This window comes from Streptomyces sp. NPDC038135 (assembly GCF_055601245.1).
Map to the genome: position 1 here is coordinate 465806 of NZ_JBVJXS010000007.1, position 45416 is coordinate 511221.

A 45416-nucleotide genomic window follows, 5' to 3' on the forward strand; every position below is an offset into this window, starting at 1 on the left:
TTGCGGGTGGTCCGGGGCAGGCCGCTCACCGACCGCTTGCGCAGGGCCGTGGCCTGGGCGCCGGTCAGCTCGGCGTCGGCGCCGAACTCCCCGATGTCGGGACCGGGGACCCAGGTGCCGGTCCCGTACGGCACGAGCATGCCCGCGAGCCCGTGCCGCGGCTCCGCCTTCTTCTCGTCGGCCGCGGTCCTGGGAAACCGCCAGAGCGGCGGGCCGGCGTCCCGATCGGCCGCCCGCACGGTGACGACGGTGTGCCCCACCCCCGCGACGAGGGCTCCGGCCAGCAGCACGCACCCGGCGACGACGGAAACACGGATCCGCCGCCGGCCCGTACGCCCACCACCGCCCTGAACGGGCTCGGGGAGGGGGTGCGCGGCCGGCTCGGCGGGCGCGGCCGGCTCGGCGGGCGCGGCCGGCTCGGCAGGCACGGCCGACTCGGCAGGCACAGCGGGGGCAGTCGACTCGACGGCCACATCCGGCTCGGCAGGCACGGCTGGGGCGGCCGACTCGACGGGAGCGGCCGGCTCGGCAGGCACGGCCGGCTCGGCGGGCGCGGCCGACTCGGCAGGGGCAGGCGGGGCCGTGGCCGTAGCGGACTCTGGCGGTCTGTTCGGGTTCTCGGTCACAGCCGCTCCATCTGCCGTCGGGCCAGGTCCCTGATCTCCTTCTCGGCGATCGGGCCGTTGCTGAACAGCCAGATCTCCATCACCACGTCACCGCGCCATGCGTACGCCTCGGCCGAGTACAGCGTCCGTCCCGACCCGTAGTCGACGACCGGCCGCGGGTGGACGTACGCCATCCCGTCCCCGGTCCTCTGAATGCTCCAGCTCCTGGTCCCCGGGGCCGATTCCACGTCGTCCTCCATGGTGTGGGTGGCGTCGGCCGCCGCCATGGAGTCCTCCTGCCGGTACTGGACCAGCCGGATGTCGACGACGGACGAGGTGCCGACCCTCCAGCCGGTGACGGCCGCCCGGCGGAACTGGTCCGTCGCGAGCGAGTTGAACTTCTCGCCGGGGCGGCTGAAGTGGTCGGCGTACTCCGCCAGTTCCATCCAGCCGTCCTGCGGCACCCAGGACGCCGTGCGCGCGCCGCGCGGCTTGTCCAGCAGCAGCTTGCGCAGGTCGCCGTCCGTCCTGACCTTGCGGTCCTCGGCGGCGGAGAGCGGCTCGACGTCGCCCTCGGCCTGGCCGATCACCGGCTGCGAGAGCGACGGCAGCCTCGTGGGCTCGCGCTCGGCCTGGACGAGGTAGCCGGCGCAGACACCGGCCACCAGGCCGAGCAGCGCGCCGGCGCCGGCCAGCCGGGCCGTACGGCCGCGCCGGCGGGACCGGGCCGGGGCGGGTGCGCCGGAGGGGTCCGCCGCGCCGGTTCCGGTCCGCTCGACCGGATCATTCGCCACACCCGGAACATCCGGCCCGCCGGGTCTGTCTTCCGGCACTTCTGGTTCTTCCAAGACTTCCCCCCACAGAACGGGAAGCGTGAATTCCGAATCCACGCTGCACAGCAGACTCACGGTCAAGTCCGGGAGTTGCGGCGGCGTTGATTACGATTCGGCCATGGCGAAGAAGCTCGTGATCAAGGTGACTGCCGGGGCCGACGCCCCCGAGCGCTGCTCGCAGGCGTTCACGGTGGCGGCGGTCGCCGTCGCCAGCGGGGTCGAGGTCTCCCTGTGGCTGACCGGGGAGTCGTCCTGGTTCGCGCTGCCGGGCCGGGCCGCCGAGTTCGAACTGCCGCACGCGGCCCCGCTGCCCGACCTGATCGACTCGATCCTCGCGGCCGGCCGCATCACCCTGTGCACCCAGTGCGCGGCCCGGCGCGAGATCACCGAGAAGGACGTCCTGGAGGGCGTACGGATCGCGGGCGCCCAGGTCTTCGTGCAGGAGGCGCTGGCCGACGGGACCCAGGCGCTCGTCTACTGAGACCGCGCGGGACCGCGCTCCGGACGGTTCACTCCCCCTGCCGGCTCCACAGGCAGAAGGGGTGCCCGGCGGGATCCAGCAGCACCCGGACGTCGGACTGCGGCTGGTGCGCGGCGAGCGTCGCGCCCTCGGCGAGCGCCCGTGCGGTCTCGCCCTCCAGGTCGTCGACCTCGATGTCGAGGTGCAGCATCATCTGCTGGCCGCCCGGTTCACGGCCGGGCCAGACCGGCGGGACGTATCCGGGTTCCGTCTGGAACGACAGCGCCGTGCCGCCGCCCGGCGGGCCGATGAGCACCCAGTCGGGCTCCTCGGCGCACACGGCGTAGCCGAGCAGGCGCCGGTAGAAGCCGGCCAGCGCGTGCGCGTCGGGCGCGTCGAGCACCACCGTGGACAGCCGTGCCGATGCCATGTGTTGCCCCCTCCTGCCGGCGGCGCCTACGGGCGGCGCTTCTTGCCGTCCAGCTCGTCCCACCACTCGTCGGACTTCGGGTCGCCGGACGGGTCGTCCCACCAGCGGTCGTCGGGTCCCCTCCGGTTCGCGACCATCGCGGCGACCGGCGGAATGACCATGGCCGCCACGCACATGCCCACGGCCGCCGGGATCGACCACAGGCGCACCACGCCCCACGCCAGGACGAAGAGACCGATACAGGTCGCCATCATGGCGAAGTAGATGTGCCGTCGACGGGCCAGCATGCTTCAAGCCTAGGTCGCGGCGCCCGGTCCCGCCGCTGTCACAACCGATCGACAATCCTCCGCCTGCCGCTCCCCGCCCGGTTACCGTGGCGTACCCAGACCACTGCCGACCCCGGGGGTACTCACCACATGCGCGCCTTGCGAATACTGCTGGTCCTCCTCGTGGTCGTCGGCCTGCTGTTCGTCGTCGTGGACCGGGTCGCGGTGCACTTCGCGGAGGGCGAGGTGGCCGACCGGTTGAAGACCAGCGAGAACCTGTCGAGCACGCCCGACGTGTCCATCAAGGGTTTCCCGTTCCTGACCCAGATGGCGAGCGGCGAGCTGGACGACGTCGAGGTCGGCGTCAAGGACTACGAGGCGGCCACCGGCAAGGGCTCGCAGACGATCCGCATCGACGACCTCAGGGCCGACATGCGGGACGTGACCTTCTCCGGCGACTACAGCTCGGCCACCGCCGCCGACGCCACGGGTACGGCGACCATCGCCTATGACGAGCTGCTGAAGGCCGCGAAGTCCGAGCCCACCCCGCTCGGCCTGGGGCTCACGGCCCAGGTGGTCGGACTGTCGGACGGGGGGAACGGCAAGATCAAGCTGGCCGTGAAGGTCTCCGGGCTGGCCACGATCCACCTGCTGAGCTCGGTCGCCGTCAAGGACGACAAGGTGCAGGTGAAGGCCGACGGCGTGCCCAGGTTCGGCGGCCTCGACCTCGCGGAGGGCCTGATCCGCTCGGTCACCGACTTCCAGCAGGTCATCGACCGGCTGCCCGGCGGCATCGAGCTGGCCAGGGTGCAGGCCACGAAGGACGGCGTGGAGATCGGCGTGAACGGTTCGGACGTCAGGCTGGCGGGGTAGTACGAAAGCCGGCGGAGAACGGCGGTTGTCCGGCAGTCGAGACACCCGCGTCCGTACCGCAGATGCGACAGCGCACCCGAGCGCCCGGGGACCGTGCGAGGACGGTCCGGGCGCTCTTCTGTTCCCACCATTCGGACGATCGCGTCTCAGAATGCGACACGCCGGTGACACGTCCGCCCAGACATCCCTACGATCGAACCCATGAGGCGACAGGCGGATCTCACGAAGCGGCGGGCAGTGGACCTGTGCCGCGTTGCCGCCATGCTCTGTCGCCCTTTCTGAAGCGGTAGCGGCCGCCCCGGCCCCCGCGTTCCCCACCGCCCTGTCTCGAAGGGCACCCGTGCGCCGCTCGCGTCCGAGCGCCCGCACCCACGCACTTGCACGCCCCGCCGTAACTGCCCCGGAGGAGAAAGAGCATGAGCCGCAGCGACGTCCTCGTAGACGCGGACTGGGTCCAGGAGCACCTGGACGACCCGAACGTCGCCATCGTCGAGGTGGACGAGGACACGTCCGCCTACGAGAAGAACCACATCAAGAACGCGATCCGCATCGACTGGACCAAGGACCTGCAGGACCCGGTCCGTCGCGACTTCATCGACCAGGAGGGCTTCGAGAAGCTCCTGTCGAAGAAGGGCATCGCCAACGACACGCTGGTGATCCTCTACGGCGGCAACAACAACTGGTTCGCGTCCTACGCCTACTGGTACTTCAAGCTGTACGGCCACGAGAACGTCAAGCTCCTCGACGGCGGCCGCAAGAAGTGGGAGCTGGACGCCCGCGAGCTGGTCGCCGGCGACGAGGTGCCCGAGCGCGCCGGCACCGAGTACAAGGCCAAGCCGCAGGACGCCTCGATCCGCGCCTTCCGCGACGACGTCGTGGCCGCGATCGGCTCCCAGAACCTGGTCGACGTGCGCTCCCCCGACGAGTTCTCCGGCAAGCTGCTCGCCCCGGCCCACCTGCCGCAGGAGCAGTCGCAGCGCCCGGGCCACGTCCCGACCGCCGCGAACATCCCGTGGTCCAAGAACGCCAACGACGACGGCACCTTCAAGTCGGACGACGAGCTGCGCGAGCTCTACGCCCAGGAGGACGTGGACCTCGCCAAGGACACCATCGCCTACTGCCGCATCGGTGAGCGCTCGGCCCTGACCTGGTTCGTGCTGCACGAGCTCCTCGGTGTGCAGAACGTCAAGAACTACGACGGCTCCTGGACCGAGTACGGCTCCCTGGTCGGCGTGCCGATCGAGCTCGGCTCCGGCAAGTAACACCAACCCTTCCCGACCGACCTTCTGGTCAGACCCCTTACGGAGAGACGCATGTGTGGAGCGAAGGCCGGCGGCCCGGACGCCTCGACGATCAAGCCCGGTGAGACCACGATCCAGGGCCAGGTGACCCGGGACGGCGAGCCGGTGACGGGCTACGTCCGGCTGCTGGACTCGACCGGCGAGTTCACCGCGGAGGTGCCCACCTCCGCCACGGGCCAGTTCCGCTTCTACGCGGCGGAGGGCACCTGGACCCTCCGGGCGCTGGTGCCCGGCGGCACGGCGGACCGCACGGTCGTCGCTCAGCAGGGCGGGCTGGCCGAGGTCGCCATCGCCGTCTGAGCGGACTGAGCGGGCCGAACGGGCTCGGTGACGGCGAAGGGCCGCATCCCTGGGTTGGACGCCAGGGGGATGCGGCCCTTCGGCATGTCCGCGCCCGGGGCGCGGCGGGTCCGGCCGGCTAGCCGAGCACCCGCCCCAGCGCCCACACCACCGGGGCCGCCGCCGACAGGGGCAGGGCCACACCCGCGGTGAAGTGCACGAAGCGGGAGGGGTAGTCGTAACTGGCGACACGGTGGCCGATCAGCGCGCAGACGCCGGCCGCCGCGCCCAGGGCGGAACCGCTGGCGCCGAATCCGGTCACGCCGCCCACCGCGATGCCCGCGCCGGCCGCCGCCAGCACGGCGACCACGACCGAGGCCGGGGTGGGCAGCGGCAGCGCACGGGCCACCACGGCCACGGCGACCGCGGCCGCGCCCACCGACACCGCGTGCGGGTCGGCGCCCAGGTAGCCGGTGGCCAGCACCGACAGGGCCGTCGAGGCGACCGTCGCCATCAGGCCGTACATCCGCTCGTCGGGCGAGGCGTGCGAGCGGAGCTGGAGGACGAGGGACAGCAGGACCCACGCGCCGAGCGGACCGAGGATCGCGGCGGGCGCGTGGTCGCGGCCCGCGGCCAGCACCGCGACGTCCGCGGTGAGCGCTCCCGCGAAGGCCAGCGCGATGCCCTGCCGGGCGGGCCACATGCCGTTCAGCCGGAACCAGCCCGCGGCCGTCACAGCCTGGAGCAGCACCAGCGGCACGACGAGGGCGTACGAGCCGACGGGCGCCGTCACGGCCAGCAGCAGGCCCAGCAGTGCGGTGAGCAGCGCCGGCTGCATACCGGGCTCGATGACCGGGGAGCGGCCCTCCAGGCGGGCCCGCTGGGCGTCGGTGACACGGCTGTTGCCGGCGAGGGTGGCGGGACCGTAACCGGGCTCGCCCCCGTCACCGGCCGGGGCCTCCGCCGCGGGCGCCCCCGCGTGCGCCCCCGCGTGCGTCCCGGGCTGCGGCTGCGCGTGCGGTGTCCCGTGCTGCGGCTGGGCGTGCGGTGCCCCGTGCTGCGGCGCGTACGGGTCGCCGGTCTGCGGCGCGTACGGCTCGGCGAACTGCGGCGCGTACGGCTCGGCGACCTGCGGCCGGTGCTGGGCCGCCTGGTGCGGCTGCTGGTACCCCTGCTGCTCGGGGGGCAGCGGGTACGCCCCGCCGGCCGGCTGGACCGGCGCGTGGGTCTGCGTCTCCCACGTCTGCCCCTGCCACTGCTGGGTGTGCTGCGGGTCGTGGCCGGGCTGCGCGTACGCGTCGTGGCCGGCCCACCCCTGCTGCCCCTGGTGCTGCTCCGGCGACTGCTGGGGCTGCTGGTGCCGGGGTTGCTGATAGGGCTGCTGCCCGTACGGGTCGTAGCCCTCGTACGGCCCGCCCTGGTACGGCTGGTCGCTCATCGCCTCATCCTCCTGCGAACGGCGGGAGCACCTCGACCGTGCCGCCCTCGGCCAGCCGTACCGTCTCATGCGCGCGGGTCCCGACGGGGTCGCCGTCGACGAGGAAGGAGCAGCGCCGCAGGACGCGCGTGAGTTCACCGGGGTGCCGCTCACGCACCGTGGCGAGCGCCTCGGCGAGCGTGGCCGCGTCGTACGGCTCCTCCGCTACCCCGGCAGCGGCCTTGGCGGCGGCCCAGTAGCGGACCGTGACCTTGGGCATCTGGTTCCTCTATCGACGGCGGACAGAACAAAGACGGATGGTGTCAGGCTAGCCCGCCCGCGCGGCCGCCCAGTCCCCCACGCGGGCCAGCAGGGCGTCGTCCGCCGCGTTCTCCGCGTGGCCCATGCCCGGCTCCACCCACAGCTCGCCGTGGTCGCCGGCCGCCTCGGCCAGCATCCGGGGATGGTCGAGGGGGAAGTAGCCGTCGCGGTCGCCGTGCACGATCAGCAGCGGGGTCGGCGCGATCCGGGGCACCGCCTGCACCGGGGAGAGCGGCACCGGGTCCCACTGCCGGTGGTGGATGCGGGTGCGCAGGCCGTAGCGGCCGACCAGCCGACCCGCCGGACGGGTGACCAGCCAGTGCAGACGGCGCATGGGGGCGGTGCCCCGGTAGTACCAGCGGGCGGGCGCGCTGACCGCGACCACCGCGTCGACCGTGCCGGGCCGCAGGGCCGCGTGCCGCAGGACCACCGAGCCGCCCATGGAGAAGCCGACGGTCACCACGCGCCGGTGCCCGAGGCCGCGCGCCCACTCCACCGCCGCGGCCAGGTCAAGCACCTCCTTGTCGCCGACCGTGGACCGGCCGCCCGAGGCGCCGTGGCCGCGGAAGGAGAAGGCGACGACGGCGCCGTAGCGGGCGAACACGGCCGCCGCACGGCGCACGTGCGGGCGGTCCACGTCCCCGGTGAAGCCGTGGGCGATCACGAACACCGGGTAGCCGGAGGGTGGCGAGGAGGCCGACGGGGACGCTTCGTATACGACCGGGCCCGGATCGTATACGGCCTCGACCGCGATCCCGTCCGATGTGCGGAGGAACGTCCGGATAGGGGACCGTCCGGCCGTCTCGCGATTCGGACGAACGGTGGAACGCGCCACATGACCCGACGAACGGTTGCTCATGTGGGCTATTCTGCTTGGCAGAGGACTCGGGCAGCGCAGCCCCCGGGTCCTTTTGTGCTTTCGGAAGCGTTGTATACGAAGCGGGAGACCGCGGACGTACGGGGCCTTCGGGATCGCAGAGCAGTTCCGTACCGCACATGTCCTCGCAGGGACCGAGGAGGAACCAGACGTATGAGTTCTCTGCTGCTCCTGACCAACGCCCTCCAGCCGTCGACGGAGGTGCTTCCCGCGCTGGGCCTGCTGCTGCACAACGTGCGGGTGGCGCCGGCCGAGGGTCCCGCCCTCGTCGACACCCCCGGCGCCGACGTGATCCTCATCGACGGTCGCCGCGACCTGCCGCAGGTGCGCAGCCTGTGCCAGCTCCTGCGTTCCACCGGACCGGGCTGTCCCCTCCTCCTCGTCGTCACCGAGGGCGGCCTCGCGGCCGTCACCGCCGACTGGGGCATCGACGACGTGCTGCTCGACACGGCCGGTCCGGCCGAGGTCGAGGCCCGGCTGCGGCTCGCCATGGGCCGGCAGCAGATCGTCAACGACGACTCCCCCATGGAGATCCGCAACGGCGACCTCTCCGTGGACGAGGCGACCTACTCCGCCAAGCTCAAGGGCCGGGTCCTGGACCTGACCTTCAAGGAGTTCGAGCTGCTCAAGTACCTCGCGCAGCACCCCGGCCGGGTCTTCACCCGCGCCCAGCTGCTGCAGGAGGTCTGGGGCTACGACTACTTCGGCGGCACCCGCACGGTCGACGTGCACGTACGGCGGCTGCGCGCCAAGCTCGGCCCGGAGCACGAGTCGCTGATCGGGACCGTCCGCAACGTCGGCTACCGCTTCGTCACCCCTGAGAAGGGCGACCGCGGCGCCGACGAGAACAAGGCCAAGGCGGACCGGGCGAAGGCGGACGAAGCGGACGCTTCGGCCGCACTCGACGCCGCCGAGATCCACGCGGACGCGTAGGCCGGGGACGGCCGGGCCCGGCGGTGCGCCGCCGGCGCATGGCCGGGATGTGATACGCCCTGCCCGGAGCGGGTCAATCCGCGTAGACTCCGCGCGTGGCGAAGGTGACTCGTGATGACGTGGCACGGCTGGCTGGGACCTCCACCGCCGTCGTCAGTTATGTCATCAACAACGGACCCCGGCCGGTCGCCCCGGCCACGCGCGAGCGTGTCCTCGCGGCGATCAAGGAGCTGGGGTACCGGCCCGACCGGGTCGCCCAGGCCATGGCCTCGCGCCGGACGGACCTGATAGGCCTCATCATCCCGGACGCCCGCCAGCCCTTCTTCGGGGAGATGGCGCACGCGGTCGAGCAGGCCGCATCCGAGCGCGGGAAGATGGTCCTGGTCGGCAACACCGACTACATCGCCGAACGCGAGGTCCACTATCTGCGGGCGTTCCTCGGCATGCGGGTCTCCGGCCTCATCCTCGTCTCGCACGCCCTGAACGACCAGGCCGCCGCCGAGATCGACGCGTGGGACGCCCGGGTGGTGCTGCTGCACGAGCGCCCGGAGGCGATCGACGACGTCGCCGTCGTCACCGACGACCTGGGCGGCGCCCAGCTCGCCGTGCGGCACCTGCTGGAGCACGGCTACGAGTACGTGGCCTGCATGGGCGGCACGGCGCAGACGCCGGCCGTCGGCGACCCGGTCTCCGACCACGTCGAGGGCTGGAAGCGGGCGATGGACGAGGCGGGCATCCCCACCGAGGGCCGGCTCTACGAGGCTCCGTACAACCGCTACGACGCCTACCGGGTGGCCCTCAAGGTGCTCGCGGGGCCGGACCGCCCGCCCGCCTTCTTCTGCTCCACCGACGACCAGGCGATCGGCCTGCTGCGGGCCGCCCGCGAGCTGCGCATCGACGTGCCCGGCGAGCTGGCGGTGGCCGGGTTCGACGACATCAAGGAGGCGGCGCTCGCCGACCCGCCGCTGACCACGGTCGCCTCGGACCGCTCGGCGATGGCCCGGGCCGCGGTGGACCTGGTCCTGGACGACGGACTGCGGGTGGCCGGATCCCGGCGCGAGCGACTGAAGACGTTCCCGTCGCGGCTGGTGGTGCGCACGTCCTGCGGCTGCTCGGAGTGAGGGCCCCGGCGCATATCTGAGGAGCGGGTGAGAGCCCGCTCCGAGCGGGCGGAAGCGTCTTTACATCGGGCAAACGAGGTTCTGCCGGGCTTCTCAGGGAGCACTCAGGCGGCTCTCATGGTCGCGGGACATCCTCATTGTCATGACCGAGAGCCTCCGCCGCAGCGGCGAGTACGAGTACGAGGGCCCCCAGGGCGCCCACGCCCGGCAGCACGTCTACTCCGCTCCCGTGAACCCCGAGTGGCCGCCCCCGCCGGCGTACGAGCCCGCGGCGGCCACGGTCCCGGCGCCGGGCGCCGAGCCGGTCACCGCACCGGCCGCCGTACCCGCCGGGAAGCGGCCCCGGGGACCGATAGCGCTGCTCGCCGCCGTGGCGATCGTCGCGGCCGCGGTCGGTGGCGGCACCGCCTACGCCTTCCAGGAGCTGACCGGCAAGGACACCGTCGCCTCGGCCGGCGCCACGACCGCCGTGGTCCCCGCCGGCAAGAGGGGCGACGTCGCCGCCATCGCCTCGGCCGTGAGCCCCAGCGTCGTCGAGATCCGGGCGACCCTCGGCAACGGCTCGTCCACCGGCTCCGGTGTGATCATCACCTCCGGCGGCGAGATCGTCACCAACAACCACGTCGTCTCCGGCGCCTCCACGATCAAGGTGCGCACCAGCGACGGCAAGAGCTACACCGCCGACGTCGTCGGCACCGACAGCTCCAAGGACCTCGCGCTGATCAAGCTGCGGGGGGCCTCCGGGCTGACGGCCGCCGCGCTGGGCGACTCCTCCGGCGTCCAGGTCGGCGACTCGGTCGTCGCGATCGGCTCCCCAGAGGGCCTCACCGGCACCGTCACCAGCGGCATCGTCTCCGCGCTCGACCGGGACGTGACCGTCTCCACCGACGAGAGCCAGGGCCAGAACCAGGGCCAGGACGACGGCGGCCAGTGGCCGTTCCAGTTCGGCGGCCGCCAGTTCAACGGCGACACCGGCTCCTCCACGACGACCTACAAGGCGATCCAGACCGACGCCTCGCTGAACCCCGGCAACTCCGGCGGCGCGCTGATCGACTCGAACGGCCGCGTCATCGGCATCAACTCCGCGATGTACTCGTCGAGTTCGCAGGCCTCCTCGTCCTCGGACGCGGGCAGCGTCGGGCTCGGCTTCGCGATCCCCGTCAACACCGTCAAGTCCGACCTCGCCAAGCTGCGGGCCGGCTCGACCAGCTGACCGACCCACCCGGCACAGTAGGGAGCACGTCATGATCACTCAGGTCTCGCACAGTGACGTCACCGGCACCGGCCCGGCCGCCCTCGACCTCCCGCTCGCGGTGGCGCACGAGCTGCACGCCCCCGCCGCCGGCCCCCGCGTCCCGGAGGTGGCCGTACCGGCCCCCGAGCTGATGGGCCTGCGCACCTCCGCCGACCGTCCGCACCGCCGCAAGGTGCCGCTGCGCCGGCTGAGCGCGGTGCACCAGCTCGGCGCGGCACGCGGCCTGAGCATGCTGGGCTCCTGAGCCCGGCGTGCGTGCCCCGCGCCACCCGGGCGTGCGAGGCTGAGAGCCAGTCCGTCCACCCGACCCACCGCACCCCGAGGAACCGCGAGCGATGAGCCCCGCCGAAGGCGACCGTGACCCCCAGCGCATCCTGATCGTCGACGACGAGCCCGCCGTGCGCGAGGCACTGCAGCGCAGCCTCGCCTTCGAGGGGTACGGCACCGAGGTCGCGGTCGACGGCGCGGACGCCCTGGAGAAGGCGGCCGCGTACCGGCCGGACCTGGTGGTGCTGGACATCCAGATGCCCCGCATGGACGGCCTGACCGCGGCCCGCCGGATCCGGGGCGCCGGGGACACCACCCCGATCCTCATGCTCACGGCCCGCGACACGGTGGGCGACCGGGTGACGGGGCTGGACGCCGGGGCCGACGACTACCTGGTCAAGCCCTTCGAGCTGGACGAGCTGTTCGCCCGTATCCGCGCGCTGCTGCGGCGCAGCTCGTACGCGGCGGACGTGTCGTCCGAGGCCCTAGCGGACGAGGCGCTGACCTTCGGCGACCTGCGCATGAACGTCGCCACCCGGGAGGTCACCCGGGGCGGCCGGCAGGTGGAACTGACCCGCACGGAGTTCACGCTCCTGGAGATGTTCATGGCCCACCCGCGCCAGGTCCTGACCCGCGAGCAGATCCTGAAGGCCGTCTGGGGCTTCGACTTCGAGCCCTCCTCCAACTCGCTGGACGTCTACGTCATGTACCTGCGCCGCAAGACCGAGGCGGGCGGCGAGCCGCGGCTGGTGCACACCGTCCGGGGCGTGGGGTACGTACTGCGGCAGGGCGGCGCGGAGTGAGGCGGCTGGCGCGCCGCTACCGGGCGCTGCCGATCCGGGCCCGGCTGGCGATGCTGGTCGCGGCGGCGGTGGCGTTCGCGGTGGCGGCGGTCTCGGTGACGTGCTGGTTCATCGTGGAGCGCAAGCTGTACGACCAGGTCGACGCCGATCTGCAGAAGGTCTCGGAGCCGCAGCGGCTGGTGAACATCGTCTCCACGCTGGAGTCGTGCCCGCAGACCCCCGGCGACGCCGGACTCGGCGACTTCCACGCGCACGGCAACTACTACTACATCCAGCTCGTGAAGCAGAACGGCACCGCCTGTGTGTCCTCCAACTCCGCGGGCCGGGTGAAGACCACCTCCGCCGACACCGACGTCATCGCCCGGGCGGACGACCAGGACGGGCTGCTGCACGACGGCATCCTGCGCGACGGCACCGACTCCGACGGCAACGCGGTGCGGGTGCTGACCCAGCCGCTGACGTTCAGTCCGGGGCCCGGGACGCAGCCCCAGATGTACCCCAACACGGCCCTGATGGTCGCCATACCGCTGAAGAACACCCAGGACACGCTGAAGGACCTCGCCCTGATCCTGCTCCTCGTCTCCGGTATCGGAGTCGTCGGGGCCGGCGCGGCGGGACTCGCGGTGGCCCGGGCGGGGCTGCGCCCGGTCGACAAGCTCACCGAGGCCGTCGAGCACGTGGCCCGGACCGAGGACCTCGGCATCCGCATCCCCGTCGACGACGACAGCGAGGACGAGGTGGCGCGGCTCTCGCGCTCCTTCAACTCGATGACCACCGCGCTGGCCGGGTCCCGCGACCTCCAGCAGCAGCTCATCGCGGACGCCGGCCACGAGCTGCGCACCCCCCTCACCTCGCTGCGCACGAACATCGAGCTGCTCACCCGCAGCGAGGAGACGGGCCGCCCGCTGCCCCCGGAGGACCGCAAGGCGCTGCTCGCCTCGGTGAAGGCGCAGATGACGGAGCTGGCCGCGCTGATCGGCGACCTGCAGGAGCTGTCCCGCTCGGAGGGCCAGCGGGGCGAGCGCGTCCAGGTGGTGTCCTTCCAGGACACCGTCGAGGCGGCCCTGCGCCGGGCCCGTCTGCGCGGCCCCGAACTGACCATCACGGCGGACCTCGAGCCCTGGTACGTCCGCGCGGAACCCTCCGCGCTGGAGCGGGCGGTGGTCAACGTCCTCGACAACGCGGTGAAGTTCAGCCCGGAGGGCGGCACCGTCGAGGTGCGGCTGGCCGAGGGCGTCCTGACGGTCCGCGACCACGGCCCCGGCATCCCCGCCGACGAACTGCCGCACGTCTTCGACCGCTTCTGGCGCTCCCCCGGCGCCCGCGCCCTGCCCGGCTCCGGCCTCGGCCTGTCCATCGTGGCCCGAACGGTCCAGCAGGCGGGCGGCGAGGTCTCGCTGGCCCGGGCGGAGGGCGGCGGCACGACCGCCACGATCCGCCTCCCGGGCGCGGCCACGGCTCCGCCGGAGTCCGTGTAACCCGCCCCGCCCCTTACCGGCGGTGCCGCTCAGGACCGGCGTCTGCTGCGGCAGCAGCGCGGCCTGTTCGCCCGGACCCGCGGTGCAGTCGACGCCCCGCAGGGCGGGGCGGCGGGAGTCCGGGGGGCGGAGAGACGCCCTCGAAGTCGGTCAGACCTCAGTGAAATGGCCCTGAGAGGGATTCTCAGGGCCATTTCGGAACCGGCGAGGCATTCACACGGAAACCACGGGACGGGACGCGGCCCGGCGCACGGCGGCTACCGCGTGATCGTCACGCGGTCCGCCTTCGGCGGCGCGATCGGGGCGGCGGCCGAGGAGTTGGCCGTCAGGTAGTCCGCAAGGGCGGCCAGGTCGTCGCTGCCGACCAGGTCGTTCGTGCCCTGCCCCAGGGTGGGGAAGCCGTCGCCGCCGCCCGCCAGGAAGCTGTTGGTGGCGACGCGGTAGGTGGCCGACGGGTCGATGGCGGCGCCGTTCAGCCGGATGGAGTCGGTGACCACGCGGTCCGCCCCGGACCTGGTCATGTCGAGCGTGTAGGTGAGTCCGGCCGACGGCTGGAGGATCTTCGGAGCCGCCTCGTTGGGTCCGCTCACCTGCTCCTTGAGCACCTGGACGAGCTGGGCGCCGGTGAAGTCCTGGAGGTTCACGGTGTTGGCGAAGGGCTGGACCGTGAAGCCCTCGGCGTAGGTGACGACCCCGTCGCCCTCGGCGCCCTTGGCCGCGTAGGTCAGGCCCGCGCGCACACCGCCCGGGTTCATCAGGGCGAGGCTGGTCTTCGGGTCCAGCTGCTTGCCGTGGGCGAGCTGTGCGTCGGCGATCAGGTCGCCCATGGGGGACTCGGTGCCGGTGTTGTTGATGTCACCGGAGATGTAGCCGATGGGCCGGTTGCCGATCGGGGCGGCCAGGGTGTTCCACTTCGAGATCAGCCCGGTCATGTCCGCCGCCTTGGGGACGTCCCGGGAGACCACGTGGTTCGCGGACTTCACGGCCGTGCGCACGATGTCACCGGTGCGGTGGTCGTAGGTGAGCGTGGTGTCCGTGTACAGACGGCCGAAGGAGGCCGCGGAGGTGACCATGCGGGGCCGGCCCGACGGGTCGGGGATCGTGCAGACGTAGGCGTTGTGGGTGTGGCCGGTGACGAGCGCGTCGACGGCCGGCGAGACGTTCTTCGCGATGTCCACGATCGGGCCGGAGATGCCGGAGCCCGCGCCCGCGGAGTCGCAGTCGTAGTTGTAGGAGCCGGAGGCCGGGAAACCGCCCTCGTGGATCAGGGCCACGATCGACTGCACGCCCTGGCGCTGGAGCACCTTGGCGTACTTGTTGATCGTCTCGGTCTCGTCCTTGAACTTCAGGCCCTTGACGCCGTCCGCGGAGACGATGTCGGGGGTCCCCTCCAGCGTGACGCCGATGAAGCCGATCTTGACGTCCTTCTTCTTCCACACCCAGTAGGGCTTGAGGATCGGCCGGTCCGTCTTCTCGTTCAGGACGTTGGCGGTGAGGTACGGGAAGTCGGCGCCCTGGAACTCGCCGTCGCCGTAACAGCCGTCCGTGGGGTGGCAGCCGCCGTTCTGCAGGCGGGCCAGTTCCCGCGCTCCCTCGTCGAACTCGTGGTTGCCGACCGAGGTGACGTCCAGCTTCAGCTTGTTGAGCGCCTCGATGGTCGGCTCGTCGTGGAAGAGCCCGGACAGCAGCGGGGAGGCGCCCACCATGTCGCCGCCGGCCGCGGTGATGGAGTACGGGTGGCCCTCGCGGGCCTGGCGCAGATGGGTGGCGAGGTACTCGGCGCCGCCCGCGTCGATCGTCTTCGTGGTGCCGTCCGGCTGGAGTTCGGTGACCCGGCCGGAGGAGCCGGACGGGGGCTCCAGGTTGCCGTGCAGGTCGTTGAACGACAGGAGCTGTACGTCCTGGTAGCGGCTCGAACCGCCGTGCCCGTGGCCGTCCTTGCCGGAGTGCGCCTGCGCGGGCAGGGCGGCTGCCAGGCCTGCGGCGGTGGCGAGAGCGGCGGTGGTGGCGAGGAGGCCGTAGGTCCTGCGTCTGGTGCGCCGGGGTGCGGCTGACATGTAACCCCCCTGTGGGTCGGCTGGGGCGCGTGGCCCCCGTTCGCCGCGCAGCCTAAGGTCAACGCGCGTAGCCCGACAGGGGGTTCGTGGTTACGTCCTGGTTTCCCTTTGCCGCTCCGCCCCGCCGGGACCCCCGCCTCGGCCCCGCCGGCCCCCTCCCTCCGCCGCACCGGGACCTCCCCCTCCCGCGGTGCCGGGACTTCGCTCCGGCGGCCCCGTACCCTCGTACGCATGAGCAGCGACGACACCGTACGGCCGGTCCCCTCCCGTTCCCTCGAGACCCGCTCCGCGCTCGACCCGGAGCAGGCCGAGGCCGTGCTCGCACTGCTCGCCGAGGCCGCCCGCGTCGACGGGCAGCAGCCGGTGTCCGAGCAGGGCCGGCTGCAGCTCCACGGCGGCCCGCGCGAGGGCGTGTCGCACCTGCTGCTGACCGCCGGGGGCGAACTGGTCGGGTACGGCCAGCTGGAGGACACCGACCCGGTGGAGGCGCCGGCCGCCGAACTGGTCGTCCACCCGGCGCACCGCGGGCACGGGCACGGCCGGGCGCTGGGCTCGGCGGTGCTCGCCGCCTCGGGCAAGCGGCTGCGGGTGTGGGCGCACGGCGGGCACTCCGCCGCCCGGCATCTCGCCCAGGTGCTCGGCCTCACCCTGTTCCGTGAACTGCGCCAGATGCGGCGGCCCTTGACCGACCCGGAGCTGTCCGAGCCGGTGCTGCCGGAGGGCGTGAGCGTGCGGCCCTTCGTGCCCGGCAAGGACGACGCGGCCTGGCTCGCGGTCAACGCGGCCGCGTTCGCGCACCACCCCGAGCAGGGCTCGCTGACCCAGCGCGACCTGGACGACCGCAAGGCCCTGCCGTGGTTCGACCCGGCCGGGTTCTTCCTGGCGGAGCGGCGCGGGGAGCTGGTGGGCTTCCACTGGACCAAGGTGCACGCCGAGGAGGCGCTCGGCGAGGTGTACGTGCTCGGCGTCCGGCCGGGCGAGCAGGGCGGCGGGCTCGGCAAGGCCCTGACCCTGATCGGCCTGCGCCACCTGGCGGCGCAGGGGCTGCCGACGGCCATGCTCTACGTCGACGCCGACAACAAGGCGGCGGTCGCGGTGTACGAGCGGCTCGGCTTCACGACGTACGAGACCGACCTGATGTACCGCACCGAAACCTGACGAACCGGGGCGCGGACGGCGCCCGGCGCGCACCCGAGGGGTGGCCGGCTTGACGGCCACCCCTCTCTTGCACCACCCTTTCACTACTCAATTAGTGAAAGGGTGGTTCAACGCGTGGTCGAATACCGCATCGACCGGCACAGCGGGGTCGCCACCTACGTCCAGATCGTCCAGCAGACCAAACAGGCCCTCCGGCTGGGCCTGCTGCGCCCGGGCGACCGGCTGCCGACGGCCCGCGAGGTCGTCGAGGCCACCGCCATCAACCCCAACACGGTCCTCAAGGCCTACCGCGAGCTGGAACGGGAGGGCCTGGTCGAGGCGCGGCGCGGACTGGGCACCTTCGTCCGCCGCTCGCTGGGCGCCGCCCCCGCCGACTCCCCCCTGCGGGCGGAGCTGGAGCAGTGGACGGCGCGGGCCGCCGAGGCGGGCCTGGACCGGGACGACGTGGCGGCCCTCTTCACCGCCGTACTCGACAAGCACTTCCAGGGAGAACGTTCATGAGCGACACGGCTCTGGAGGCCACCGGCCTCGGCAAGCGCTTCGGGCGCAGGGGAGGCTGGGCGCTGCGCGAGTGCGGCTTCCGGCTGCCCGCCGGGCGGGTGTGCGCCGTCGTCGGGCCCAACGGCGCCGGCAAGTCCACGCTGCTCGCCCTCGCCGCGGGACTGCTCCCCGCCACCGAGGGCCGGCTGACCGTGCTCGGCGCCGCGCCCGCCGCGGCCCGCGCCCGGGTGGGCTACGTCGCCCAGGACAAGCCGCTGTACCCGCAGCTCACGGTCGCGGAGACGCTGCGCATGGGCGCCGACCTCAACCCCGAGCGCTGGGACGCGGGGACCGCCGACCGGATCGTGGCCGCCGGCCCGCTGGATCCCGGGGCCCGCATACGCGCGCTGTCCGGCGGCCAGCGCACCCGGGTCGCGCTCGCCCTGGCCCTCGGCAAGCGCCCCGAACTGCTGCTCCTGGACGAGCCGATGGCCGACCTGGACCCGCTCGCCCGGCACGAGCTGATGGGCGCCCTGATGGCCGAGGCCGCCCAGCACGGCACCACGATCGTGATGTCCTCGCACGTGGTCGCCGAGCTGGAGGACTCCTGCGACCACCTGCTGCTGGTCGGCGACGGCCGGGTCCGGCTGGCCGGCGAGATCGACGACCTGCTCGCCGCCCACCGGCGGATCAGCGGGCCCGCCGAGAACACGCGCCTGGACGCGCACACCGTGGTCGAGGACCGGGTCACCGGCCGCCAGCGGACCGCGCTGATCCGCCCCGCCGGCCCGCTCGGCGGCGACTGGCGCTCCTCGGCGCCCACCCTGGAGGAACTGGTCCTCGCCCATCTGCGCAACCCGCAGGCCCCCGCCCTCACCACCGCGCCGGCCGCGACCGAGGAGAGCGCCGCATGAGCGCCGCCACCGCCCCGGCCGCCGTCCGGAACCACGCCGCGCGGCCCCGCACGGCCCGCTGGCTGCTGCGCCTGCACCGCCCCGCGCTCGTCGTCTGGACCGGCCTGGCGGTCCTCGGCGCCGCGCTGCTGCTGTGGCTCGCCGGACCGCTCACCGACGCGGCCGCGGAGGGCTGGCGGCAGTACAACGCCTGCGAGTGGTCCGAGAAGTGCCCCTACGCCCAGGACGCGATCCTGCGCTACAAGGACGTCTACAACTACCTCACGCTGTCCCTCGCCGCGCTGCCGTTCCTCGTGGCCGCCTGGGCCGGCGCCGCGCTCACCGGCCGCGAGCTGGAGTCCGGCACCGCCCGCCTCGCCTGGACCCAGGGCATCACGCCCGTCCGCTGGCTGGCGACCCGGCTGGCCCTGCCCGCCGCCGCGGTCGCCGCGGGCACGAGCCTGCTGGTGTTCCTGCACCGCCGGGCCTGGTCGGCCGCCGACGGCCGTGTCGACACCGTCAAGAGCTGGGCCGACTTCTGGACCTTCCACACCAACGGCCCCACCACCGTCGCCCTCGCCCTGGCCGCCCTCGCCGGGGGCGCCCTCACCGGCCTGGCCCTGGGCCGCGCCCTGCCCGCGCTCGCCGTCTCCGTCAGCCTCACCGCGGGCGTCTGGGGCCTGGCGCAGTGGCTCATGCCGCACCTGTGGCCGCCCGTCACCCGCGTGACCGGCCTCGAGCGCGGCTACGCCGCCCCGTACTCCGGTGTGGAGGTCGCCAAGGGCCTGGTCACCCGCGGCGGCGGGCACATCCCCGAGCCCGAGTGCTACGCGGCCACCACGGAAGGGTGCGCACGGGCGTTCCGCGAACAGGGCGCCGTCGGCTGGTTCCACACCTACCACCCCGCCTCCCACTACTGGCCACTCCAGCTCACCACCAGCGCCCTCGTGCTGGCCCTGGCCGTCGTGTTCGCCCTGGCCGCGTTCCGCGTGCTCGGGCGCCTGGCCGGGTCGTCACGGGCCGGGAAGGCGGCCGCCGCGTGAGCGCCGTCCTCCAGGGCCTGCCCCGCACCGTGCTGCGGCTGCACCGCACCGCCCTGCTCGGGTGGGCCGCCGCCGTCGCCTCCCTGACCGGCTGGCTGGTGTGGCTGAACGAGGTCACCGCCGGCTCCGTCCTGGACTCCCTGGCCCGGTGCCGCCGCACCGACCTGTGCCACGACGCCTTCACCGGCCTCGGCTACAGCGAGCCGACCGGCTGGATCGGCACCCTCGTCAGCCACAGCTTCCTCGCCGTCGCCGCCTTCGCGGGCGGCGCGCTGATCGGCCGGGAACTGGAGTCCGGCACCGCCCGCCTCGCCTGGACCCAGGGCGTCACACCCACCCGCTGGCTGACCGCCAAGCTCGCCCTGCCGGCCCTGGCCGTCACGGCCGGCGGCACCGTCCTGGTGCTCGTGTACCGCTGGGGCTGGGGAGCCCACCGCTCCCTCATGGGCGACCGGTGGTCCACCGGCGACGTCTTCGTCGCCCGCGGCCCGCTCACCGTGGCGTACGGCCTGTGCGCGCTGGCCGTCGGCGCCCTCGCGGCGCTGCTGCTGCGCCGGACCCTGGCCGCGCTCGGCGCCGCCGTCGCCGCGACGTGGCTGGTCGACGTGCTGCTCACCGAGTACCGCGCGGATCTGTGGCCGAAGCTCACCCGCACCTCCCCGACGCCGTTCACGCTGCCGGACGGCGCCTGGCAGGTGGACCGGGGACGGAACGCCGGCGGCGAATTCGCCGTCTACCACCCCGCGTCCCACTTCTGGCCTCTGCACCTCGTGGAGACGGGCGTCGTGCTGGCCCTGACCACGCTGGCGACGACGGCCGCCTTCCTGGTGCTGCGGCGCCGGGCCGCCTGAGCAGACCCGGGTGCGCGTCCCTTCCACGGGGGGAGGGACGCGCACCCGGGGGCCGCTCCGCGATATCCGGGACGTCATGTCTCCGTAACCATCGATTCAGACTGGCTTGCGACGCTCGGCCAATGAAGCCCGCCGTGCCAGAGCCTTCGCCGCCCCCCGAGGGGCTCGCGGTGAACGGAGCCGTGACGCTCCCGCCCGCACGTTCCGACGCGCCTGTCTCGCGCGTGGCGCGGAAGAATGGTGTCATGAGTCAGCAAGACACCCAGGCAGAGGCCCAGCACACGCAGCCCTCCGTGGGCTCCATCGCCGCGCACCGGTCCCATACGGTCGCCGCGACCGTTTCCGACCTGGAACCCGACCTCGACGCCGACCTCGACGCCTACGAAGAGGCGCCGAACGACGGGGCGCCGCTGCCCCAGGGTCGTTTCCTGGACCGGGAGCGAAGCTGGCTCGCCTTCAACGAACGCGTCCTCGAACTGGCCGAGGACCCGAACACCCCCCTGCTGGAGCGCGCCAACTTCCTGGCGATCTTCGCCAGCAACCTGGACGAGTTCTTCATGGTCCGGGTGGCGGGCCTGAAGCGCCGCATCGCCACCGGTGTCGCCACCCGCTCCGCGTCCGGCCTCCAGCCGCGCGAGGTGCTGGAGATGATCTGGGCCCGCTCGCGCGAGCTGATGGCCAGGCACGCCGCCTGCTACCACGAGGACGTGGCCCCCGCGCTCGCCGACGAGGGCATCCACCTGGTCCGGTGGAACGAGCTGGCCGAGAAGGAGCAGGCACGCCTCTTCACGCTCTTCCGGCACCAGATCTTCCCCGTGCTCACCCCGCTGGCCGTCGACCCCGCGCACCCCTTCCCGTACATCTCCGGCCTGTCCCTGAACCTGGCCGTCATCGTGCGCAACCCGGTCAGCGGCAACAAGCACTTCGCCCGCGTGAAGGTGCCGCCGCTGCTGTCCCGCTTCCTGGAGGCCGCCCCGGGCCGCTACGTCCCGCTCGAGGACGTCATCGCCGCGCACCTGGAGGAGCTGTTCCCGGGCATGGAGGTGCTGGAGCACCACGCCTTCCGGCTCACCCGCAACGAGGACCTCGAGGTCGAGGAGGACGACGCCGAGAACCTGCTCCAGGCCCTGGAGAAGGAGCTCATGCGGCGCCGCTTCGGGCCGCCGGTGCGCCTGGAGGTCGAGGAGTCCATCGACCGCGAGGTGCTGGACCTGCTGGTCCGCGAGCTGAAGATCACCGAGGCCGAGGTGTACCCGCTGCCCGGCCCCCTGGACCTCACCGGTCTCTTCCGCATCCACAGCCTCGACCGGCCGGAGCTGAAGTACCCGAAGTTCGTCGCGGGCACCAACCGCGACCTGGCCGAGGTGGAGTCCGCCTCCGCGCCGGACATCTTCGCCGCCCTGCGCACCCGTGACGTGCTGCTGCACCACCCGTACGACTCCTTCTCCACCTCCGTGCAGGCCTTCCTGGAGCAGGCGGCCGGCGACCCGGACGTGCTGGCGATCAAGCAGACCCTGTACCGCACCTCCGGCGACTCCCCGATAGTCGACGCGCTCATCGACGCCGCCGAGTCCGGCAAGCAGGTCCTCGTCCTAGTCGAGATCAAGGCCCGCTTCGACGAGCACGCCAACATCAAGTGGGCGCGCAAGCTGGAGGAGGCCGGTTGCCACGTGGTCTACGGCCTGGTCGGCCTCAAGACCCACTGCAAGCTCTCCCTGGTGGTCCGTCAGGAGGGCGAGACCCTCCGCCGCTACAGCCACGTCGGCACCGGCAACTACCACCCGAAGACGGCCCGGCTGTACGAGGACCTCGGCCTGCTCACCGCCGACCCGCAGGTCGGCGCGGACCTCTCCGACCTCTTCAACCGGCTGTCCGGCTACTCCCGCCGGGAGACCTACCGCCGCCTCCTGGTCGCCCCCAAGTCGCTGCGCGACGGCCTGATAGCGCGCATCGAAAAGGAGGCCCAGCACCACCGGGCCGGCCGCCCCGCCTTCGTGCGCATCAAGGTCAACTCGATGGTCGACGAGGCGGTCATCGACGCGCTGTACCGCGCCTCCCAGGCCGGCGTCCCGGTGGACGTGTGGGTGCGGGGCATCTGCGCCGTCCGCCCCGGCGTCGCGGGCCTGTCGGAGAACATCCGGGTCCGCTCCATCCTCGGCCGCTTCCTCGAGCACTCCCGGGTGTTCGGCTTCGGCAACGGCGGCGAGCCCGAGGTGTGGATCGGCAGCGCCGACATGATGCACCGCAACCTCGACCGGCGCATCGAGGCCCTGGTCCGGGTCACCGACCCCGGCCACCGGGCGGCCCTGAACCGGCTGCTCGACACCGGCATGTCCGACACCACCGCCTCCTGGCACCTCGGCCCCGACGGCGAGTGGACCCGGCACGCGACCGACGCCGACGGACAGCCCCTGCGCAACGTCCAGGAGATGCTCATAGACGCCCGGAGGCGCCGGCGTGGCACAGCAACACCCTGACCCGACGGACCCCACGGCCCAGGCGGTGACCGGGGACGCCCTCGCGGGCTACCTCCGCGCCCGGGCCACGGAGTTCCTCCGCGCGCTGCGCACGCACCGGGAGACCGGCGGCACGACCGCGGGCGGCGCGGAGGAGTCCGTCGACGCGGCGCTGCTGCTGCGCCGCTCGGCCCGCCGCATCAGCGCCAGCCTGCACACCTTCCGGCCGCTGCTCGACCCGGACTGGTCCGAGGAGCTGCGCCCGGAACTGGCCTGGCTGTCGGGCACCCTGAAACTGGAGCACGCCTACGAGGCCCGTCTGGAACGGCTGCTGCAGGCCCTGAACCGGCTCTCGGGCACCGCGGCGCTGCCGCCCCGGCCCGTGGCCGCGGTGGCCTTCGGCACCCTGTCCGCCGGGGTGGCGCTCGTCCCGGCGGACGCGGGTCCGCCCGGGCCGGGCGGGACCGCCCGGCCGGCGTCCGCCCCGGAACGGGGCAGTCTGACGGTCGGCGCGGCCAAGGCGGGGGCCCTGCTGGAACGCCAGCTCACCCTCGCCCGGACCCGGGCCCACTCCACCGCCCTGCAGGCCCTCGGCTCCTCCCGCTTCCACGCGGTCGCCGACAAGGTGGCCTTACTGGCGAGCGAGGTCCCGCTCACCCCCCACGCGCCCGGCGCCGCGCTGCACCCCCTCGCCGCGGCGGCCGAGGAACGCCTCACCCAGGCCGTCACCGCCCTGCCGCTGCTCACAGCAGGCCACCCCTACAACGCGGAGGCCCTCGTCCACGGCCTGTCCCCGGACCCGTCCCCGCACCCCCAGGACGGCCCCTGGCACCAGGTCCGCCTGCTGCTGCGCCTGCACCGCTACGCCCGCGAGGTGCTGCACGGCGGCAACTCCCCCGTCGACGTGACGCTGCTGACGGCGGGCCAGGCGCTGAACCGGCACCGGGACGCCTCGGAGGCCGCCGCGGCGGCGGCCCAGGCGGCCCGCACCCCCCGGATCGCCCCGGCCACGGCGTACGCGCTGGGCGTGCTCCACGCCGACCAGCGGCACGAGGTGGAGGCGGCCCGGTTCGCCTTCCAGCAGGCCTGGCAGAAGCAGACGGTCGGCGCGTCCTGAACCCACGCGAGGAGGCGGTGTGAACACCATGGTCGAGGCGGCGGGCTGCGTCCTGTGGCGCCGCTCGCCGGCCGCCGGCGGCCTGGAGCTCTGCCTGGTCCACCGGCCCAAGTACGACGACTGGTCCCACCCGAAGGGCAAGCTGAAGCGGGGCGAGGACGCGCTCGCGGGCGCCCTGCGCGAGGTCGCGGAGGAGACCGGGTACACGGCGGAGCCCGGCTCCGAGCTGCCGACCCTGAGCTACCTGGCCAACGGCCGTCCCAAACGGGTGCGTTACTGGGCGGCCGAGGCCACCGCGGGAGCCTTCGCCCCGAACGACGAGGTGGACCGCATCCTGTGGCTCTCCCCCGCCGAAGCCCGCCTCCGGCTGGCCCAGCCCCGCGACCGCGACCTCGTCGAGGCCCTCACCCGCCGCCTCGAACACCGCTGACCCCCGCCCGGGGTGCGCCCTGCCCACGGCCGCGCACCGGGGAGGTCCGCTTCACGCCGGCTCCGTGTGCGCCTCCGCGTCCGCTCTGGCGAGGCTGCGGGCACGGCGGGCCGGGCCGCGCCAGCCGCAGCTGCAGCGGGCCACGCAGAAGCGGCCCTGCTCGGTCGTCGTCGTGAGGTGTTCCTGCCCCTGCCGGGCTCGCCCCGGCCCGTCCTGCTGCACCACGGTGACAACGGTACGGCAGCGCGTGACGGTGCTCCCTACCGGTCGTTAACCCGGGAAGACAGGGGGCCCGTGACGGACCTACCGGCTGGGGGTTTCACGCGATGGATCGGCGGCAGTACAGGCGCGCGGGAAGGACCGCCCTCGCGGTGGGAGTCATGCTCGGGCTAGGGGCGGCCGCCACCGGGTGCACCGGTGACCGGGCCGCCGCCGAGGGCGCGCACGGCGCGGGCGGTGATCCGGTGGCCGTGCTGCGGCGGGCCGCCGACACCCTGCGCGAGGCGGGCAGTTCCAGGGCGGCCACGTCCATGGAGATGGCGACCGGCGGCACCCGGGTCACCATCCGCGGCCAGGGCGGCTACGACTTCAGACGCCGGCTCGGGCAGCTCACCGTGGTGCTGCCGGACGACCCGGCGGGCACCCCCGAGCACCGGCCCATCACCGAGCTCCTCGCACCGGGCGCCCTGTTCATGAAGAACCGGGGCGCGGGCGTGCCGGCGGACAAGTGGGTACGGGTGGAGACCGCCGGCCTGTCCGACGGCAACCTGGTGACCGGCGGCGCCACCGACCCGTACGCGGCGGCGGAGGTGCTGCGGGGCACGCGCACGGCCACGTACCTGGGGCGGACCGAGGTCGGCGGGACCCCGGTGCGGCACTACCGGGGCACGGCGGACCTGTCCCGCGCGTCGGCGGGCGCCTCGGCGGACAACCGGGCGTCGCTGGCCGCGGCGGCGAAGGGGTTCGCCACGGCGGACGTGCCGTTCGACGCCTACCTCGACGACCAGGGCCGCATCCGCAAGCTGCGCCAGCGCTTCAGCTTCGTCAACGGGCGCGAGAAGACTCCGGTGGCGGTCGCCTCGACCACGCTGCTGTCCGGGTTCGGCACCCCCGTCGACGTGCGGCTGCCGAGCCCCGGGGACATCTACGCGGGCCGCGTCGCCGAGAGCGCGGCCGGCCGGGAGACCGGCGCCGGGGGCGAGATCCAGTCAGGGCACTAGTCAGTGACGCGCCTGTCGAACTAGCCCGTCCGTGCCATGCGCGGTGTGTGGAGCGCTGCCTACTCTAGGAAGCCGGTGACGGCAGAGACGAGGTGACGCACGTGGCTCCGCTCGGCGGTACGGCAGTTCAGGACCACGTGGCCCTCGCCGAGATCGAACTGTGCGGGGAACTGATCATCGCCGCCTCGGCCGCCGAGGACCGGCTGAGCCTGGAGAGCATCGACGAGGTGCTGCGGGTGGCCGAGGAGCGGAAACCCGCCGATCGCCCCCGGGGCCGGGACCGGCGCTGACCCCGGCGGCGGGCCCGGATCAGGTGCGCAGCAGCCGGCCGATCGCCTTCGTCGCCTCGTCCACCTTGGCCTCGATCTCGTCCCCGCCCTTGAGGGCCGCGTCCGCCACGCAGTGCCGCAGGTGTTCCTCCAGCAGTTGCAGGGCGAAGGACTGCAGGGCCTTGGTGGAAGCCGACACCTGGGTGAGTATGTCGATGCAGTACGTGTCCTCCTCCACCATGCGCTGCAGGCCGCGGATCTGGCCCTCGATGCGGCGCAGCCGCTTGAGGTGCTCGTCCTTCTGCTTGTGGTAACCGTGCGTGGCGCCGGCCTCGGTCGTCGTCATCACGGGCCTCCATGTCGGGACGAGCTGCGGATACATACCCCTACTGGGTATATGGTAACGAATTTCGCGGGGTAGAGGGCCCCTGGGGACGCCCCCGTGCTGATCGTTCCGAACGATGGGCGACACTGGGAGACGGCCCGATAGCCGTGGCCGGATGTTGCGCCTAGCATCAGCCTGACCGAAACCGAAGCACCTAGAGGACCCCAAGTGCGCTTTCGTCTGACCCCCAGGGAGACGAGCTTCTACGACATGTTCGCCGCATCCGCGGACAACATCGTCACCGGCTCGAAGCTCCTGATGGAACTGCTCGGGGCGGACGCTTCCGCCCGGGCCGAGATCGCAGAGCGTATGCGGGCCGCGGAACACGCAGGTGACGACGCCACGCACGCGATCTTCCACCAGCTGAACTCCTCCTTCATCACGCCCTTCGACCGTGAGGACATCTACACCCTCGCCGGGTCCCTGGACGACATCATGGACTTCATGGAGGAGGCCGTCGACCTGGTCGTCCTCTACAACGTCGAGGAGCTGCCGAAGGGCGTCGAGCAGCAGATCGAGGTGCTGGCCAGGGCGGCCGAGCTGACCGCGGAGGCGATGCCGAACCTCCGCACCATGGACAACCTCACCGAGTACTGGATCGAGGTCAACCGGCTCGAGAACCAGGCCGACCAGATCCACCGCAAGCTGCTGGCGCACCTCTTCAACGGCAAGTACGACGCCATCGAGGTCCTCAAGCTGAAGCAGATCGTGGACGTGCTCGAGGAGGCGGCGGACGCGTTCGAGCACGTGGCGAACACGGTGGAGACCATCGCCGTCAAGGAGTCCTGAGGCGTCGATGGACACCTTCGCCCTGATCGTGACCGTAGCGGTCGCGCTCTTCTTCACGTACACGAACGGCTTCCACGACTCCGCGAACGCGATCGCGACCTCGGTGTCGACGCGGGCGCTGACCCCGCGGGCGGCGCTCGCCATGGCCGCGGTGATGAACCTCGCCGGCGCCTTCCTGGGCTCCGGGGTCGCCAAGACCGTCAGCGAGGGCCTGATCGAGACGCCGCAGGGCTCGAAGGGGATGGCCATCCTCTTCGCGGCGCTGATCGGCGCCATCGTCTGGAACCTGCTGACCTGGTACTTCGGCCTGCCCTCGTCGTCATCCCACGCCCTGTTCGGCGGCATGGTGGGCGCGGCGCTCGCGGGCGGCACCGAGGTGCTCTGGAACGGCGTCCTGGACAAGGTCGTCATCCCGATGTTCCTGTCGCCGGTCGTCGGCCTGATCGTCGGCTACCTGGTGATGACGGCCATCATGTGGCTGTTCCGCCGCTCCAACCCGCACAAGGCCAAGCGGGGCTTCCGCATAGCGCAGACGGTGTCGGCGGCCGCCATGGCACTCGGGCACGGTCTGCAGGACGCCCAGAAGACCATGGGTGTCGTGGTGCTGGCCCTGGTCATCTCGGGCCACGAGACCTTCGGCGACCCGATCCCGGTCTGGGTCAAGATCGTCTGCGCCGTGATGCTGTCCCTGGGCACGTACGCCGGCGGCTGGCGGATCATGCGCACCCTGGGCCGCAAGATCATCGAGCTCGACCCCCCGCAGGGGTTCGCGGCCGAGGCGACGGGCGCGTCGATCATGTTCACCACGGCGTTCATCTTCAAGGCGCCGATCTCCACCACCCATGTCATCACCTCGGCGATCATGGGCGTGGGCGCGACGAAGCGGGTGAACGCGGTGCGCTGGGGCGTGGCGAAGAACATCGTCCTGGGCTGGTTCATCACGATGCCGGCCGCGGCCCTGGTCGCCGCCGCGGCCTTCGGGCTGGTGAACCTGACCGTCCTGTAGCCGGCGGCACGCAGAACGCGAACGGGCCCGCCCCCGGAACTCCGGGGGCGGGCCCTTCTGCGTCCTCGCGGTGGCACCGCCATGCAGCACCGCGAGGGGATCTGGGGTTATCCGAAGCGCCCGGAGATGTAGTCCTCCGTGGCCTGCACCGACGGGTTGGAGAAGATCCGCTCGGTGTCGTCGATCTCGATCAGCCGCCCGGGCTGGCCGACCGCCGCCAGGTTGAAGAACGCCGTACGGTCCGACACACGGGCCGCCTGCTGCATGTTGTGCGTCACGATGACGATCGTGAAGCGCTCCTTCAGCTCACCGATGAGGTCCTCGATGGCGAGCGTGGAGATCGGGTCCAGGGCCGAGCACGGCTCGTCCATCAGCAGCACCTTCGGCTCCACGGCGATCGCCCGGGCGATGCACAGCCGCTGCTGCTGACCGCCGGACAGGCCGGAGCCGGGCTTGTTCAGCCGGTCCTTGACCTCGTTCCAGAGGTTCGCGCCCTTCAGCGACTTCTCCACGATGTCGCCCAGCTCGGACTTGCGGTAGCTGCCGTTCAGCCGCAGGCCCGCCGCCACGTTGTCGAAGATCGACATGGTCGGGAACGGGTTCGGCCGCTGGAACACCATGCCGACCTCGCGCCGCACCGACACCGGGTCGATCCCGGCGCCGTACAGGTCCTCGTCGTCCAGCAGCACCTTGCCCTCGACACGGCCGCCGGAGGTCACCTCGTGCATCCGGTTCAGCGTGCGCAGGAACGTCGACTTGCCGCAGCCGGACGGCCCGATGAACGCCGTCACCGAGCGCGGCTCGACCGTCATCGAGATGTCCTCGATCGCCTTGTGGGAGCCGTAGTAAGCGGTCAGTCCGCTCACGTCGATTCGCTTGGCCATAACCACTTCACTTCCAGTCAGTCGCTTGGGGGGTCGCCATGCGGCGGTAGCCGCCATCTCGATGCCTCAGCGACCGGTCTTCGGGGCCTTCCAGCGGGCGATGCCGCGGGCCACCATGTTGAGGATCATCACGAAGGCGATCAGCGTCAGCGAGGCCGCCCACGCGCGGTCGTACGCCGCGTTGGCGCCCGCGCTCTGCGAGTACTGCTGGTAGATGTACAGCGGCAGCGACGCCTGCGCGCCCTCGAAGGGGTTGTTGTTGATGAACGGGTTGCCGAACACCAGCAGCAGCACCGGCGCGGTCTCGCCCGCGATACGGGCGACGGCGAGCATGACGCCGGTGGTGATGCCGCCGAGCGAGGTCGGCAGGACCACCTTCAGGATGGTGCGCCACTTCGGCACGCCCAGCGCCAGCGACGCCTCGCGCAGCTCGTTCGGTACGAGCTTGAGCATCTCCTCGGTGGAGCGGACCACGACGGGCATCATCAGGATGGCCAGCGCGAGCGAGCCGGCGAAGCCGAAGGGCTGCATCTCGAAGATCAGCATCAGGCTGAGGATGAACAGGCCCGCGACGATCGAGGGGATGCCGGTCATCACGTCGACGAAGAACGTGACGGCCTTGGCGAGCCTGCCGCGCCCGTACTCCACCAGGTAGATCGCGGTGAGGATGCCGATCGGCGCGCCGATCAGGGTGGCGAGGCCGACCTGCTCCAGGCTGCCGATGATGGCGGCGTAGATGCCGCCGCCCGGCTCGGAGTCGGCGACGACCCCCATGGAGTGGGTCAGGAAGTAGACGTCGAGGACCTTCACTCCGCGCGCCACGGTCACCCAGATCAGGGAGACCAGCGGGACGACGGCGAGCAGGAAGGCGACCCAGACGAGCGAGGTCGCGACACGGTCCTTCGCCTGGCGGCGGCCCTCGACGCGGGCGGCGATGCCGAACGTGCCGAGGACGAACAGGATCGCGGCGATCAGGCCCCACTGGACCTTGCTGTCCAGGCCGGCGGCGAGGCCGATGCCCACCGCGACCACCAGGGATCCGGCGGCGATGGCCCAGGGGGACCACTTGGGCAGGCTCGCGCCGCGCAACGAACCGGCGCGCTTGTCGGCGAGGCTGGCGGTGCTCATGCGTTGGCCCCCGAGTACTCCTTGCGGCGGGCGATGATCGCGCGGGCCGCACCGTTGACCAGCAGGGTGATGACGAACAGGACCAGACCGGAGGCGATCAGCGCGTCACGGCCGTCCTGCGTCGCCTCGCTGAACTTGCTGGCGATGTTCTGGGCGAAGGTGCCGCCGCCCGGGTCGAGCAGGCTGGCCTGGATGTCGAAGGTCGGGGAGAGCACGGTGGCGACGGCCATCGTCTCGCCGAGGGCGCGGCCGAGGCCGAGCATCGAGGCGGAGATCACGCCGGAGCGGCCGAAGGGCAGCACCGCCATGCGGATGACCTCCCAGCGCGTGGCGCCGAGGGCCAGCGCGGCCTCCTCGTGCATCTGCGGGACCTGCCGGAAGACCTCACGGCTCACGTTGGTGATGATCGGCAGGATCATGATCGCGAGCAGCAGGCCGACGGTGAGCATCGACCGCGGGGCGCCGCCCTGCCAGTCGAAGACGCCGGTCCAGCCGAGGTACTTGTCCAGCCAGCCGTAGAGGCCGGTCATGTGCGGCACGAGGACCAGCGCGCCCCACAGGCCGTACACGATGGACGGCACGGCGGCGAGCAGGTCGATCACGTACGCGACCGGGCCGGCCAGCCTGCGCGGCGCGTAGTGCGTGATGAACAGCGCGATGGCCACCGAGATCGGGACCGCGATGACCATGGCGACGACCGAGGAGACGACCGTGCCGAAGGCCAGCACCGCGATGCCGAACACCGGCGGGGTGAGGTTGGTGTTCCACTCGAAGGTGGTCAGGAAGTTGCCGTGGTCCTTGCTGATCGCGAGCGAGGCGCGGTAGGTGAGGAAGACCGCGATCGCGGCCATGATCACCAGCAGCAGGATGCCCGAGCCTCGGGACAGGCCGAGGAAGACGCGGTCACCGGGGCGGGTCGCGCCACGGGCGCTGCGCGCCTGCTCGGTCAGGGTCGGCTCGGGACTTGGGGGAAGTGCGTCGGTTGGCTTCGTCGATATGTCCATCGGGTTCTCCGGTCTGCGGAGCCGCCTCGACGGGCGGCTCGGTGGAGCCGTACGCCCCGGCGGGGCGGTGCGGCTCCGGGCGGCGGTGCACCGGACGGTGCGGCCCGGCCCCGCGGGGGGCCGGACCGCACTCAGGTCAGCTCAGGCCCTCGATGGTGGTGCGGACCTTCGCGATGATCTCGGCGGGGACGGGCGCGTAGTCGATGCCCGAGAGGACCTTCTGGCCGTCCTCGCTCGCGATGTAGCGCAGGAACGCCTTGGTGGCGGGCAGGCTGTCGGCCTTGTTGCCCTTGTCGCAGACGATCTCGTACGTGACCAGGGTGATCGGGTAGGCACCCTCGGCCTTGGTCTTGTAGTCGAGCTGCAGCGACAGGTCCTTGCCGGTGCCGACGACCTTGGCGGCCGCGATGTCGGCGGTGGCGCTCTCGGTGCTCGGCGCGACCGGCTTGCTGGCGCCCGTGTCGATGGAGACGGCCTTGATGCCGTCCGAGACGTAGGACAGCTCGAAGTAGCCGATGGCGCCGGAGGTCTGCTTCACCTGCTGGGCCACGCCCGCGGACTGCGGAGCGGACTGGCCGCCCTTGGCCTGCCAGGCCTTGCCGCCGGAGTACTTCCAGTTGCCCGGGGTGGTGGCGATCAGGTACTTGGTGAAGTTGTCCGTGGTGCCGGACTCGTCCGAGCGGTGGAACGGCTGGATCTTGAGGTCGGGGAGCTTCGCCGAGGGGTTCAGCTTCTTGATCGCCGGGTCGTTCCAGTTGGTGATCTTGCTGTCGAAGATCTTGGCGAGGGTCGGCGCGTCCAGGACCAGGTTGTCCACACCCGGGACGTTGTAACCGAGGGCGATCGGGCCGCCGACCATCGGGAGGTCGATGCCCTGGCCGCCGGAGCAGACCTTCTTGGAGGCGGTGACCTCTTCCGGCTTCAGCGCGGAGTCGGAGCCGGCGAAGGCCACCTGGCCCTGCGTGAACGCCGTGACACCGGCGCCCGAGCCGCCGCCCTTGTAGTTGATCTGCACGCCGCAGGCCTGCGAGAAGCTCTTCACCCAGGCGTCGATCGCGTTCTTCTGCGCGGAGGAGCCGTCGGCGAGGAGCTGGCCCTTGGCGCCGTCGCACTTGATGGAGCTGGCGCTGGTCGACGACGAAGAACCGTCCGTCGTCTTCTTGCCCGTGTCGTCGGAGCCGCACGCCGTCAGGGCCAGGGCGCCGGAGACGGCGACAGCACCGAGCGAGAGGGCGCGGAGCCGGTTCTTGCGCTGAAGCTTCACTTTCGGGAGTTCCTTCCAGGAGCCGCCGCAGGGGGCGGCGTGCGAAGTCATCGAAGGTGCGTGAGCGCGTTCATGGCCGCCCCGAGCACCGCGTAAGGCCGAAATTAGGCAGAACAGGTGAAGCCGCCGATGGCCGGAAGTGAACGAGGGGTGAACCCCTGCCGTCGGCCCGGTGAGGTCACGGAATGCTCACGGGGAGAGCACGTGGAGGTTCCGACGTCCGTGTCGCGCGGACACGTATTCGGTGCTCTTCCTCGTGCGACGGGAACCCGTGTGCGCATGGCGTCGTCTCGTTCCAGGAGAGCCGAGGAAGGGCGACGGACATGGAACGGCGTACGTTCATCACGGGCGGCACGGCCGCGCTGGTCACCACCGCGCTGGCGGGCTGCAGCTCCGGCACGGACGCCTCCGCGCGATCCTCGGCGCGGTCATCGGCACGGTCCCTCTCATCGTCGGGTACCGCACTGAAGACCACCAGCCAGGCCGCCGCCGCGAACTGGGCGGCCCTCGCCCGCGACCTCGACGGCACCCTGGTGCGCCCCGGCGACGCGAGCTGGACGACGGCCCACCAGCTCTACAACACCCGCTTCGACGGGCTGAAACCCGCCGCCGTGGCCTACGTCTCGCACACCGCCGACATCCGCACGACGCTGGCGTACGCCAAGGCCCACGGCATACGCGTGTCGATACGCAACGGCGGACACTCCTACGCCGGCTACTCCTCCGGCGACGGCCGGCTCGTCCTCGACGTCTCCCGGCTGAACCGGATCCGGGTGAGCGGCGGCCAGGCGGTCGTCGGCGCCGGCTCCAAACTGATCGACGTCTACCGCGGGCTCGCCGCGAAGGGCGTGACCATACCCGCCGGCTCCTGCCCCACCGTCGGCGTCTCCGGCCTCGTCCTCGGCGGCGGCCACGGCGTCGCCTCCCGCGCGTACGGCCTGACCTGCGACAGCCTCACCCGGGCCACGCTCGTCACCGCCGACGGCACCCAGGTCACGGCCGACGCGAACCACCACTCCGACCTGTTCTGGGCGCTGCGCGGCGCGGGCAACGGCAACTTCGGCGTCGTCACCGAGCTGCAGTTCAGGACCCATCCGGCGCCGCAGGCGGTGACGGCGTACCTGACGTGGCCCTGGTCCAAGGCGGCGGCGGTGGTCAAGGCCTGGCAGGAGTGGGGCCCGGCCCAGCCGGACGAGATCTGGTCCTCCCTGCACCTGGCCTGCTCACCGGGCCGGACCCCGACCGTCTCGGTGGCCTGCTTCTCCCTGGGCACCTACGGCGAGCTGCAGAACGCCGTGGACCGCCTCGCCCACAAGGCCGGCGCGAACGCCTCCTCCGTCTCGCTGCGCCGCCGGGGCTACGAGGAGGCCATGGAGATCTACGCCGGCTGCTCCTCCTTCTCCTCCGACGCCCAGTGCCACCTGCCCGGCTCGACCCCCGGCCGCTCCTCCCAGGGCAGGCTGGGCCGGGAGACCTACGCGGCCCGCTCCGACTTCTTCGACCGCTCCCTGTCCGCCGCGGGCATCCAGACCCTGCTCAGGCAGATCGGCTCCGTCCGCGGCGGCGCGGGCAGCATCGCGTTCACCGCGCTCGGCGGCGCGGTCAACCGGGTCTCCCCCACGGCGACGGCCTTCGTCCACCGCCGCTCCCGGATGCTGGCGCAGTACATCGCCTCCTGGGGCGCGGGCGCCTCGGGCGGCACGGCGCAGTCGTGGCTGACGTCGGCCCACCGGGCGATGGCGCCCCACGCCTCCGGCGCGGCCTACCAGAACTACACGGACCCCACCCTGACGAACTGGCGCAAGGCCTACTACGGGGACGCCGCGACGCGGCTGAGCGCCGTGAAGAAGCAGTACGACCCGGAGAGGTTCTTCTCCTACGCGCAGGGGCTGTAGCCGCTCAGGCCGCGAGATCCCGTTCCTCGGACTTCAGCGAGTCGCGGGAACCGGGGAGCAGGGCGTTCCTCTGCTCCCCCGCGGACCGGCTGCGCACCAGCCACCCCGCCCGCGGCGACCGCTCGACCGCCTTCGCCAGCGGCGTCAGCAGCGCCATGGCCGGCGGCGACAGCAGCAGCGCGACCGCCGTGCCCAGGGCGAATCCGCCGACGACGTCCGTCGGGTAGTGCACGCCCATGTAGACCCGGCAGAAACCCTCCAGCAGCGCCAAGCCGATGCCGGCCAGGCCGAAGCGGCGGTTGGCCACGAACAGCCCTACGCCCAGCGCCATCGTGATCGTCGCGTGGTCGCTGACGAACGAGAAGTCCGTCTTCCCGGAGACCAGCACGTCCAGGCCCTGATGGTCCACGAAGGGCCGGGGCCGCTCGACGAACCCCCGTATCGGCACGTTCACCAGGACCGCGATGCCGGCCGCCAGCGGGGCCCACACCAGCGCCGCGACGGAGGGCGCCGCGTCCTCGCCGCCCCGCCGCCGGACGGACCACCAGCACCACAGCACGAGCAGCACCATGGCGACCAGCAGCCCGTACTCACCCACGAACTCCATGACCCGGTCGAACCAGTGCGGCGCGTCCTTGGCCAGGCCATTGATGTCGTACAGCAGGCCGACGTCGGGGTTCGATCCGGATTCGGCGAGTACAGCCATGGTGCTGCGGCCCCTTCGTCGTAGTCCCGGACGCACCTCGTGTGCGTCGCTCCGGCTCCCCGTGGTTCGTAGATCCGCATCCGCTGCACTGCCGCACTGACGTCCGCTCGGCTACGTCAACAGGAACGCACGGTCCCCATCAATACGTTCCGCTCTCCACCGAATGATCACGCAGACGTTATCGAAGAGAGACTCATCTCCGCAGCTCAGGGGGCAGGTTCACGCTCGGTTCACACGTGGGTGGGGAGTGCTTTTGCGCCATCTTCGGTCACGCGGGTGGCGCCGAAGTAGTCGGGGGTGTCGACCGGGTCGAACCGGATCACGGCGCCCGTCCGCGGCGCGTCGATCATGTACCCGCCGCCGACGTAGATACCCACGTGCCGGATGGCCCGCGAGTCGGCGAGGTCGTCGGAGAAGAAGACCAGATCGCCCGGCATCAACTCGTCCCGCGAGGGGTGCGGACCGGCGTTGTACTGGTCGTTGGCGACCCGGGGCAGGGTGATGCCGACCTTCTCGTACGCGGCCTTGGTCAGACCCGAGCAGTCGAAGCGTCCTCCCTGGTCGGCGGTGCCGTTGCCGCCCCAGAGGTAGGGCGTGCCGAGCTTGCTCTGGGCGAAGGCGATGGCGCCCGCGGCCTGCCGGCTCGGGTCGAGCCGGGTGACCGGCGCGGCGAAGCTCTCCTCCAGGCTGCGGATGCGCTTGACGTAGTTCTGCGTCTCGCTGATGGCCGGCACCCCGCCCGACCTTATGACGCGGTAGGCGCCCGCGTTGTAGGCGGCGAGCATGTTGTCGGAGACGTTCCCGGGAACGTCCTTGACGTACTTGGCGAGTTCGCAGTCGTACGACGCGGCCGACGGAATCGCGTCATTCGGGTCCCAGATGTCGCGCTTGCCGTCGCCGTTGCCGTCGATGCCGTGGGTCGCCCAGGTGCTCGGGATGAACTGGGCGATGCCGCGCGCGTCCGCCGGACTGACGACGGTCGGGTTCCAGCCGCTCTCCTGGTAGAGCTGGGCGGCGAGCAGCGCCGGAGTCAGCGCGGGGCACAGGTTGCCCCACTGCTGCACCAGTTGCTTGTAGGCGGCCGGCACGGCGCCCTTGGCGAGTCCCCGGCTGCCCGAGGTCACCCCGTTGACGAGGTTCCCGGCGACGACGTACACCCCCACGACGAGCAGCATGACGAAGCCCATGCCGAGCCCGACCGCCGCCCCACCGAACACCCATACCTTCCGCACGGTCCAACTCTCCCCCATACCGGACCGGTTCCAGTCCTGATCCGCCTGAAGTGGCGTCATTTCACAGCGGAACGGCGCGGAACGGCGACGCGTGGAAGCCCGCGGATACGGCTGACGCGCCCTCAGGGACCGGCGACGGCCGCCGTGGCGTCCCGGTACAGCCCGGCCGCCTCGCCGCGCAGCACCACGCTGTACGAGACGTCGGCCGTGTCGCCGCCCTTCTCATGGCCGCCGAGCACCCCGACCACCCGCCCGTCGCCGTCGACCCACGGACTGCCGCTGGTGCCGGACGCGAAGTCGGGACACCGGACGCGCTGTTGGGTGCGGCCGCGCGGGCTGGGCCTGGTGGTGCAGCTGATCGGCGTCTCGCGGGAGTCCGGGTAGCCGAGGACCGTCACGGCGGCGGCGCCGGTGGGCGTCCCGGCGGTGAACCGGTTGGCCCCGACCACGTCCTCGATCTCCTTGCCGCCCACCGCCTCCAGGCGGGCGAAGGCCACGTCGCTGTCCTCGCTCTCGCCGTTCGCCCACCTGTCGGGCACGAACCTCTGCCGCACCTTCCACACCCCGTACGGCGCCTCGCCGTCCCGGTACCCCGGCGCGAACACCAGCTCGCCCTCGACGCCGCCCAGGCAGTGGGCCGCGGTGACGATCAGATCGCGCCGCGGGCTGTGCACCACCGAGGCGGTGCAGAAGTGGCCCCCGGCCGGCCTGCCGACCTGGTCCGCCCCGAACAGGGCGCCCACCCGGACGGCCTCCACCGTCGCCCCGGCCGTGACCGTGACCCCGTAGGCGCCGGGCCCGTCGCCGGCGGCGGCCACGGACGGGGAGGTCAGCGCGAGCAGCACCACAGCCCCGAGGAGCGCGGGCCGCGAGGGGACCGGGCGGCGCGCGGTGCGACAGATGCGCTTCATCAGGCCCCCACTCTCCGCCACGAGCCGAGAAAGCCGTCTTGACCACACCGAGCCACTTACCCGGGACCTCCCTGAGGGATCGAGGTACTCCGCGATCGCGTCAACCGTACTGTCCCGCCGCCACTCCCGCCTCCCGAGTCGTCACCCCCGGTCACCACCGCCCCGGCCGGCGCCCCCGGCAAACCCTGGTGCGCACCCGCCCGTATCCCGGGTACGGAAGGGGATGAGCGGCAGACACTTCCGGCACACCGGTCCCTCGAGCGACTCGGCGCCACAGCGGCGGCCTGCGCGGCCGCACTCGTCCTCGCGGCCTGCTCCGGCGGGAGCGGCGGCCGGGCGAGCGGCACGACGGCGGCCCACCCCGCGAGTCCATCGGCGGCCCCGGCGTGAAGGACGCCAGGACCGGCGACCTCCGGAGCGGCCGACAGGGCACCCTGACGGTGCACCTCAAGAAGGGCACGTACGACCTCTACTGCCCGGTCGACAACCACAAACAGCTCGGAATGGACCAGCGCATCAAGGTCGGCTGACCCGGCGTGAGAACATCGTATCGACGCCTCACCCGACCAGCCGTCAGGAACCGTGCGGGGTCGTAGAAGGGGTCAACGACGGAACCACGCGACAGGTTCCGCTCCGGCGTCGTTGCCCGGCGTGACCTGCCGTGATACACAGAGTGACGGTACGGGTCATCCGTGCAAAACCCGCGAGCCAATGACGTCAAGTCGACATACGACCGGGGCGTTGTCGGCGAGAATGGACGTGACCTCTGCACACCGCAGGGGGCTTGCGGAACTACCCACCAGGGGCGGTGACTTACATGCTCTTTGCGGCCGACAAGGGAGACATCAACACCATCATCGGCGGGATCGCTCCGGACTGGGGCCCCTTCGGCAGCCTGGGCAACGAGGCCAAGGTGATGATCGAGGTGGTCATGGCCGTGGCCATCCTGCTCTGCCTGGGCATCGCGGTCTGGGGTGCGGCCAAACAGCGGATCGGCGCGACGGCCCTGCGGGACACCTTCAGCGCGGAACAGGGCAAGGGCCTCATCATCGCCGGGCTCACCGGGGTGTTCATCATCGGATCGCTCGGCACACTGTTCACGATCGTGTACGGCATGGCGGTCTGACACCCCCTCCACCGCCGGGCCGGCCCGGTCGCCCCCTCCACCCCACCCACCCGTCGTGCCCACCGGCTGAGGTTGCGTTTCCCTGATGTCGAGTCACCACACCGCGCCCGCGCGGGAACCAGCACGGCTACCGTCGTACGCACACGACGTGGAGGGGGCCTACCCGGCATGAGTCCCGGAGACGAGCAGGGTTACACCGAGACGGGCCAGACCCGTACCCGCCTGCCCGGCGGCGACCCGTACGGCGGCGCGCCCCGCAGAACGGGCCGCTCCTCCTCCCGGGGCCTGGTCACGGTCGTCGGCGTGGTGGTCCTCCTCATCGCGGCGATCGCCTTCGCGAACCGGGGGGACGGTTCCTCGACCGACGGCTCCGCCGACAAGGGGGACCGCCCGAAGGCCGCGTCCACGGCGGCGAGCGGCACGAAGCCGGTCGACACGAAGTCCGCCAACATCCCCTCCGGCTTCGCCCACACGGAGCAGGGGGCGCAGAGCGCTGCCGCGAACTATGCGGTGGCGCTGGGGTCGGCGGAGATGTTCAACAAGAACGAGCGTGACTCCATCCTGCAGGCCATCATGACCCCTTCCGCGGTCACGAGCTCGAAGTCCGCGATGGACAAGGCGTACACGCCCGACTTCAGTCAGAGTCTCGGGCTCTACGCGGACGGCACGGCACCCAAGGGCTACACGTTCGTCTCGCGAACGAACCCGATCGGCACGAAGGTCACCGAGGCGACCGGAGACGCCGCCACGGTCGAGGTCTGGTGCAGCGGGCTCCTCGGCCTCGCCGGCGACAAGTCCACCAACCCGGTCACCAACAGCTGGTTCACCATCACGATGAAACTCGAGTGGACCGCCGGAGACTGGAAGATCATCACGCACTCCCAGCAGGAAGGCCCGGCGCCCGTCCCCGGCGACGACAAGGCCTCCAGCTCGGAAGACATCTCCAAGGCCGTCGACGAGTACGGAGGGTTCACCTATGCGCGCTAACCGCCGCGTACTCACCCTGGCCGCCGCCGTCACGGCCGTGCAAACGGCAGCGGTCCTCATGGCGACCCGCGCCTTCGCCGCGCCCTCACCCACGCCCACGCCGACGAAGAGCAACAACGCCTGCGACCTGATCCACGGAGCTGCCAAGCAGTTCTGCGAAAAGGACAGCGGCGGCTCCAAAAAAGGCCTCACCACCCCCGACAACCCCCTCACCTCCACCCTCGACCCCCTCTCCTCCCTCGGCAAGGGCTGTGCGGACGCCGCGTCGTGGACCATCGGCAAGCTCAGTGACGCCGTGAAGGAGACCGCCAACGTCGACTTCACCAACACCAAGTTCCTGCAGCAGTACGCCGTCGTCTTCGCCGCCTCCACGATCCTCACGCTGCTGCTGTGGCTGCTGGCCGTCGCCAAGCGGGCGGTGCGCGGCGTGCCGCTGACCACCGCCATCTCGGAGGCCGTCGGCTTCCTGTGGCTGACGGTGCTCGCCTCCGCCTTCACGCCGCTGATCCTCTACACCGTCGTCTCCGCGGCCGACGGCGTCACGGACGTCCTCGCCAAGGCCACCGGCGACCAGACCGACACCTTCTTCGGCACCTTCTCCGGCGCCCTCGACAAGGGCGACGACATCGGCGGCGGACCGATCATGCTGATCGTCGTCTCCCTGGTCAGCATCCTCGCCGCCGGCATCCTCTGGCTCGAGCTCGTCATCCGCGCCGCCCTGCTCTACGTCGGCGCCCTGCTCGGCACCGTCGTCTACGCCGGCCTCGTCGACAAGAACCTTTGGGGCCACGTACGGCGCTGGGCCGGGATCATGATCGCCGTCATCCTGGTCAAGCCCGTCATCGTCATCGTGCTAGGCCTCGCCGGCGCGCTGGCCGGCGACAACGGCCCCGACGCGTTCTCCGCCGTCGTCTCCGGGCTCGCCATCATCCTGCTCGCCATCTTCGCCAGCGCGATGATCTACCGCTTCGTCCCCGGCTTCGGCGACGAGATCGCCGGCTCCCGCAGCAACCGCATCATGCAGGGCGCCGAGGGCAAGGCCGCCGCGGTGATCAGCTCCCCGGCGACCCTCGTCGCCCAGGGCATCAAGACGCACAGCACCCGCGCCGACAACAACGGCTCGGGCGGCGGCGGCTCCACCGGCGCCCGCCCCGCCAACCCCGCCTCCGGCGGCGTCGCCGCCCACAGCGGCCGTACCGGACAGGGCGGCGGAGCAGTCCCCTCCGCCGCGCCCGCACCGCGCGCGCCCAGCCCGGTCAACACCCCGCACGCCGGCAGCACACGCAACAGCAGCAGCAACCGCTCAGGAGGTGAAGGGCGTTGACGACCGAGTCCCACATGTCCCATCCGGTCACGCCCCGCCGTACGTATCTGATCGGCCGCGCCCGGCCGAACGCGATCATCGGCCGGAACCGCGAGTCCGGCGAGATCGCGCTGATCGTCGCCGGCGCGTTCCTCGGCATGATGTGCGGCCTCCTCGTCCCCGTCCTGTCCCTGCGGATCGTGCTGCTGACCGGCTTCCCGCTGCTCGCGCTCGCCGCGGTCTACGTGCCGTACAAGCGCCGCACCTTCTACAAGTGGTTCGAGATCAACCGCTCGTACAAGCGCACCGTCAAGCGCGGCGCCACCTACCGCTCCGGCGTGGTCGAGGCCGGCACCCGGTTGGACGGGCGGGAGGTCGAGATCGGACCGCCGCCCGGCATCGGACGGATCACCTGGCTCGCCGCGCCGTTCGGGCCCGACGAGATCGCCGTACTGCTGCACGCCGACCGCAAGACCGTCACCGCCGCCATCGAGATCGAGGGCCCCGGCGTCGGCCTGCGCGACTCCGAGGACCAGGAGGCCCTCGTCGACCGCTTCGGCACACTGCTCAAGCACGTGGCCAACGGCGACGGCTTCGTCACCCGGCTCCAGATGCTCGCCCGCACCCTGCCCGCCGACCCCGACGCCCACGCCAAGGACGTCACGCTGCGCGGGGACGACAAGGCCCCCGAATGGCTGTCCCGGTCCTACGACCAGCTCCAGTCCATGGTGTCCACCAGCAGCGAGCAGCACCGCGCCTACCTCGTCGCCTGCATGCACTACGGCCGCGAACTGGCCGCCGAGGCGCACGCCATGGCCCGGGCCGTCCGCGCGCGCGGCGGCAAGGTCGACCGGGACGCCGGACTCGCCGTCGTCATGGCCCGCGAGCTGACCGACATCTGCTCCCGGCTGCAGGAGGCCGACATCCGCGTCCGCCAGCCCCTCGGGCAGGGCAGACTCGCCTCCCTCATCCACTCCATGTACGACCCGGACCACCCCATCGACCACATCCAGGCGATGACCCAGCGCAACGCCTGGCCGGCCGAACTGGACGCCATGGAGCCCACCTACCTCCAGGCCAAGACCCGCGAGTCCGCCACCCGCGCCCCCTGGTGCCACGCCACCGCCTGGGTGAAGGAGTGGCCGATGACCCCCGTCGGCGTCAACTTCCTCGCGCCCCTGCTCGTCCACACCCCGGACGTCATCCGAACGGTCGCCGTGACGATGGATCTCGAACCCACCGAGGTAGCCATCGAACGCATGCTGACCGAGAAGACCAACGACGAGGCCGAGGCCTCCCGGGCCGCCAAGATGAACCGCACCGTCGACCCGCGCGACATCGCCGCCCACAACCGTCTGGACCAGCGCGGAGAGGACCTGGCCAGCGGCGCGGCCGGCGTCAACCTGGTCGGCTACATCACCGTCTCCGCCCGGTCCCCGGAGGCCCTCAACCGCGACAAGCGGACCATAAGGGCCTCCGCGGGAAAGTCGTACCTGAAGCTGGAGTGGTGCGACCGCGAGCACCACCGGGCCTTCGTGAACACACTTCCCTTCGCCACCGGCATTCGAAGGTAGGGGCTGATGCGCTGATGCGGGATCCGCTGTCCGTCCTCACGGAAGCCTTCACGTCCTTCCTGTTCGGGAAGGTCGAGACGACCCGGCTGCCGGTGCGCACCTCCACGGGCCAGGCCCAGGCGGTCTACCTGCCCACCGCCGCCCCCGGCCTCGGTGACTCGGGCGTCATCATCGGCCGCGAGGTGTACTCCGGCAAGGGCTACATCTACGACCCCTTCCAGCTCTACGGCCAGCAGCTGCCGGCCCCCCACTGGCTCGTGCTCGGCGAGTCCGGCAACGGCAAGTCGGCCCTGGAGAAGACCTACGTCCTCAGGCAGCTCCGCTTCAAGGACCGCCAGGTCGTCGTCCTGGACGCCCAGGGCGAGGACGGCGTCGGCGAGTGGAACCTGATCGCGGAGGAGCTGGGGATAACTCCCATCCGCCTGGACCCGACCGCGGCCCTCAACCACGGCATCCGGCTGAACCCCCTGGACCCCTCGATCACCACGACGGGCCAGCTCGCGCTGCTCCGCACCATCATCGAGGTCGCGATGGGGCACGGCCTGGACGAGCGCTCCGGCTTCGCCCTCAAGGTCGCCCACTCCTTCGTCAACGAGTCCATCCTCGACCGCCAGCCCGTCCTCACCGACATCGTGGAGCAACTGCGGCATCCGGAGCCGGAGTCCGCGGAGGCGATGAACGTCGCCATAGACGACGTACGGGCCTGGGGCCTGGACGTCGCTCTGGTCCTGGACCGGCTGGTCGACGGTGACCTGCGGGGCATGTTCGACGGCCCGACCACGGTCGGCATCGACCTGGACGCCCCGCTGATCGTGTTCGACCTGTCCCACATCGACCGCAACTCCATCGCCATGCCCATCCTGATGGCGATCGTCGGCGTGTGGCTGGAGCACACCTGGATCCGCCCCGACCGCAAGAAGCGCATCTTCCTCGTGGAAGAGGCCTGGCACATCATCAACAGCCCGTTCGTGGCGCAGCTCTTCCAGCGGCTGCTGAAGTTCGGGCGGCGGCTCGGCCTGTCCTTCGTGGCGGTGGTCCACCACCTGTCCGACGTGGTGGACGGCGCGGCGGCGAAGGAGGCGGCGGCCATCCTGAAGATGGCGTCGACCAGGACCATCTACGCCCAGAAGGCCGACGAGGCGAGAGCGACGGGCCGGGTCCTCGGTCTGCCCCGCTGGGCGGTCGAGATCATCCCCTCCCTCACCCCGGGCATCGCCGTCTGGGACGTCAACGGCAACGTCCAGGTGGTCAAGCACCTCGTCACGGAGACCGAACGCCCGCTGGTCTTCACCGACCGCGCGATGACCGAGTCCTCCAGCGACCGGGCGGCCGACGACGCCCTGCGCGCCGCCGAACTGGAGGCCGAGCAGCGGGCGGCCGCCTTCGTGGAGCAGCACCTGGGCGACTCGGAATCGACGGTGGCGTAGGGGAGGGCAGGAGTGAGACCGGACGATCGCCGTGACACCCACCGGGAGGGTCAGGGCGGAATCCCCGACGGGCTGCTGATCGGCATACTCGCCTTCCTCCTCGGCATGACCGTGCTGGTGTGGACGGCCACCGGCCTGGCGGCCCTGTTCACCCACGGCGCCTGGCCGGCCGGCGTGACGTTCACCCGCACGGCCCCGGCCATGCGCCACCTCATCGCGCAGCCCCACGACCTGCCCGGCGCCTGGCCGGACACCCCGGCCGGACAGCTCTCCGGCTGGGGCCTGTTCTGGGGCCTGTTCATCGGCCAGCTGATGATCCTGCTCGTCCTCACCCTGTTCGTGATGGGCACGGTGGCGAGATGGCGGGCGGAGAAGGCACGGCGCGCCTCCGAACGAGGGGCGGCGCCCGCCGCGGTCACACCCGTCTCGGCCCCCGTTCCCGCGGTCGCACCAGTGCCTGTGGCGGCTTCCGTTCCCGAGGCGGCGCCCGAGCAGCGGCACGAGGTCCCCGTGCCGCGCACCGATCCCGCTCCACAGCCTGTGGAAAAACTCGTGGGTGCCGGCGCCCCGGCGGACGGCCGGGAGGCCGGCACCGAGAGCGGCGTCCGCGGCGTGCGTTACGGCACGCCGGCGACCCGGCACGGCACCGCCGTCCAGGCCGTCCAGGACGCCCCCGGCCCGGCCCTGGTGGTCACCTCGGACCCGGCGCTCTGGGCGGAGACCAAGGACGCCAGGACCAAGCTGGGCCCCGTCCACCTCTACGACCCCACCCACCTCTGCGACACCCCGGCCCGCCTCCACTGGTCCCCCACCAGCGGCTGCGAGGACAAGGAAACGGCGCTGAACCGGGCCACGGGCCTGCTCGGCCCCGTCCGGCCCACCGCCAAGCTCGACCAGGCCGTGGCCGACACCGCCACCACACTGCTGCGCAGCTATCTGCACGCCGCCGCGCTGGAGTCCCGCACCGTCCGCCACGTCCACCGCTGGGCGCAGGGCACCCAGGTCCAGGACGCCGTACGCACCCTCCGCACCCACACCAAGGCCGCCCCCGGCGCCGCGGGCGAGCTGGAGGCCGCGCTCACCGCGCATCCGGAACGACGCGACATGGCACAGGAGTTGATCAGCAGGGCGCTGTCCGCCCTCTCCACCGTCAACATCCGGGAAGCCTGCACCCCGAACCGAACCGATGCCCTCGCCCTGGATTCCTTCGTCCACGAAGGGGGCACGCTTTATGTGGTCGGTGAATCCATCGAGGACCCCAGGACCCATCCGGGTGCGATGCCCCTCCTGACGGCTCTCGTCTCGAGCGTGGTCGAGCACGGCCGGCGCATGGCCGAACGGTCATCCTCCGGTCGGCTCGACCCACCACTGACCCTGGTCCTGGACGACATCGCGGCCGTCGCGCCCATCCCCCAGCTCCCCGGGCTGCTCGCCGCCGGAACCGACCAGGGCATGCCCGCCCTCGCCCTGCTCCGCTCCCGCGAACAGGCAAGGGCCCGCTGGCCGCACCAGGACCTGCCGGCCTGACCCCCGTCCCTGGCCCTACGGACGCCCGGGTACGGACGCATCGAGGCCGATCACCGCTCCAGCACGAACTCCAGCTCCTCCTCGGACTCGTCCTTCGTGAACGACACGACCAGCCCGCTCGGCCCGAACCCGGCCTTGCGGTAGGCGCCCTGGGCCCGCGCGTTGTCCGCGTGCACGAACAGCCGCACCCGTTCGGCACTCTGCTGCCAGGCCCAGGAGACACCGGCGTCGAACAGCATCTTGATCAGTCCGTTGCCCCGGTGCTCCGGCCGGACGAACACCCCGACGACATGGCCCTGACGCCGCTCGACCGGGTACCCGGCCCAGTCCGTCGTCCCCGGCTGCTCGAGCAGCACGGTCACGGTGCCGGCCCAGTTTCCGTCGGGCGTCTCGGCGACGAACTGCTGTGCCGTGGACGACCCTGCACCGGAGCCGATCGCCCGTTCCTGGTAGAAGGAGTCCGGGCGGGCCAGGGCGTCCTCGTAGGTCTCCAGGAAGGCGATGTGCGCGACCGGGTCCCGCAGGGCGTCCAGGCGCAGTCGCTTCACGGCAGCCCACTCGTCGGGGCGTATGGCTCGGACGACGTAGTCGTCGCTGGTCGGGGTAGTCATGCAGCCACGGTAGTGGCGTCCGCCGGCGCCCTCACCCGATATACGGGGCAGACGGCGTCACGGCCTTCAGAAAAGGTCCGGAACGCAGAAAACCCCCGCATCTTTCGATGCGGGGGTTTTCCCAATAATTGTTCGGCGGCGTCCTACTCTCCCACAGGGTCCCC

49 protein-coding genes (1 of these 49 cut by a window edge) are annotated in these 45416 nt (G+C 71.9%); 31 read left to right on the forward strand and 18 right to left on the reverse strand.

From position 1 onward, the window contains the following. Positions 1–428, reverse strand: partial view of a hypothetical protein gene (locus tag ACZ7JA_RS22530; protein ID WP_470809986.1) — the 5' portion only. It extends 418 nt beyond the left edge of the window; only the first 428 of its 846 coding nucleotides appear in the window; it begins with the start codon at positions 426–428; the stop codon falls past the left edge of the window. A 194-nt stretch (positions 429–622) separates the two neighbouring features. Then, on the reverse strand, positions 623–1399 hold the full coding sequence (locus ACZ7JA_RS22535) for a hypothetical protein (protein WP_470809989.1): 777 nt from the start codon (positions 1397–1399) through the stop codon (positions 623–625). A gap of 157 nt (positions 1400–1556) precedes the next feature. Between ACZ7JA_RS22535 and ACZ7JA_RS22540 the strand changes: the two genes are divergently transcribed. Next, positions 1557–1919: a DsrE family protein gene (locus ACZ7JA_RS22540; protein WP_143630899.1), complete on the forward strand. Its 363-nt coding sequence runs from the start codon at positions 1557–1559 to the stop codon at positions 1917–1919. Positions 1920–1947: 28 nt separating this feature from the next. Here ACZ7JA_RS22540 and ACZ7JA_RS22545 read toward each other — a convergent pair whose 3' ends face one another. Together ACZ7JA_RS22545 and ACZ7JA_RS22550 are read right to left on the reverse strand one after the other, a co-directional pair. After that, positions 1948–2328, reverse strand: coding sequence for a VOC family protein (locus tag ACZ7JA_RS22545; RefSeq protein WP_470809991.1), 381 nt, complete (start codon positions 2326–2328; stop codon positions 1948–1950). Positions 2329–2354: 26 nt separating this feature from the next. Then, positions 2355–2615: a DUF3099 domain-containing protein gene (locus ACZ7JA_RS22550; RefSeq protein WP_351666118.1), complete on the reverse strand. Its 261-nt coding sequence runs from the start codon at positions 2613–2615 to the stop codon at positions 2355–2357. A 129-nt stretch (positions 2616–2744) separates the two neighbouring features. On the opposite strand from ACZ7JA_RS22550, the gene ACZ7JA_RS22555 reads away from it, so the two are divergent. From ACZ7JA_RS22555 to ACZ7JA_RS22570, 4 genes are all read left to right on the forward strand, one after another. Further along, positions 2745–3467 carry an LmeA family phospholipid-binding protein gene (locus tag ACZ7JA_RS22555; protein ID WP_470809993.1) on the forward strand — a complete coding sequence of 241 codons (723 nt, stop codon included), beginning with the start codon at positions 2745–2747 and terminating at the stop codon, positions 3465–3467. A 201-nt stretch (positions 3468–3668) separates the two neighbouring features. Then, positions 3669–3749, forward strand: a complete 81-nt coding sequence (locus ACZ7JA_RS22560; RefSeq protein ID WP_351055874.1) for an Ms5788A family Cys-rich leader peptide — start codon at positions 3669–3671, stop codon at positions 3747–3749. Between the two features lie 134 nt (positions 3750–3883). After that, a complete protein-coding gene (locus tag ACZ7JA_RS22565) occupies positions 3884–4729 on the forward strand; it encodes a sulfurtransferase (RefSeq protein ID WP_351666122.1) in 846 nt (281 codons plus the stop codon). Positions 4730–4780: 51 nt separating this feature from the next. After that, on the forward strand, positions 4781–5068 hold the full coding sequence (locus ACZ7JA_RS22570; RefSeq protein WP_006348354.1) for a DUF1416 domain-containing protein: 288 nt from the start codon (positions 4781–4783) through the stop codon (positions 5066–5068). 118 nt (positions 5069–5186) lie between these two features. On the opposite strand, the gene ACZ7JA_RS22575 is transcribed toward ACZ7JA_RS22570, so the two are convergent. Genes ACZ7JA_RS22575 through ACZ7JA_RS22585 form a run of 3 tightly spaced genes read right to left on the reverse strand, consistent with a single transcriptional unit; the run spans position 5187 to position 7644 of the window. Continuing rightward, positions 5187–6485: a hypothetical protein gene (locus ACZ7JA_RS22575; protein ID WP_470809996.1), complete on the reverse strand. Its 1299-nt coding sequence runs from the start codon at positions 6483–6485 to the stop codon at positions 5187–5189. 4 nt (positions 6486–6489) lie between these two features. Next, entirely contained in the window at positions 6490–6744 is a 255-nt protein-coding gene (locus tag ACZ7JA_RS22580; protein WP_389302889.1) for a MoaD/ThiS family protein, read from the reverse strand. Between the two features lie 48 nt (positions 6745–6792). Further along, a complete protein-coding gene (locus ACZ7JA_RS22585; RefSeq protein ID WP_450749322.1) occupies positions 6793–7644 on the reverse strand; it encodes an alpha/beta hydrolase in 852 nt (283 codons plus the stop codon). 171 nt (positions 7645–7815) lie between these two features. Here ACZ7JA_RS22585 and ACZ7JA_RS22590 point away from each other — a divergent pair, with 171 nt between their 5' ends. The 6 genes from ACZ7JA_RS22590 (at position 7816) to ACZ7JA_RS22615 (ending at position 13519) form a co-directional block, all read left to right on the forward strand. Further along, positions 7816–8595 carry a winged helix-turn-helix transcriptional regulator gene (locus ACZ7JA_RS22590; RefSeq protein ID WP_389302883.1) on the forward strand — a complete coding sequence of 260 codons (780 nt, stop codon included), beginning with the start codon at positions 7816–7818 and terminating at the stop codon, positions 8593–8595. Between the two features lie 95 nt (positions 8596–8690). After that, on the forward strand, positions 8691–9716 hold the full coding sequence (locus tag ACZ7JA_RS22595) for a LacI family DNA-binding transcriptional regulator (RefSeq protein WP_470810000.1): 1026 nt from the start codon (positions 8691–8693) through the stop codon (positions 9714–9716). Positions 9717–9858: 142 nt separating this feature from the next. Continuing rightward, positions 9859–10929 carry a S1C family serine protease gene (locus tag ACZ7JA_RS22600; RefSeq protein ID WP_470810002.1) on the forward strand — a complete coding sequence of 357 codons (1071 nt, stop codon included), beginning with the start codon at positions 9859–9861 and terminating at the stop codon, positions 10927–10929. Between the two features lie 31 nt (positions 10930–10960). After that, positions 10961–11215 (forward strand): hypothetical protein, encoded by a 255-nt coding sequence (locus ACZ7JA_RS22605; RefSeq protein WP_351666136.1) that lies wholly within the window; start codon positions 10961–10963, stop codon positions 11213–11215. A gap of 91 nt (positions 11216–11306) precedes the next feature. Next, positions 11307–12041, forward strand: a complete 735-nt coding sequence (locus tag ACZ7JA_RS22610) for a response regulator transcription factor (protein WP_351666138.1) — start codon at positions 11307–11309, stop codon at positions 12039–12041. Next, positions 12038–13519 carry a sensor histidine kinase gene (locus ACZ7JA_RS22615; protein ID WP_470810005.1) on the forward strand — a complete coding sequence of 494 codons (1482 nt, stop codon included), beginning with the start codon at positions 12038–12040 and terminating at the stop codon, positions 13517–13519. The genes ACZ7JA_RS22610 and ACZ7JA_RS22615 overlap by 4 nt, the downstream gene beginning before the upstream one ends. A 257-nt stretch (positions 13520–13776) precedes the next feature. On the opposite strand, the gene ACZ7JA_RS22620 is transcribed toward ACZ7JA_RS22615, so the two are convergent. Beyond that, positions 13777–15576: a bifunctional metallophosphatase/5'-nucleotidase gene (locus ACZ7JA_RS22620; protein ID WP_470810007.1), complete on the reverse strand. Its 1800-nt coding sequence runs from the start codon at positions 15574–15576 to the stop codon at positions 13777–13779. A 231-nt stretch (positions 15577–15807) separates the two neighbouring features. Here ACZ7JA_RS22620 and mshD point away from each other — a divergent pair, with 231 nt between their 5' ends. The 8 genes from mshD to ACZ7JA_RS22660 all read left to right on the forward strand — a co-directional run bounded on the left by mshD (position 15808) and on the right by ACZ7JA_RS22660 (position 24004). After that, positions 15808–16734, forward strand: a complete 927-nt coding sequence (gene mshD / locus ACZ7JA_RS22625) for a mycothiol synthase (protein ID WP_351666144.1) — start codon at positions 15808–15810, stop codon at positions 16732–16734. A 114-nt stretch (positions 16735–16848) separates the two neighbouring features. After that, positions 16849–17235, forward strand: coding sequence for a GntR family transcriptional regulator (locus tag ACZ7JA_RS22630; protein WP_351666146.1), 387 nt, complete (start codon positions 16849–16851; stop codon positions 17233–17235). Next, complete coding sequence (locus ACZ7JA_RS22635) at positions 17232–18128, forward strand: ABC transporter ATP-binding protein (protein ID WP_351666148.1); 897 nt, start codon at positions 17232–17234, stop codon at positions 18126–18128. Before ACZ7JA_RS22630 ends, ACZ7JA_RS22635 begins: the two co-directional genes overlap by 4 nt. Continuing rightward, on the forward strand, positions 18125–19150 hold the full coding sequence (locus tag ACZ7JA_RS22640; RefSeq protein WP_470810011.1) for an ABC transporter permease: 1026 nt from the start codon (positions 18125–18127) through the stop codon (positions 19148–19150). Before ACZ7JA_RS22635 ends, ACZ7JA_RS22640 begins: the two co-directional genes overlap by 4 nt. Beyond that, the gene (locus ACZ7JA_RS22645; protein ID WP_470810013.1) at positions 19147–20001 is read left to right on the forward strand and encodes a hypothetical protein; all 855 of its coding nucleotides are present in this window, start codon (positions 19147–19149) and stop codon (positions 19999–20001) included. Before ACZ7JA_RS22640 ends, ACZ7JA_RS22645 begins: the two co-directional genes overlap by 4 nt. Positions 20002–20246: 245 nt before the next feature. Continuing rightward, positions 20247–22478, forward strand: coding sequence for an RNA degradosome polyphosphate kinase (locus tag ACZ7JA_RS22650; RefSeq protein ID WP_389302859.1), 2232 nt, complete (start codon positions 20247–20249; stop codon positions 22476–22478). Further along, complete coding sequence (locus tag ACZ7JA_RS22655; protein WP_470810016.1) at positions 22459–23574, forward strand: CHAD domain-containing protein; 1116 nt, start codon at positions 22459–22461, stop codon at positions 23572–23574. The genes ACZ7JA_RS22650 and ACZ7JA_RS22655 overlap by 20 nt, the downstream gene beginning before the upstream one ends. 28 nt (positions 23575–23602) lie before the next feature. After that, the gene (locus ACZ7JA_RS22660) at positions 23603–24004 is read left to right on the forward strand and encodes an NUDIX hydrolase (RefSeq protein ID WP_470810049.1); all 402 of its coding nucleotides are present in this window, start codon (positions 23603–23605) and stop codon (positions 24002–24004) included. Positions 24005–24055: 51 nt separating this feature from the next. On the opposite strand, the gene ACZ7JA_RS22665 is transcribed toward ACZ7JA_RS22660, so the two are convergent. Continuing rightward, on the reverse strand, positions 24056–24229 hold the full coding sequence (locus tag ACZ7JA_RS22665) for a hypothetical protein (RefSeq protein ID WP_351666158.1): 174 nt from the start codon (positions 24227–24229) through the stop codon (positions 24056–24058). A 101-nt stretch (positions 24230–24330) separates the two neighbouring features. Here ACZ7JA_RS22665 and ACZ7JA_RS22670 point away from each other — a divergent pair, with 101 nt between their 5' ends. Together ACZ7JA_RS22670 and ACZ7JA_RS22675 are read left to right on the forward strand one after the other, a co-directional pair. Continuing rightward, positions 24331–25224, forward strand: a complete 894-nt coding sequence (locus tag ACZ7JA_RS22670) for an SCO4651 family lipoprotein (protein WP_401134624.1) — start codon at positions 24331–24333, stop codon at positions 25222–25224. 92 nt (positions 25225–25316) lie between these two features. Then, a complete protein-coding gene (locus ACZ7JA_RS22675; RefSeq protein ID WP_143630875.1) occupies positions 25317–25514 on the forward strand; it encodes a hypothetical protein in 198 nt (65 codons plus the stop codon). A 19-nt stretch (positions 25515–25533) separates the two neighbouring features. Here the strand turns inward: ACZ7JA_RS22675 and ACZ7JA_RS22680 are convergent, their stop codons facing one another. Continuing rightward, on the reverse strand, positions 25534–25839 hold the full coding sequence (locus ACZ7JA_RS22680; protein ID WP_201832899.1) for a metal-sensitive transcriptional regulator: 306 nt from the start codon (positions 25837–25839) through the stop codon (positions 25534–25536). 207 nt (positions 25840–26046) lie between these two features. On the opposite strand from ACZ7JA_RS22680, the gene ACZ7JA_RS22685 reads away from it, so the two are divergent. Together ACZ7JA_RS22685 and ACZ7JA_RS22690 are read left to right on the forward strand one after the other, a co-directional pair. Further along, complete coding sequence (locus ACZ7JA_RS22685) at positions 26047–26667, forward strand: DUF47 domain-containing protein (RefSeq protein ID WP_351666163.1); 621 nt, start codon at positions 26047–26049, stop codon at positions 26665–26667. Between the two features lie 7 nt (positions 26668–26674). After that, a complete protein-coding gene (locus tag ACZ7JA_RS22690; protein WP_351666165.1) occupies positions 26675–27673 on the forward strand; it encodes an inorganic phosphate transporter in 999 nt (332 codons plus the stop codon). A 107-nt stretch (positions 27674–27780) separates the two neighbouring features. Here ACZ7JA_RS22690 and pstB read toward each other — a convergent pair whose 3' ends face one another. From pstB to pstS, 4 genes are all read right to left on the reverse strand, one after another. After that, complete coding sequence (gene pstB, locus ACZ7JA_RS22695; protein ID WP_351666167.1) at positions 27781–28557, reverse strand: phosphate ABC transporter ATP-binding protein PstB; 777 nt, start codon at positions 28555–28557, stop codon at positions 27781–27783. A 66-nt stretch (positions 28558–28623) separates the two neighbouring features. Continuing rightward, positions 28624–29685, reverse strand: coding sequence for a phosphate ABC transporter permease PstA (gene pstA, locus ACZ7JA_RS22700; protein WP_351666169.1), 1062 nt, complete (start codon positions 29683–29685; stop codon positions 28624–28626). Next, positions 29682–30689: a phosphate ABC transporter permease subunit PstC gene (pstC, locus tag ACZ7JA_RS22705; protein ID WP_470810021.1), complete on the reverse strand. Its 1008-nt coding sequence runs from the start codon at positions 30687–30689 to the stop codon at positions 29682–29684. Before pstC ends, pstA begins: the two co-directional genes overlap by 4 nt. 136 nt (positions 30690–30825) lie before the next feature. Next, complete coding sequence (pstS, locus tag ACZ7JA_RS22710; protein WP_351666172.1) at positions 30826–31953, reverse strand: phosphate ABC transporter substrate-binding protein PstS; 1128 nt, start codon at positions 31951–31953, stop codon at positions 30826–30828. A gap of 323 nt (positions 31954–32276) precedes the next feature. On the opposite strand from pstS, the gene ACZ7JA_RS22715 reads away from it, so the two are divergent. Continuing rightward, on the forward strand, positions 32277–33848 hold the full coding sequence (locus ACZ7JA_RS22715; protein ID WP_351666174.1) for an FAD-binding oxidoreductase: 1572 nt from the start codon (positions 32277–32279) through the stop codon (positions 33846–33848). Between the two features lie 4 nt (positions 33849–33852). Here the strand turns inward: ACZ7JA_RS22715 and ACZ7JA_RS22720 are convergent, their stop codons facing one another. The 3 genes from ACZ7JA_RS22720 to ACZ7JA_RS22730 form a co-directional block, all read right to left on the reverse strand. After that, the gene (locus ACZ7JA_RS22720; protein ID WP_389302842.1) at positions 33853–34554 is read right to left on the reverse strand and encodes a phosphatase PAP2 family protein; all 702 of its coding nucleotides are present in this window, start codon (positions 34552–34554) and stop codon (positions 33853–33855) included. A gap of 230 nt (positions 34555–34784) precedes the next feature. Further along, a complete protein-coding gene (locus ACZ7JA_RS22725; RefSeq protein WP_351666178.1) occupies positions 34785–35786 on the reverse strand; it encodes a C40 family peptidase in 1002 nt (333 codons plus the stop codon). A 122-nt stretch (positions 35787–35908) separates the two neighbouring features. After that, positions 35909–36697 (reverse strand): trypsin-like serine peptidase, encoded by a 789-nt coding sequence (locus ACZ7JA_RS22730; RefSeq protein WP_470810025.1) that lies wholly within the window; start codon positions 36695–36697, stop codon positions 35909–35911. A 386-nt stretch (positions 36698–37083) separates the two neighbouring features. Here ACZ7JA_RS22730 and ACZ7JA_RS22735 point away from each other — a divergent pair, with 386 nt between their 5' ends. The 7 genes from ACZ7JA_RS22735 to ACZ7JA_RS22765 all read left to right on the forward strand — a co-directional run bounded on the left by ACZ7JA_RS22735 (position 37084) and on the right by ACZ7JA_RS22765 (position 44641). Further along, positions 37084–37227 carry a hypothetical protein gene (locus ACZ7JA_RS22735; RefSeq protein WP_389453230.1) on the forward strand — a complete coding sequence of 48 codons (144 nt, stop codon included), beginning with the start codon at positions 37084–37086 and terminating at the stop codon, positions 37225–37227. A 287-nt stretch (positions 37228–37514) separates the two neighbouring features. Beyond that, on the forward strand, positions 37515–37823 hold the full coding sequence (locus tag ACZ7JA_RS22740) for a hypothetical protein (protein WP_014673544.1): 309 nt from the start codon (positions 37515–37517) through the stop codon (positions 37821–37823). Between the two features lie 168 nt (positions 37824–37991). Then, the gene (locus tag ACZ7JA_RS22745) at positions 37992–38810 is read left to right on the forward strand and encodes a DUF8175 domain-containg protein (protein WP_351666183.1); all 819 of its coding nucleotides are present in this window, start codon (positions 37992–37994) and stop codon (positions 38808–38810) included. Further along, positions 38800–40134 carry a hypothetical protein gene (locus ACZ7JA_RS22750; RefSeq protein ID WP_470810028.1) on the forward strand — a complete coding sequence of 445 codons (1335 nt, stop codon included), beginning with the start codon at positions 38800–38802 and terminating at the stop codon, positions 40132–40134. The genes ACZ7JA_RS22745 and ACZ7JA_RS22750 overlap by 11 nt, the downstream gene beginning before the upstream one ends. 14 nt (positions 40135–40148) lie before the next feature. Continuing rightward, positions 40149–41687: an SCO6880 family protein gene (locus tag ACZ7JA_RS22755; protein WP_389303616.1), complete on the forward strand. Its 1539-nt coding sequence runs from the start codon at positions 40149–40151 to the stop codon at positions 41685–41687. Between the two features lie 14 nt (positions 41688–41701). Continuing rightward, positions 41702–43114 carry an ATP-binding protein gene (locus ACZ7JA_RS22760; protein ID WP_351666187.1) on the forward strand — a complete coding sequence of 471 codons (1413 nt, stop codon included), beginning with the start codon at positions 41702–41704 and terminating at the stop codon, positions 43112–43114. Between the two features lie 12 nt (positions 43115–43126). Beyond that, complete coding sequence (locus ACZ7JA_RS22765; RefSeq protein ID WP_470810030.1) at positions 43127–44641, forward strand: P-loop NTPase family protein; 1515 nt, start codon at positions 43127–43129, stop codon at positions 44639–44641. Between the two features lie 50 nt (positions 44642–44691). On the opposite strand, the gene ACZ7JA_RS22770 is transcribed toward ACZ7JA_RS22765, so the two are convergent. Then, a complete protein-coding gene (locus ACZ7JA_RS22770) occupies positions 44692–45252 on the reverse strand; it encodes a GNAT family N-acetyltransferase (protein ID WP_470810032.1) in 561 nt (186 codons plus the stop codon). Positions 45253–45416: the final 164 nt, after the last annotated feature.

What these genes read in the sequence shown, in the direction of transcription:
- ACZ7JA_RS22540 (WP_143630899.1), top strand. Translation starts at nt 1,557, where the DNA reads ATGGCGAAGAAGCTCGTGATCAAGGTGACTGCCGGGGCCGACGCCCCC.
- ACZ7JA_RS22545 (WP_470809991.1), bottom strand. Translation starts at nt 2,328, where the DNA reads ATGGCATCGGCACGGCTGTCCACGGTGGTGCTCGACGCGCCCGACGCG.
- ACZ7JA_RS22550 (WP_351666118.1), bottom strand. Translation starts at nt 2,615, where the DNA reads ATGCTGGCCCGTCGACGGCACATCTACTTCGCCATGATGGCGACCTGT.
- ACZ7JA_RS22555 (WP_470809993.1), top strand. Translation starts at nt 2,745, where the DNA reads ATGCGCGCCTTGCGAATACTGCTGGTCCTCCTCGTGGTCGTCGGCCTG.
- ACZ7JA_RS22560 (WP_351055874.1), top strand. Translation starts at nt 3,669, where the DNA reads ATGAGGCGACAGGCGGATCTCACGAAGCGGCGGGCAGTGGACCTGTGC.
- ACZ7JA_RS22565 (WP_351666122.1), top strand. Translation starts at nt 3,884, where the DNA reads ATGAGCCGCAGCGACGTCCTCGTAGACGCGGACTGGGTCCAGGAGCAC.
- ACZ7JA_RS22570 (WP_006348354.1), top strand. Translation starts at nt 4,781, where the DNA reads ATGTGTGGAGCGAAGGCCGGCGGCCCGGACGCCTCGACGATCAAGCCC.
- ACZ7JA_RS22575 (WP_470809996.1), bottom strand. Translation starts at nt 6,485, where the DNA reads ATGAGCGACCAGCCGTACCAGGGCGGGCCGTACGAGGGCTACGACCCG.
- ACZ7JA_RS22580 (WP_389302889.1), bottom strand. Translation starts at nt 6,744, where the DNA reads ATGCCCAAGGTCACGGTCCGCTACTGGGCCGCCGCCAAGGCCGCTGCC.
- ACZ7JA_RS22585 (WP_450749322.1), bottom strand. Translation starts at nt 7,644, where the DNA reads ATGAGCAACCGTTCGTCGGGTCATGTGGCGCGTTCCACCGTTCGTCCG.
- ACZ7JA_RS22590 (WP_389302883.1), top strand. Translation starts at nt 7,816, where the DNA reads ATGAGTTCTCTGCTGCTCCTGACCAACGCCCTCCAGCCGTCGACGGAG.
- ACZ7JA_RS22600 (WP_470810002.1), top strand. Translation starts at nt 9,859, where the DNA reads ATGACCGAGAGCCTCCGCCGCAGCGGCGAGTACGAGTACGAGGGCCCC.
- ACZ7JA_RS22605 (WP_351666136.1), top strand. Translation starts at nt 10,961, where the DNA reads ATGATCACTCAGGTCTCGCACAGTGACGTCACCGGCACCGGCCCGGCC.
- ACZ7JA_RS22610 (WP_351666138.1), top strand. Translation starts at nt 11,307, where the DNA reads ATGAGCCCCGCCGAAGGCGACCGTGACCCCCAGCGCATCCTGATCGTC.
- ACZ7JA_RS22620 (WP_470810007.1), bottom strand. Translation starts at nt 15,576, where the DNA reads ATGTCAGCCGCACCCCGGCGCACCAGACGCAGGACCTACGGCCTCCTC.
- mshD (WP_351666144.1), top strand. Translation starts at nt 15,808, where the DNA reads ATGAGCAGCGACGACACCGTACGGCCGGTCCCCTCCCGTTCCCTCGAG.
- ACZ7JA_RS22635 (WP_351666148.1), top strand. Translation starts at nt 17,232, where the DNA reads ATGAGCGACACGGCTCTGGAGGCCACCGGCCTCGGCAAGCGCTTCGGG.
- ACZ7JA_RS22640 (WP_470810011.1), top strand. Translation starts at nt 18,125, where the DNA reads ATGAGCGCCGCCACCGCCCCGGCCGCCGTCCGGAACCACGCCGCGCGG.
- ACZ7JA_RS22650 (WP_389302859.1), top strand. Translation starts at nt 20,247, where the DNA reads ATGAGTCAGCAAGACACCCAGGCAGAGGCCCAGCACACGCAGCCCTCC.
- ACZ7JA_RS22660 (WP_470810049.1), top strand. Translation starts at nt 23,603, where the DNA reads ATGGTCGAGGCGGCGGGCTGCGTCCTGTGGCGCCGCTCGCCGGCCGCC.
- ACZ7JA_RS22670 (WP_401134624.1), top strand. Translation starts at nt 24,331, where the DNA reads ATGGATCGGCGGCAGTACAGGCGCGCGGGAAGGACCGCCCTCGCGGTG.
- ACZ7JA_RS22680 (WP_201832899.1), bottom strand. Translation starts at nt 25,839, where the DNA reads ATGACGACGACCGAGGCCGGCGCCACGCACGGTTACCACAAGCAGAAG.
- ACZ7JA_RS22690 (WP_351666165.1), top strand. Translation starts at nt 26,675, where the DNA reads ATGGACACCTTCGCCCTGATCGTGACCGTAGCGGTCGCGCTCTTCTTC.
- pstB (WP_351666167.1), bottom strand. Translation starts at nt 28,557, where the DNA reads ATGGCCAAGCGAATCGACGTGAGCGGACTGACCGCTTACTACGGCTCC.
- pstA (WP_351666169.1), bottom strand. Translation starts at nt 29,685, where the DNA reads ATGAGCACCGCCAGCCTCGCCGACAAGCGCGCCGGTTCGTTGCGCGGC.
- pstC (WP_470810021.1), bottom strand. Translation starts at nt 30,689, where the DNA reads ATGGACATATCGACGAAGCCAACCGACGCACTTCCCCCAAGTCCCGAG.
- ACZ7JA_RS22715 (WP_351666174.1), top strand. Translation starts at nt 32,277, where the DNA reads ATGGAACGGCGTACGTTCATCACGGGCGGCACGGCCGCGCTGGTCACC.
- ACZ7JA_RS22720 (WP_389302842.1), bottom strand. Translation starts at nt 34,554, where the DNA reads ATGGCTGTACTCGCCGAATCCGGATCGAACCCCGACGTCGGCCTGCTG.
- ACZ7JA_RS22730 (WP_470810025.1), bottom strand. Translation starts at nt 36,697, where the DNA reads ATGAAGCGCATCTGTCGCACCGCGCGCCGCCCGGTCCCCTCGCGGCCC.
- ACZ7JA_RS22740 (WP_014673544.1), top strand. Translation starts at nt 37,515, where the DNA reads ATGCTCTTTGCGGCCGACAAGGGAGACATCAACACCATCATCGGCGGG.
- ACZ7JA_RS22745 (WP_351666183.1), top strand. Translation starts at nt 37,992, where the DNA reads ATGAGTCCCGGAGACGAGCAGGGTTACACCGAGACGGGCCAGACCCGT.
- ACZ7JA_RS22750 (WP_470810028.1), top strand. Translation starts at nt 38,800, where the DNA reads ATGCGCGCTAACCGCCGCGTACTCACCCTGGCCGCCGCCGTCACGGCC.
- ACZ7JA_RS22755 (WP_389303616.1), top strand. Translation starts at nt 40,149, where the DNA reads ATGTCCCATCCGGTCACGCCCCGCCGTACGTATCTGATCGGCCGCGCC.
- ACZ7JA_RS22760 (WP_351666187.1), top strand. Translation starts at nt 41,702, where the DNA reads ATGCGGGATCCGCTGTCCGTCCTCACGGAAGCCTTCACGTCCTTCCTG.
- ACZ7JA_RS22770 (WP_470810032.1), bottom strand. Translation starts at nt 45,252, where the DNA reads ATGACTACCCCGACCAGCGACGACTACGTCGTCCGAGCCATACGCCCC.